The sequence below is a fragment of the Thiobacillus thiophilus genome (assembly GCF_055378705.1).
On sequence record NZ_AP042404.1, the window covers coordinates 1,025,296 to 1,081,498 of the forward strand.

The window sequence follows — 56,203 nt, forward strand, 5'->3', positions numbered from 1 at the left end:
CACCAGGGCGTCCCACCAGCCGCTCGCGGTCACGACGATAGCCTGCGAGAACGAGATGGCAACGATCACCAGCATCGAGTTCATGTTGCCCTCGCCCGCCTTGTAGAGCGAACCCGAGGCGCACCCACCGGTAAAGACGATACCGAAACCGAAAATTGCGGCGCCGATGACGATATGCCAGCCCATCGCGTTGGGATGGAATGTACTGAACCCGCTCAGGGTAACGATGGTGGCGACGACCGCGTACAGCGCCACCGCGATCATCACGCCGACCGCCATGCGCGGCACCTTCACTGCGAACAGGTCGCGTGTCGCCGATGCCATGCAGAAACGGCCGTATTGCAGCAGCATGCCGTAAGCGAGACCAAACCAGACGTAAACCAGCAGGTAAACGAAGCGCGTGTCCTGCGCCAGGGCCAGCAGCGAGCCGGCGACAACGAGCAGGAAGATCCCCATCGCCTTGAGACTGCTTTTGCGAAACAGCCAATGCGTTTCAGCTGCGATACTTGCCGACGCTACATTCACTCATACTCTCCTCAGCAAAACCGGCGGGCCTGGCAGGCCGCCCCAGATTGCATTGCCTAAAAAAAACCCTTGCGCAGGTAAACACGCCAGCAATCGGACTCCCGAACCGTGGCGAGGTGCGTGCAGCCGAGTGTCTGCGCCAGCGCAGGAAATCCCTCGACAGCCGTGGGATTATCGAGCACCACTTCGATGGCCGCACCCGACCCGACTTCGCCCAGCACCTTCATGGTCAGCAACTGCGGCCGCGGACACATGGCGCCCAGGCAATCGACCGAGCGCACCACATGCACACACCCCAAACCGGGAACATCGATGTCCTTGTTAACCAGGCTGGCCATACCGGCTGGACGGCCATGAAGACGATCGAACAGACTGTTAACTTGCACGCGCATCCTCCGCTTGGCGACCCGCATTAATAAGCACGTTGCGTGCCACATTGATTTGTCTTTTGTAAACATATGGTTACTCCAACTCGCGGGTTTCCATCCAATGAAAAATGCAATAGCGTCGGTTTTATGGTTTGGCGCTGGTGTCTTTTGCAACGGGAAAATGTCCAGGCTGGCGGCGAGACACTTGAGAGACACCGATCAATTCGTCACGCGGCGGCGCGGCATACGATTCCACGTGACCTCCGCCCATGGAAAGCCTGAGTAATCAGTTGAGTAATCAGTAATGTCCGCTTGGCCAATACGCTGGATTACCGCGTTTCGATGGGTGGGGCCAATTCACGCCATCGGTCAAGGCGCGGGTATCAGGCAGTCAGGCGCCGCCAGGTTGCCACCACGGTATCGGGATTGAGCGATATCGAGCCGATTCCCTGCGCCACCAGCCAGTCGGCCAGATCGGGGTGATCGCTCGGCCCCTGGCCGCAGATGCCGATGTATTTGCCTTGCCGCTTGCAGGCGGCGATAGCCTCGGCCAGCAGCTTTTTCACCGCCGGATTGCGTTCGTCGAAGCTTTCGGCCACCAGGCCGGAGTCGCGGTCGATGCCCAGCGTCAGTTGGGTGAGGTCGTTGCTGCCGATGGAAAAGCCGTCGACGTGCTGCAAAAAATCGTCGGCCAGCAGCACGTTTGAGGGAATCTCGCACATCATGATCAGGCGCAGGCCATGGTCGCCGCGCTTGAGGCCGTTTGCCTCCAGCAGTTTCACCACCGCCGCGCATTCTTCCACCGTGCGAACGAAGGGAATCATCACTTCGACGTTGGAAAAGCCCATCGTCTCGCGCACTTGTTTCAGCGCGCAGCACTCCAGCTCGAACGCAGGACGGAACAGCGCCGACACGTAGCGCGCCGCGCCGCGAAGCCCCAGCATGGGGTTTTCCTCTTTCGGCTCGTAGCGCTCGCCGCCCACCAGGTTGGCGTATTCGTTGGACTTGAAGTCGGACAGGCGCACGATCACCGGCTGCGGCCAGAACGCGGCGGCCAGGGTGGCGATGCCCTCGGCCAGCTTGTCCACATAGAAAGATACCGGGTCGGCATAGCCCGCCGCACGCGCATCGATCTCGGCGCGAACGTCCGGCGGCTGACCGGCATGATCGAGCAGCGCCAGCGGATGCACGCCGATCATGCGCGCGATGATGAACTCCAGCCGCGCGAGGCCGACGCCGTGATTCGGAATCTGCGCGAACTCGAAGGCGCGCTCGGGGTTGCCGACGTTCATCATCAGCTTCACCGGCGGCGCGGACAGGGTTTCGCTCGCCAGCGTCTCCACGGTGAACGGCAGTTTGCCTGCGTAGACAAAGCCGGTGTCGCCCTCGGCGCACGACACCGTCACCGTCTCGCCGTCCTTCAGCACCGCGGTCGCCTCGCCGGTGCCCACCACGGCGGGAGTGCCCAGCTCGCGCGCGACGATGGCGGCGTGGCAGGTGCGTCCGCCGCGGTTAGTGACGATCGCCGCCGCACGTTTCATCACCGGTTCCCAGTCGGGGTCGGTCATGTCGGTGACCAGGATATCGCCCGGCTGCACCCGGTTCATTTCGGCCGGGCTGGCGATCAGCCGCACAACGCCCACGCCGATCTTCTGGCCGATGGCGCGGCCGGTGATACGCACCTCGCCGGTCGCTTCCAGCGTGTAGCGCTCGCCGACGCCGCTGGTGCGCGTCTTTACCGTTTCCGGGCGCGCCTGCACGATGAAAAGCTCGCCGGTTTCGCCGTCCTTCGCCCACTCGACGTCCATCGGGCGCTTGTAGTGCCGTTCGATCGCCACCGCCTGGCGCGCCAGTTCCAGCACCTCGGCGTCGGTCAGCGAATATTGCCGGCGCAGCTCGGCTGGCGTGTCCTCGATCACGGTCGCGCCGTCGCGCCACACCATGCGAATGGCCTTTTCGCCCAGTTCGCGCCGCACCACGGCGGGAAAACCCTCGGCCAATTTCGGCTTGTGCACGTAGAATTCGTCCGGATTGACCGAGCCCTGTACCACGGTTTCGCCCAGCCCGTAGGCAGCGGTGATGAATACCACGTCGCGGAAGCCGGATTCGGTGTCGAGGGTGAACAGCACACCGGAACAGGCGATGTCGGAGCGCACCATGCGCTGCACACCCGCCGACAGCGCCACGTCGGCGTGCGCGAAGCCGTGATGCACACGGTAGGCAATGGCACGGTCGTTGTAGAGCGAGGCGAAGACCTTCCTCACGTACTGCAGCAGGTCGTCGGCGCCGCGCACGTGCAAGTAGGTTTCTTGCTGCCCGGCAAACGAGGCGTCGGGCAGGTCCTCAGCGGTAGCCGACGAGCGCACCGCCACCGACACGCTGTCGCCGAGTGCGGCATAGGCCTTGCGCAGGCCGGTTTCGAGCACGGCCGGCAACGCGGCCGCCTCGACCCAGGTGCGGATTTCTGCCCCCGCCGCGGCCAGCGCCGTCACGTCTGCCACGTCGAGCGCCGCCAGCCGCTCATGAATGCGCGCGCGCAAATCGTTGTGGTCGAGAAAATCCCAGAACGCCTGCGCCGTGGTGGCGAAGCCACCCGGTACCTTGACGCCGGCGCCGGACAGATTGGCGATCATCTCGCCCAGCGATGCATTCTTGCCACCCACGCGCGGCACGTCCGCCATCGACAGGCTATCCAGTGGAACGATATAGTCAGTTGAAGCATGCATAATCCACTCCATGAAAAGCTACAGCGTTTTCTGCGTATCCGATCACACCGGTGTCACCGTCGAGGCGGTGACGAAGAGCGTGCTGGCGCAGTTTCCTGCACTTGAGTTTAACCTGATTGCGCTGCCTTTCATCGACAGCCCGGAAAAGGCACGGACCGCCGCGGCGCGAATTGCCGCTACGCCCGGCGCGCTGGTGTTTTCCACCCTGGCCGACCCGGCCCTGCGCACCGTCCTGCGCGGCAGCCGCGCCAGCCTGTTCGATGTCTTCGACCTCGTCGCCCCCGCTGTGGAAGCCGCGCTGGGCCTGGCCGCCACCCCCAGCGGCGGCCGCACCCACGGCATGGCGCACAACTACGAATCGCGCATCGATGCAGTCAATTTCAGCCTGGCGCTGGACGATGGTCTGCAACCGCAGCGGCTCGATCAGGCCGACCTGATCCTGGTCGGCGTCTCGCGCGTCGGCAAAACCCCCACCGCGCTCTACCTCGCCCTGCAATACGGCCTGCGCGTCGCCAACTATCCGCTGACGCCGGACGACCTCGAACAGAACAGCCTCCCCGGCGTCCTGCTCGCCCACCTGCCGCGCCTGCGCGCCCTGACCCTGTCGGCGGAACGCCTCGCCACCATCCGCCAGGCGCGCTACCCCGACAGCCGCTACGCCAGCCTCGCGCAATGTCGCGAAGAACTCGCCGCCGCCGAACGTTTTTACACGCAGCATGCCATTCCCGTCATCGACACCACCCGCATGTCCGTGGAAGAAATTGCCGCCCGTCTGCGCCCGGCCTAAGTGACAACCTGCCCTCCACGGAAAAGGAAGAACTGACGGCAGTATCAAGACCTTTTTTGGCCCATCATAATATCAACGCGGCACCTCTCATTGCTTCAGTTTTGTCGAAACATGTCGAATAAGCACTGTACATTCCGCGAAAAGGTGAATTCACCATGTCTGAAGACAACAGGGGATTGAGTGGCATGACACAAAGCGATATCGAATTCAACCCGACAGCCTGGATTGAGAGTCTTGCGGCGACATTGGCCAGCTTCCTTGCTGACCCGCGTTTACGTTATAGCTACGGCGTGCAGCCCAACGTGGTCGACGGAGAGCTTAGCCTGATCGTGGCGCCCTGGCTGGAAACCGAAAACCGTGCCACCTACGACCACGTGATGAGCTTTGCCAAAGACCACCAGTTGCGAATTGTGGAAGACCGGCGAACCGGCGAACGGGCTTTGCCACACTCGAATTGAGACACTGGCAATGAAATCTGCGGTTCAGCCTGACCGCTGCCGCACGGTTTCAAACATGGCGATAGCCAGTGCCACCGAAGCGTTCAATGACTCCATTTTGCCAGGCATCGGAATCTGAACCGTGGCTGTCGCCGCGGCACGTACTTTATGCGACAACCCACCGCCTTCATTGCCGACAATAATGGCCAGCGGACCTGTCAGATCACGTGCGAACACACTCCTGTCTTCCCCTAACGCAAGCGCAAGGCTCTGCCCTTCAAACAACGCACACCAGGCTGGAATATCCACACCGCATTCGAGCGGCAACACGAACTGGGCACCCTGCCCACCACGCAGTGCCTTCGGTGACCAGGGATCGTGGCAGCCCTTCGACAGCACCGCCAGCGTGGCACCCGCCGCCGCGCCGGTACGCAGCATGGAACCCAGGTTGCCGGGATCCTGAATATCTTCCAGCACCAGCACCAGCGGCGTCGCGTTGATGGGGGGCGGCATCAGCCAGGCGGCTTCGCTCAGCACCCCGGTCGGCGTGGCTACAGGCGTCAACTCGGCAAACAGCGCATCGGTCAGCACAATGGTTTTGGCGTGTGGACATCGCCCCGCCAAGGCTCTGAAACGGCCCACGTCGAACGACGACGCGCTTACCAAAGTGTGCGGCTGCCCCCCCGCATCAAGATACGCCGCCAACAGATGCTCGCCATCCAGCAAAGTCATCTGCGCACCGCGTCGGGCGCGGGCGGACTCGGACAGCTTCTTCAGCCGCTTGAACAGGGAGTTGTCGCGCGAGGAAATGGGCGTTTCGGTCATGCCCGGATTATCCGCGTTTCGCTATCGCAGGCTACACTCTTACGATGCGCATCGCCCTCATCACCCCCTACGGCCGCGAACACCGCAACGGCAACTGGCACACGGCCGCACGCTGGGCGCGCTTCCTGCGCGAGGCGGGTCACACGGTGCGGACGCAGGTGGAATGGGATGGCCGCAGCACCGACCTTATGCTGGCGCTGCACGCCCGGCGCAGCTTTGCCTCGATCCGCGCCTTTGCCGAGCGCTTCCCGACCCGCCCCCTGTTGCTGGTGCTGACCGGCACCGACCTGTATCGCGACATCCACCAGAACGCCGACGCCCAGCAGGCGCTGGAACTCGCACACCGGCTGATCGTGCTGCAGACGCGCGGCGTCGACGAACTGCCGGCGCATCTGGCCGCCAGGGCGCGGGTGATCTACCAGTCGTCGCCCGACATTGCTCGCCTGCCCGCGCCTGCCCAACCCTTCGAGGTGCTGGTGATCGGCAACCTGCGCGAAGAAAAGGATCCCTTCCGAGCGGCACTGGCGACGGCCTACCTGCCCGGACATTCGCAAATCCAGGTGACGCATCTGGGCAGCGCCCTCTCCAGGGAAACGGCCGAAACGGCGGAGATGGCGCAGAGCAAGCTGCCGCGCTGGCACTGGGTCGGGGAGGTGCCGCACCGGACGGTGCTGAAGCGGCTGGCGCGCGCGCATCTGATGGTCATCAGCTCGGTGATGGAAGGCGGCGCCAACGTCATCTGCGAGGCGCTGGCAGCGGATGTGCCGGTGCTGGCCTCGCACATGCCCGGCAATATCGGCATGCTGGGCGAGCACTACCCGGGCTATTTCCCGGTGGGCGACGAACAACAGCTGGCGAGGCTCTTGTCGAGGGCCGAAACCGACCCCGATTTTTATGCCGATCTGCTCAGCCACACCCGCCAGCGTCGCGGGCTGATGCGGCCGGAGCAGGAAGCCAGCCGCCTGCGGCAGGTCGTGGCGGAGTTCGAGCAAGGCGCGGTGTGACAACGGCGAACCGCAGCCAATTGTGACTCAACCCTCGTCGAACAGAATGCCGAACATGCGCGCGCGCTCGACCGCGCTCAAACCGCGCAGCACACGCACCGCCTGGCGCGCAACCCGTTCATCGCGCGTGATCGAATATTCGATCGCCAACGTGCGCCAGACCTCGGCCAGCGCCGGGTCGGACGCCTGCAGCTTTTGCAGCGCCTGGGTCACCCCCGCCTGCCCCTTCGTCAGATAGAACGTCAGCCCCAGGTTGTGCCAGGCCTGAATGTAATCGGGGTCGGTTTCTACGGCCGCACGATACGCCCGCATCGCCTCGCGGGGACGCCCGCTGTCGCGGTAGGCGTTGCCCAGATTGTTGCGCGCATATACATCGCCGGGCGCGAAGCGCAGATTCCGCTGATACGCCGCGATGGCTTCGGCAAACTGCCCCAGTTCGCCCAGCGCACGCCCTTGAACGAACCAGGCCAGCGGATTCTTCGCCTCGGCCCGTGCCCACGCTTGCCCCCACGCCAACAGACCCTGCCAGTCGGCGCGTTTTTCAAGCACCTGCGCCTGCCGCACCCACTCGGCCTGCGGACGTGCCGCTGGCGCCGCCTGGTCGTCATCCAGGCCAAACGTCTGGGTGGCAGCCGTCACCGGACCTGCAAACGCAAGGGTAAGCAACAACGAGAATAAAGCAATACGGTCAGGCATGGACGAATTCACAGATTGCAGCTGCCTCGTTGATGGATCGACATCCGTCATTTTACGCCGCACTTGACGCATCGATTATGCTGTTGGCTGTTCAAAAAAGAGTCACCCCATGCACGCCACCACCGAAAGCTTCATCCCCGGCAAGGACGCCTCGCTCGAAGCCTCGATCGCCACCCTGCAATCCAAGCTCGAAGCGCTGGATTTCCATATCGAAGAGCGCTCCTGGCTCAATCCGGTGGAAGGCGTGTGGTCGGTGCATATTCGCGACCGCGACTGCCCACTGCTGTTCACCAACGGCAAGGGCGCCTCGGAGCTGGCTGCGCGGGCGAGCGCGCTGGGCGAGTATTTCGAGCGGCTGTCGACCAATTATTTCTGGACCCACTTCTATCTGGGCGAGACGATCGCCCACCGCAGCTACGTCCACCATCCCGACGAGCGCTGGTTTTCTTCAGACGACGACGCCTGGCCGGCCGAACTGCTCACGCCTGAACTGCACACCCACTACAACCCCGACGCCGGCGTGCGCGCCGACCAGCTGATCGACCTCAATTCCGGCAATGCCGAACGCGGTATCTGCGCCATTCCCTACCAGCGATTGCGCGACGGCAGGACCGTGTATTTCCCGGTCAACCTGATCGGCAACCTCTACGTCAGCAATGGCATGTCGGCCGGCAACACGCTGAAGGAGGCGCGCACCCAGGCGCTGTCCGAAATCTTCGAGCGCCACATCAAGTTCCGCATCATCGCAGAGGGCCTGTGCCTGCCCGACGTGCCCGAAATCGTGATCGAGCGCTACCCGCACATCGCCGCCGGTATCCGCGCGTTGCGCTGTGCCGGCTTTGGCATCCTGGTGAAGGACGCCTCGCTCGGCGGAAAGTATCCGGTGATGAACGTCACCCTGCTGCATCCCCACGATCAGGGCTGCTTCGCCAGCTTCGGCGCGCACCCGCGCTTCGAGGTGGCGCTGGAACGCGCGCTGACCGAACTGCTACAGGGCCGCGCGCTCGATTCGCTGGCGGGTTTCCCCGCCCCCGGCTTCGACGAAGCCGAAATCGCCGACCCGCAGAACCTGGAAATCCACTTCGTCGATTCCAGCGGTGTAATTTCATGGCAATTTCTGCGCGACACCCCCGACTTCGAATTCGTCGACTGGAATTTCGGCACCACCACCGAAGAGGATTACGCGTGGTCGGTCGATGCGCTGCACGAAGCCGGGCACGACCTCTACATCGCCGACTTCACCCACCTCGGCGTCTACGCCTGCCGCGTCCTGGTGCCCGGCGTCTCCGAGATCTATCCGGTCGAGGAACTCGAATTCGAGAACAACAGCGTCGGCAACCTGATCCGTCCGGCGCTCGCGCGCCTGCCCGAACTGACCGAGGAGGAATGTGCCGAACTGCTCGACCTGATCGGCGAACTGGAACTGGCGGACGACCGCCTGGTCACGGTGCTGATCGGCCTCGCGCCGGATGCCGATTCGCCGTGGACCGATTTAAGAGTTGGCGAACTGAAGCTGCTGCTCGCGCTCGCCCTCGGCGACGACGACGCAATCCGCGAAGGCTGCACCTGGATCGCCCAGTACGGCCAGCGCAGCGAAGCGCGCCTCAAGGTCTACCGCTGCATCGCCGACCTCACCCAACTCGGCGACCCCAGCCCCTTCGAGCCCGCCCTGGCCCTGATGTACGGCCGCGAGACGCTGGAACAGGCATTTGCGCTGTTCAATCAGGACGAGCGGTTTTTCGGGTTGACGAAACTGGGCGACGACTTCGAAGGTAGTGCGATCCACCGGCGCCTGCTGGAGGCATATCGCAAGGTTCGCGGCTAGATCACGCCCCGATGAAAATTCCCAAGGCTCCATCTTCTCAAGAGTTGGAGCCTCCACAAAATCCGGGGCGGTTCAGTCTTCGGCGAGCGCAGCCTCGGCCAGATGCAGTACCTCGTCAACCGGCGGCCGCAGGAGCGTGAACAATGCGCGGCCGGCGGGGATAGCCTGCACGGGTTCCAGCGGGTGGATGTGTCCCGTTGCGTAGATTTCAACTTCGATGGTCTGTAGCAGACTAGCCTCCGTTGGGCAGTTCGCCCATTCTATGTATGCGGGCCATTCCGGTCATTCCCCGCGTTGCCGCACCGTCTCATACAAACACAGCGCCGCCGACACCGAGACGTTGAGGCTTTCCACCGTGCCGCCAATCGGAATACGCGCGACCTGGTCGCAGTTTTGCTTGACCAGGCGGCGGATACCCGTACCTTCGGCGCCCAGTACCCAGGCGATACCAGTCTTGAGGTCGATTTTAGACAAGGGCAGTTCGCCGTCCATGTCGGTTGCGATGACCCAGATATTGTGTTCCTTGAGCTCTTCAATCGTGCGCGAGAGGTTGGTGACCATGATGTAGGGCACGGTTTCGGCGGCACCCGAGGCGACCTTTTCCACGGTAGCATTGATACCGACCGCGTTGTCCTTCGGCGCAATGACGGCGTGCACGCCGAAGGCATCGGCCGAACGCATGATGGCGCCGAGGTTGTGCGGGTCGGTGATGCCGTCGAGGATGAGCAGCAACGGCGGGCCCTTGATATTTTCCAGCACCTCATCGAGCGAATGCGTCAGCGCCACCGGCTTGACGCGGGCAACCACGCCCTGGTGCTTGGCGGCCTTGCCAACCAATCGTGTCAACCGATCAGCTTCGACCTGCGCCAGCTTGACCCCGTTGTCCTTGGCCTGATGTACCAGGTCGCGCGCGCGCGCGTCGCGGCGGGTGAGGTCGAGATAGATTTCCAGAACACCCGAGGGATCCTGGCGCAGGCGAGCCAGTATGGGGTGAAAACCATAAATGAGTTTTTCGGCGGTCTTCTCGCTCATTTCTTCTTGCGGCCGGAGCCGGATTTACCGGCGGTCTTCTTTTTCGGCTCTGATTGCTCGAATGCGCGCTGCATGTCGTGCGCAGAGCTGTCCGGTTCAACCAGGCTGAAGTCGATCTTGCTGGTCTCGATGTCGGCGCGCAGCACCTTGATGCGCACGCGGTCGCCCAAGCGATATTTCTTCCCGGTGCGCTCGCCGAGCATCATGTGCTTGGCCTGGTCGTAATGGAAATAGTCCTGGCCAAGTTCGGAGACGTGGACCAGGCCCTCGATGAGGAGGTCGTCGAGCGCGACGAACATGCCGAAGCTGGTGACGGCGCTGACGGTGCCGTTGTACTCGTCGCCGATGCGGTCGCGCATGAAATAGGTTTTCAGCCAGGCGTCGACGTCGCGCGTGGCATCGTCGGCGCGGCGCTCGGTCATCGAGCAGTGGGCGCCGATTTCAGCCAGCCCCTTGACGGGCAGTTTCTCGCTGTTCAACACCGCCTTGATGCCGCGATGCACCAGCAGATCGGGATAGCGCCGGATCGGCGAAGTGAAGTGGGTGTAAGCCTCGTACGCCAGGCCGAAGTGGCCCTTGTTGTCCGGGCTGTACACCGCCTGCCTCAACGAACGCAGCATCACAGTCTGCAACAGGCCGTGGTCGGGACGATCCTTGATCTTCTCCAGCAGCGCAGCGTAATCCTTGGCGTGCGGCTTGTCGCCGCCGCCGAGGTCGAGCCCGAATTCGGCCAGGAAGCTGCGCAACGCAGCGAGCTTCTCGGGGGTCGGGCCTTCGTGCACGCGGTACAGCGTGGGCTGCTTGTTCTCCTGCAGAAAATCCGATGCGCAAACGTTGGCCGCCAGCATGCATTCCTCGATGATGCGGTGCGCGTCATTGCGGATCACCGGCACGATCTCCTTGATCTTGCCCTGGTCGTCGAAATTGATCTGCGTCTCGGTCGAGCCGAAATCAATGGCGCCGCGCTTGGCGCGCGCCTTCAGCAAGGTGCGGAACAGCTTATCCAGCGCCTGCAGGTGCGGCATCATCGCGGCGTGTTTCTGCTCCGGTTCGGCCGCACCGGAGAGCCAGTTCCATACCTGATTATAGGTCAGGCGCGCGTGCGAAAAGATCACCGCCGGATAGAAGCGGTATTCCTTGACGCTGCCGGTACTGGTGATGCGCATGTCGCACACCATCGACAGACGGTCGACTTCCGGGTTGAGCGAGCACAGGCCGTTGGACAGCGCCTCGGGCAGCATGGGGATGACGCGGCGTGGGAAGTACACCGAGTTGCCGCGGCTGAAGCCTTCGCTGTCGAGCGCGTCGCGCGGCTGCACGTAATGGCTGACGTCGGCGATTGCCACCACCAGCCGGTAGCCGCTGCGGCCGAGCGATTCGCAGTACACGGCGTCGTCGAAGTCGCGCGCGGTCTCGCTGTCGATGGTGACGAGCGGCAGATGGCGGATGTCCTCGCGATCGGCCATGTCCTTTTTCTGCACCTTGGCCGGCAGTTTTTCCGCCTGTTTTTCTACCTCGGGCGGAAACACATAGGGCAGATCGTGCTTGCGCAGCGCGATCTCGATTTCCATGCCGGGGCTGGTGTAGCTGCCCAATACCTCGCTCACCCGCCCGATCGCCTCGTTGTGCGCGCCGGGCTGGGTAAGGATCTCCACCGTCACCACCTGGCCGGGCTGCGCGGACCCCGCATGCTCGGTCGGCACCAGAATGTCCTGGTTGATACGGCGGTTCTCCGCGATCAGAAAACCAACGCCGCCTTCGAGGTAGTAGCGGCCGACGACGAATTTGTTGACGTGCTCCAGCACCTCGACAATCTTCGCCTCGCGCCGCCCGCGCCGGTCGAGGCCGGCCACCCGAACCATCACGCGGTCGCCGTGCAGCACGCGGTGCATTTCCTTGGGCGACAGATACAGATCGTCGCCGCCCTCTTCCGGGGCCACAAAGCCGAAACCGTCGGGGTGGCCTTCAACACGACCCTTGATCAGGTCCAGCTTGTCCGGCAGGCACAACTGACGCTTGCGGTTGAGATGCAGCTGGCCATCGCGCTGCATCGCGCCCAGGCGGCGCTGGAACAGGTCGCGCTCGGCCTCGGTGATTTCCAGCTGCGCGGCAAAGGCGTCGACGTCGAGCGGGCAGCCCGCTTCGGTCAGCAGTTGCAGGATGTATTCGCGGCTCGGCAACGGCGATTCGTAGCGTTCGATCTCGCGCTCGTAGAACGGATCGGCCTGGCGAATCGCCGGAATTTTGTGTTTGTTTGCGCGGCTGCGCGATTTGGTCGTTGACAATTTAATCTCTGCTCTCTAGAATGCGCGCCTTATTGCCCAGATGGCGGAATTGGTAGACGCGCACGGTTCAGGTCCGTGTGCCGCAAGGTGTGGAGGTTCGAGTCCTCTTCTGGGCACCAAATGTTGCATGTAAAAAGCCGACCCCGTGTCGGCTTTTTGCTTCTTCAGGCTTTATTTTATACATCAAACGTCGTAGGGATGGCGACGCACGATCGTCTCCACCCGATCCGGCCCGGTCGACACCACGTCTACCGGCACTTCGCACAGCGCTTCCATCCGCTTCAGGTAGGTCTGCGCCTTCTGCGGCAGCTTGTCGAACGTCTGCACGCCCACGGTGGTATCGCTCCAGCCCGGCAGGTCTTCATAAACCGGCTCGACGTTGGCGATCGATTCGGCGCCGACCGGCAGGATGTCGCAGGCCTCGCCGTCGATCTTGTAGCCGACGCACACGCGCACGGTTTCCAGCCCATCCAGCACGTCGAGCTTGGTCACGCACAGGCCGGACACGCCGTTGATCTGGATCGAGCGCTTGAGCGCTGCGGCGTCGAACCAGCCGCAGCGACGCTGGCGACCGGTGGTGGCGCCGAACTCATGGCCCTTTTCGCCGAGATACTGGCCGACGTCGTCGAACAGCTCGGTGGGGAACGGCCCGGAGCCGACGCGCGTGGTGTAGGCCTTGGTGATGCCCAGCACATAATGCAGCGTATTCGGGCCGACGCCGGCGCCGGTGGCGGCACCGCCAGCGGTGCAGTTGGACGAGGTCACGAACGGATAGGTGCCGTGGTCGATGTCGAGCAAGGTGCCCTGCGCGCCTTCGAACAGCAGGTTCTCGCCCGCCTTGCTGGCCTCGTACAGGCTACGCGGGACGTCGGCCACCATCGGCTTCAGGCGTTCGGCCATGGCCATCATGCTGTCGAGCGTCTGGTTGAAGCTCACCACTTCTGCCTTGTAATAGTTCTTCAGCATGAAGTTGTGGTGGTCGAGTACTTCGCCCAGCTTGGCGGCGAAGCGCTCGCGGTGGAACAGGTCCTGCAGGCGCAGCGCGCGGCGCGCCACCTTGTCTTCGTAGGCGGGGCCGATGCCGCGCCCGGTGGTACCGATCTTGCCGGCGCCCTTGGCGATTTCGCGCGCCTGATCGAGCGCCACGTGGTGCGGCATGATGAGCGGGCAGGCTTCGCTGAGCTTGAGGCGGCCCGTCACGTCGACCCCGGCGGCCAGCAGCATGTCCATTTCTTCCAGCAGCGCGGTCGGCGACAGCACCACGCCGTTGCCGATGTAGCAGGTGACGTTGTCGCGCAGGATGCCGGAAGGGATCAGGTGCAGCACGGTTTTCTTGCCTGCCACCACCAGCGTGTGGCCTGCGTTGTGGCCGCCCTGGAAGCGCACCACACCCTGCGCGCGGTCGGTCAGCCAGTCGACGATCTTGCCTTTGCCTTCATCGCCCCACTGGGTACCGATGACGACGACGTTTTTTGCTGCCATGGTGAATTTCCCTTTAGTTTATTGTGCTGCCATTTTATTAAGCATCGGAACCGGCGATGACCAGTTCGCGCAAATCCAGACTGAATCCGGTGGCCGGGCGCGCCCGGCCGAATACCCGCCCTACTTCGTCGTAGCGTCCGCCCTGCGCAATCGCATGGCTGCGTCCGCCGGTGTAGGCGGCAAACACGACCCCGCTGTGATAGCCGTAGCCGCGCAGCTCGGCCAGATCATAGGCCGCCTCGACGTTGACAAGGCCGCGGTCGAGTGTCTCCAGGGTATCCAGTGCGGCCTCGACCGCCGCCAGCGGCGGCAGGCACGCACGCGCCTCGGCCAGCACGCTGCGGTCGCCATACAGACGCGGCAGTGCGGCAAAGGCGTCGCGCAAGGCGATGGGCAGACCGGCGGCAAGAACCGCCACGGCGCTGCTGTCCTTGGCCTGCAGCGCCCCGAACAGTTGGTGTTCGACCTCGCGGCTCAAACGGGCTTCCTGCGCCAGCGCACGGTAAACCCCGACGTGGCCGATGTCGAGCTGCAGCGTTTTCACCCCGCATGCGGCGAGGCCCTGCAGCATCAGCCCGAGGATTTCGAGATCCGCTTCGGCGCCGGTCTCGCCATACAACTCGGCGCCGATCTGGATCGGTTCGCGCGAACGATGAAAGCCATCGGGCTGGGTGTGCAGCACGCTGCCCGCGTAACACAGGCGATTGACGGCATTGGCCGCCAGCAGGTGCGCATCGATGCGCGCCACCTGCGGCGTGATGTCGGCGCGCACGCCCATCAGGCGTCCGCTGAGCTGGTCGACCAGCTTGAAGGTTTTGAGGTCGAGATCGGCCCCCACTCCGGTCAGCAGCGAATCGACGTATTCCATCAGCGGCGGAATCACCAGCTGATAGCCGCGACCGCGGAACAGGTCGAGCAGCGCGCGCCGCATTCCCTCCATGCGCCAGGCCTGCGGCGGCAGCACATCCTCGACGTTTTCAGGCAATAACCAGGCAGTCATTTCAGTTCAGATCAGCAACAAAAAAACGCCGCCGATAATCGAGGCAGCGCCGATAAAACGCAATTGGCCATCGCGAAGTTCCAGCATCCTGCGAAAGCCTTCCCGCCACACGGCAGGCGCGGCAAACGGCAGGATCCCTTCAATCACCAGCAACAATCCGATTGCAGCCAGCCAGTCGGAACCGGTCACTGACCGCCGGCGGCACGCGGATTCTTCATATACTTGAAGAAGTCTGCGCTGGGGTCGAGCACCATCACGTCGCTCTTGCTCTTGAAGCTTTCGCGGTACGCCTGCATCGAACGGTAGAACGCATAAAACTCGGCATTCTTGCCATACGCCGCGGCATACAGCGCAGAAGCCTTTGCGTCGCCCTGGCCCTTGACGCCCTGAGCATCGCGGTAGGCTTCGGCAACGATCACGTCCTTCTGCTTGTCGGCGTCGGCCCTGATCTTTTCGGCCTCGGCCGCACCGGTCGAACGCAACTCGTTGGCCACCTGCTTACGTTCGGCTTCCATCCGGCGGTAGACGTTCTCCGACACTGCCTCAGGAAGATCGACTCGCTTGATTCGCACGTCCACCACCTGCACGCCAATCGTTCGCGCATCCTGATCGGCCTTGGCGCGGATAATGCTCATGATCTCCTCGCGACTCCCCGACACCACCGCGTTGATGGTGCGCTTGCCGAACTCGGCACGCAGGCCATCGTTGACCGTCTGGTTCAGGCGAATCTCCGCCCGTCTCTCGTCGCCGCCAACCGACACATAGAACTGCCTGGCATCGATCACGCGCCATTTGATGAACGAATCGACCAGCACGTTTTTCTTTTCCGAGGTGATGAAGCGTTCGGGATCGGCCGCGTCCATCGTCAGGATACGTGTATCGAAATAGCGCACGTTCTGCACCAGCGGCAGCTTGAAATACAAACCCGGTTTCTTTTTCACCGAGACCACTTCACCCAGCTGGAACACCAGGGCATTCTGCCGTTGGTCCACCGTGAACATGCTGGTGCTCAGCACCACCAGCAATGCAATCAGGGCAATCAGGATAAAACCGAGATACTTGCTCATGGCCGTGCCTCCCGGTCGCGGTTGCGCAAAGCGTCACGCGTGCGAGCGTCCAGGGGCGTGGCGGCCGGCGCCGGAGCCGCCTGCGACAACACATCCGGGGAGCCGCTATAGGGTTGACTCACGGCCTGCTGCAGTTTGTCGAGCGGTAGATACAGGAGGCTGTTGCCGCCCTTCTGGTCCACCAATATTTTGCTGGTGTTGTTCATCACGGCCTGCATGGTGTCGAGATACATACGCTGGCGCGTGACCTGAGGCGCCTTCTGGTATTCGGTAAAAATTTGCGCGAAGCGGCTGGCCTCACCCTCGGCGTTGGCAATCACCGACAGTTTGTAGCCTTCGGCTTCTTCCGTCAGACGCGACGCCAGACCGCGGGCGCGCGGCACAACGTCGTTGAAATAGGCTTCGGCTTCATTTTTCAGGCGTTCACGGTCCTGCCCGGCTTTCACCGCGTCGTCAAACGCGGCCTGCACCTGCTCGGGCGGCTGGATGTTCTGCAGGGTCACCTGGCTGATGCTGATGCCGGTGTTGTAACGATCGAGAATCTGCTGCAGCAGCACCTTGGCGCTCGCTGCAATTTCAGCACGGCCTTCATACAGAACAAAGTCCATCTTGTTTTTACCGACGACTTCGCGCATCGCGGTTTCGGCCACTTGCAGCACCGTTTCTTCGGGTCCACGGTTAACGAATAGAAAATCTTTCGGGTCTTTCAGTATGTATTGAACGGCAAACTGCAGATCAATGATGTTCTCGTCATCCGTCAGCATCAGCGATTCTCTCAGCACCTTGCTCTTGACGTCGCTGCGGTAGCCGACTTCAACGGTGCGTACCTGATCGACGTTGACGATCTCGCGCGACTCGATCGGCCACGGCAGATGCCAGCGCGGACCCGGCTCGGTGGTCTCGATATATTGGCCGAAACGCAATACCACGCCCCGCTTACCGGTGTCGACGATGTAAAACCCGCTCGCCACCCAGACCAGCGCCAGCACGCCGATCAGCAGGCCGGCCAGATTACCGCCACCTGGCAAGCCTTCGGGCGGAAAACCCTCTCCGCCGCCACTGCCGCCACCAGTGTCCTTCTTGCCGAACAGACCATTAAGGCGCTGGTTGATGCGGCGCCAGATCTCGTCGAGGTCAGGCGGTCCGCTGTTCTTGTTGCGGTTGCCGTTGTTGCCCCATTGGGGATCGTTCCATGCCATATCGATTTATTCAGAGATAACTTCAGTTTGAGGAGAGGTGTCGTCTGGCGCACTGGCCCCATGCCGAACACAGCCAGCGTGAAGAATTTCCGACAGTGCCTCACGTAAAAGTTCAAGTCCAGCGCCGGTTTGCGCGGACACATACACGCATTGAAGTCTACCATACTCGTCGCGCCCCACTCCCGGCGCCACGCCCGTCAGATCGAGCTTGTTGTAAACACGAAGCTGCGGCACGGCACCCGCCCCGATTTCGCCCAGCACCTTTTCGACCGCCTCGATCTGGCGCTCGCGTCCGGAGCTGGACGAATCGATCACATGCAGCAGCAAATCCGCTTCGGCCGTGGCTTCCAGCGTGGCGCGGAAGGCCGCCACCAGATCGTGCGGCAGGCGGGTGATGAAGCCGACGGTGTCCGACAGCACCACTTCGCCGCTCGCCGGTTCACCGCCGGCCGATTCAGCCAGACGCGGCAGATAAATCTTGCGTGTGGTGGTGTCGAGCGTGGCGAACAGCTGGTCGGCCGCGTAGGCGCCGGCGCGCGTCAACGCATTGAATAATGTGGATTTGCCCGCATTGGTGTAGCCCACCAGCACCACCGACAGCACGTTCTGACGCGCGCGTGAACGCCGCTGGGTGCGACGCTGCTTGCCCAGTTTGGCGAGCCGCTCGCGCAATGCCTTGACCCGCAGCCCGATCAGGCGGCGGTCGGTTTCCAGCTGTTTCTCGCCCGGACCGCGCATGCCGACGCCGCCGCGCTGACGCTCCAGGTGGGTCCAGCCGCGCACCAGGCGGGTCGACAAATGCTGCAACTGGGCCAACTCGACCTGCAGCTTGCCTTCGGCACTGCTCGCCCGGCGGGCAAAGATATCCAGGATCAGGCTGACACGGTCGATCACCCGGCAGTGCAGACGGCGCTCCAGATTGCGTTCCTGCGCGGGCGACAGCTCATGGTTGAAAATGACGACATCGGCTTCGGTGGCGGCCGCCAGCGCCGCGATTTCATCGGCCTTGCCGCTGCCAGCAAACAGCGCGGCGTCCGGACGGCTGCGCTTGCCCTGCACGGTACCCCGGATGTCGAGCCCCGCCCCCGCTGCCAGCAGACGCAACTCGGCCACGCTTTCGGCAAAATCCGGGGTCCCAAAATCGAGCGCCACCAGGATGACGCGCTCGCCGCCCGCGTGCCGCTCAAACAACGGCGATTCTCCGCATGTGCGGCAGCCGCACCGGGGTCCGCCGCTTGAGGCCTTCGATACAGCCGGGCGATGCGGGGACAGGCGCGCAGCACTGTGTGTTCAACAGGGAATACCGGGAGGACTGCTGTGGCTGGATGTGCATAGGCTGGATGTGCATACGGGCTTCATAGCTTGGGGTCGATTTCAGCATTTCAAGCCAAATGCAAGATCACACCCGCTGCAGGCGCCCAAAATGCCAGCCCTGTCCTTAGTCCACCCCCATATCGCCCTGCCCAGCGAGCGGCGCGCGCGGACCGGACAGCTTGGCAGACGGCATGATCATCGCATGAACTCGTTTAACTGGCCGTCATTGTGGTGCCAAGACGCGTTTTACAACTCCACCGCGCGCAGGCGTTCGGCCGCCTGTTCCGGATTGACGGTGTTGACGAACAAACCCGAGCCCAGTTCGAAACCGGTCGGAATCGAGGTGCGCGGACAGATTTCGAGATGCCAGTGGTAGCTCGGCGCGTGGGCGGCACGCTGGGCATCGTGCGGCACCGAGTGCAGGAAGAAGTTGTACTGCGCACCGCCGATTACCGCATCCAGCCGCGCCATGGTGCGCTTCATCACCCGCGCCAGGTCGGCCATGTCCTCGGCGCGCACGTCGAGAAAGTCGGCCTGGTGCGTCAGCGGCAGGATGTGCACTTCCCACTCGTAGCGGCTGGCAAAGGGCTTGATGGCGATGAATTTTTCGCCGCGCTCGACCACGTACTGGCCGACGTTGATCTTGCGTCGCACCGCCCCCGAGTTGCGGTCGTAGATCGTCGCCTCGAAGGTCAGCGCCTCGTCGATCAGTGCGCAGAAAATACAGTGGTGATGCTTGGCGTAATGCGCCGCGCTGTTCTTCACCTCGGCGTCGACGTTTTCCGGCACCACCGGCATCGCGATCGCCTGACTGTGGGTGTGCGGAATCGACGCCCCGGCTGCCGGGCCGAAGTTCTTGAATACCAGCACGTATTTCAGCCGGCCGTCCGACTCGAACAACTGCCGCATGCGCATCTGGTAGACCCCGAACAGCGCGGTCAGATGGCTTTCCGCCATATCCTGCACGGCGATGCCGTGTTCATGATGATCGATGATGACCTCGTGCCGGCCGTAGCCGTCGATGGTCTGCTGCAGGCCAAAATTGAAGCCGGCCTGCTCGCGGTCGTCGCCCAGCACCGGGTAGAGGTTTTCCACCATGCGAATCTGCCAGTCGCCTTGCTCCGGCCAGCTCAGGATCAGCGGCGGCGTCTTGTCCTCGTTGCCGCGGCAGAACGGGCAGGTTTCCACGTGCTTGCGGGTGTCGCGCGGCGCCAATTCCTCGGCTTTTTTCGGGCGCATGCTGCGCGCAGTGGCGACCAGCACCGACTCGCTCGGCACGACGGGATTGATGCGGATTTCGCGGACTTCGTTCGTATCGGCGGGGGTTGGTTCTGACATGCGGCTTCTCCTGTGGCTGCCAAGCTTAAATCAGCCTGACCACGCTGTCGGTTCACTTATTCTTATGCCCCCAGTCAGGTTTTTTATCCCTGTTACCGCCAAGGCCTTGCGTTGACGAAGGTCCGGCCGGCGCAGACAATGACGGTCTTTTCCGACCCTCCGGAGCATCCCCATGGACGCCGATAAAACCCTGCATGACGAACAACGCATCATGCGCATGATGCGCAAGACCCTCACCTCCATCGTACGCGACACTGCACCGCGAGACGGCAACCCCAGTCCCCTGACCGAAGTCACCGTGCTCGGCATCAAGGATTGCCTGGTGGTGATTTCCAACCGCGAAGCCGAACTCGCCCAGCTCACCGGCCGCACCCTGGAAGAGCGCCCGCACTTCACCGACGAAACGCCTACTTCCCACACCGTCAAGATTAGCGACATCCCGAAAAAAACTCACTGAGCATGCCGCAAGCCACCAGCCTGTTCAGCGATATCGAGTCGAATGTCGTCGGCACCTCGGCGGTGGTGATTTATTCGCCTTCCGGCAAGAAACACCAGCGCTTCCCGGAAGGCATGGTCGAAATTTACGCCAGCGAAACCGAAGCGCTGGCGCACGCCGACCCGGACAAGAGCCGCTACGCGGCCCTCGCCAGCGGCCCCTCGCGTTCGTCGGAAGGCTTCAGGCTGTTTTATCTGGTGCGCTGGCTGGACTGAGCGTGGTTGTTGCCGATTTATCGGCATTAGTGCATGGCTGTTGCTGCTTTAGCAGCTTACAGACATGGCCTCCCCCTCGCGGGGACAACCACGGCCTGCCCCTTGCGGGTGGATATTCAGCTGCCGTAGACCTTACGCCGTACCCGCTTCTTGCGTCGCATCCGCATCTCTTCGCTTTCGCTCAGCGGACCGCGTGTCTTGCCTGCAAACGGATTGCTGGCGCCGTCTTCCTTGATCTGGATTCGTAACGGCGTGCCCTGCAGCTTGAACGCCTTGCGAAAACTGCTTTCCAGATAGCGCTTGTAATCGTCGCGCAGGCCTTCCAGCGCATTGCCGTGCAGAACGATGACCGGCGGATTCTTGCCGCCCTGGTGGGCGTAGCGCGGCTTGGGGCGGAACAGTCCGTTCTTGGGCGGCGCGTGCTGTTCCACCGCCATCTCCAGCACCCGTGTAAGCTTCGGCGTCGACAGCTTGATGAAGGCGGCGGCGTGCGCAGCCTCGATGTCCTTCAGCAGGTTTTCCAGGCCCTTGCCCTTCAGCGCCGAGATGTAGTTGAAGCGGGCAAAGTCGAGAAACGCCAGCTTGCGCCCGATGTCGCGCTTGATGTCCTCACGCTGCTCGGCAGAAAGCCCGTCCCACTTGTTGACCGCGACCACCAGCGCGCGCCCGGTTTCCAGCACGAAACCCGCCAGGTGCGCATCCTGCTCGGAAATGTTCTCATGCGCGTCGAGCACCAGCACCACCACATTGGCGTCCTCGATCGCCTGCAGGGTCTTGATGACGGAGAATTTTTCCACCGTCTCGAACACCTTGCCGCGACGGCGCAGACCGGCGGTGTCGATCAGGATGTAGGGCTTGCCGTCGCGCTCGAACTCGACGTAAATCGAATCGCGCGTGGTGCCCGGCTGGTCGAACGCGATCACGCGTTCCTCGCCCACCAGGGTGTTGACCAGCGTCGACTTGCCGACGTTGGGACGCCCCACCAGCGCGATCTTGGGGATGCCGAAATCGTCGGTTTTTTCTTCCTCTTCGGAAAACGGCCCCAGCGCCTCGGCCACCAGGTCGGAAACGCCGTCGCCATGCGCGCTGGAAATTGCCAGCGGCTGACCCAGCGCCAGTTCGTGAAATTCGGCGGTAACCACGGCGGCGTTCATGCCTTCCGCCTTGTTGACCGCGAGCAGCACCGGGCAGCGCGCGCGGCGCAGGCGGTCGGCGATCAGCTTGTCCTGCGGCGTCAGGCCTGCCCGCGCATCGACCAGGAAAATGATGGCGTCGGCCTCGTCGATGGCCTGCAGCGTCTGCCGCGCCATTTCGGCGAGGATACCGTCGGTGACGACCGGCTCCAGACCGCCCGTATCGACCACCAGATAGGGCTTTTCACCGAGGCGCCCGCGCCCGTAATGGCGATCGCGCGTCATCCCCGGCAGGTCGTGCACCAGCGCGTCGCGCGTGCCGGTGAGACGGTTAAAGAGGGTGGACTTGCCGACGTTGGGCCGGCCGACCAGAACCAGGGTAGGAAGCATTAGCGAAAATTCGAATCCATAACATTCACCAGACATTCACCAGGCGGCCGCAGCGGGCGGAGGAAAACCCCACACCCTTTCACCGGGGTCCGCCTGGCAGATCGTTCATTTAAACAGCCCAAGCACTCACTTGAGCCTGAAAGCGACCACACTGCCCCTGGCCGTCTGCACCGCGAAACCCGGCCCGATGTCGACCGGCGCCGGACGCACGCTGCTGTCGACCTTGGCGCGCGCAACAAAGCTGCCGTCGTCGGCCGATAGCACATGCACGACCCCTTCACCATCGGCCACCACCACCCAGTCGCCAAGCGCCAGCGGTGCGGTCACCTGGCGACGCGCCAGCTTGTCCTGCCGCCAGCCGACCGCGCCGCTGGTTTTGTCGAAAGCAGTGACGGCGTCCTTGTCGTCGGTGACGTAGACGTTGCGCTCGTCCATCGCCAGCCCGCTGTTGCTGGACGTGTCGCGCGCCCACAGCAGCGAACCGTTGCGGCGGTCGAAGCAGGCTACGCGTCCCTGGTAGGCGACGGCGCACACCTGGCGCTCGTCCACTACCGGATTGCCCATCACATCGGCTACACGTTCAAGTTCGGTCGCCCCGCGCGGCAATGCCACCGTGGCCTCCCACAGCTGCGCGCCGTTGGCGGCATTGAGCGCAACCAGCTTGCCGCCGGGGAAGCCGGTGTACAGCACCTCGTCGCGCACCACCATGCCGCCCGACTCGCGCAGGCTCAGTGCCGGCAGGCTGCGGCTGTACAGCCACTTGCGGCTGCCATCGGCCACGGCGAGGCCATGCACGCGGCCATCGCCGGTACGGGCGATCACCATGTCGGCGACGGCCAGCAACCGTCCGGTCACCTCGCTCGACAGTGCCACTTTCCAGCGCACCGCGCCACTGGCGCGATCCAGCGCCAGCAAATCGCCATTGCCGCTTCCCGCCAGCACCAGGCCCTGGCCCGCACCGGCCCCGGCAGACAGCTTCACGCCGGCATCGGTGTTCCACACCGTCTGACCGTTTGCCACGGCAATGCGCACCACCCGGCTGCCGCCCACGGCGAAGACGTCGTCGCCCTCGGCCAGTGGGTGAAACAAATGGCCGGCGGTATCGCCGGTTTCAACTTTCCAGGCCTGGTCAAGGCTGGCAGTCGACTTGAACTCGACCAGTTCGGCCGGCTTCGCCTTGGCCGGACCGGAACCGAACCAGCCGCCGACCGTGCCGCACCCCGACAAAGCCAGCGCCAGACCGGCGACCATCAGACGCATCTTCATTTGGCCTCCCCTCCCAGCGCATCGAGCTTCAGTTCGACGATGTTGCGATAGGCGTTGTCTTCCGCCATCCTGCCGAAGGCGGCCTGGTAGGCGGCACGCGCCTCGGCCGGCTTGCCCTGCGCCAGCAGCACGTCGCCCTTCAGGTCGTGGAAGCGGAAGGAAAATGCATCGCTGTGCGTGGCGGACAGGGTTTTCAGCGCGGCATCGTATTGCTTCTGGTCGAGCTGTACTCCGGCCAGCCGCAGGCGTGCCAGATCCTTGACCGCAGGTTCCTTGCTGTTGGCCACCGCCCATTCCAGCTGGGCCTGCGCGCTTTTCAGGTCCTTGGCACCGACGTTCAACTTGGCCAGCAACAGCGCCGCACGCGGCGCGTAGGCGGTGTCCTTGTACTGGTCGATCAGCATCGCGCCCGCGTCGCGCGCCGTCTTGGCATCGTTGGCCGCCAGCGACCGTGTGAGCTGTTCGTACACGGTTGCAGCTTCCAGGCTTTGCGTCACCACGTGGTTCTGCCAGTAGCGCCAGCCCGCCGCCGCCGCGACCACCACGGCGAGTCCGACCATCACCAGGTTGCCCCAGCGTTTCCACCAGGCCTTCAGTTCGTCCAGCCGTTCCTGTTCGTCGAGATCGTAGGTTGCCATTGCGTTTATGCCTTTTCAGTTAATGCCTGTTTCAGATATTCGATTGCCAGCGTCACCTCGACGCGGGTCTGCCCGGCGGTACCGCGCAGGGGTTTCAGCGTCACCTGCCGGGCGTTGACTTCGTCGTCGCCGATAATCACCGCATAGCGCGCGCGACTCGCATCGGCCTTTTTCATTTGCGACTTGAAGCCGCCGCCGCCGCCGTGCAGCATAGCGGCGAGTCCGGCGCCGCGCAGCGCCGCCGCCACCTGCCAGGCGTATGCCTGAGCCGCGTCGCCGGCGTGAACGATATACGCATCCGGCACCGCTGTCGCCAGCGGCGTGCCGGCGACCTCCATCAGCGACAGCAGCCGCTCGATGCCCATGGCGAAACCGGCGGCCGGCGCCGGCTTGCCGCCCAGTTGCTCGATCAAGCCGTCGTAACGCCCGCCGGCGCATACCGTGCCCTGCGCACCGAGCTGGTCGGTCACCCACTCGAACACGGTGCGATTGTAGTAATCGAGTCCGCGCACCAGGCGCGGGTTGATTTCGAACGCGATGCCGTTGGCGCGCAGCAAGGCCTGCAGCGTATCGAAATGCGCCAGCGCCGTCTCGTCGAGCTCGTCCATCAGTCTGGGCGCCGCATCGTTCAATGCCTGTATCGCCGGGTTCTTGCTGTCGAGAATACGCAGCGGGTTGCTGTGCAGCCGCCGCTTCGAGTCCTCGTCGAGCGCGTCCTGATGCGCCTCGAAATAGGCGATCAGCTTGGCACGGTGGCGATGCCGCGACTCGATGTCGCCCAGCGTGTTGAGCTGCAGCGTCGGCGCAATGCCGAGTTCGCGCCAGAGGTCAGCACACATGACGATCAGCTCGGCATCGACATCCGGCCCGGCAAAACCGAGCGCCTCGACGCCGACCTGATGGAACTGCCGGTAGCGGCCCTTCTGCGGCCGTTCGTGGCGGAACATCGGCCCCGTGTACCACAGGCGCTTGCCGCCGTCGTACAGCAGATTGTGCTGGATCACCGCGCGCACCGAGGACGCCGTGCCTTCCGGGCGCAGCGCCAGCGATTCGCCGTTCAGCTCGTCGACGAAGGTGTACATCTCCTTTTCGACGATGTCGGTCACCTCGCCGATGGCGCGCTTGAACAGGCCGGTGTGTTCGAGGATGGGCGTGCGCATCTCGCGGTAGCCGTAGCGCCGCAGCCAGTCGCGCACGATCGCCTCGAACGCCTGCCAGGTGTCGGTGGCATCGGGCAGGAGGTCGTTCATGCCGCGCACGGATTGAATGTTGTTGCTCATCTAAAAAATCTCACCACAGAGACACAGAGGCACGGGGAAAACTGTGCGTGATATCCAACCGTTTTCCTCTGTGTCTCTGTGCCTCTGTGGTTAATGGTTTACTTGCCAGCGCCATAACGCCTGCACACGTAGTCTTCGACGATCGCCTGGAAATCCGCGGCGATGCGGTCGCCTTTCAGCGTCACGGTTTTTTCGCCGTCGACGTACACCGGCGCGACCGGTACTTCGCCGGTGCCGGGCAGCGAGATGCCGATGTTGGCGTGCTTGGATTCGCCGGGGCCGTTGACCACGCAGCCCATCACCGCCACCTGCATGGATTCGACGCCGGGATACTGGCTGCGCCACAGCGGCATCTGCCTGCGCAGATAACTTTCGATGTCCTGCGCCAACTCCTGGAACACGGTCGAGGTGGTACGGCCGCAACCGGGACAGGCGGTGACCTGCGGGGTGAAGGCGCGCAGACCCAGCGCCTGCAGGATTTCCTGGCCGACGCGGACTTCCTGAGTGCGGTCACCGCCCGGTTCCGGGGTCAGGGAGATTCGTATGGTGTCGCCGATGCCTTCCTGCAGCAGCACTGCCAGCGCGGCGGTCGAGGCGACGATGCCCTTCGTGCCCATGCCGGCCTCGGTCAGCCCCAGGTGCAGCGGATAGTCGCACTGCAACGCAAGATCGCGGTACACCGAAATCAGGTCCTGCACCCGGCTCATCTTGCAGGAAAGAACGATCTTGTCACCGCCCAGGCCCAGTTCCTCAGCCTTTTTCGCCGACTCCAGCGCGGAGGCCACCATCGCGCGGCGCATCACCCGCTCGGCGTCTTCCGGCTGCGCAAGACGCGCGTTGTCGTCCATCATGCGCGCCGCCAGCGCCTGGTCGAGGCTGCCCCAGTTGACGCCGATGCGCACCGGTTTGTCGTGCCGGCACGCCACCTCGATCAGGGTGGCGAACTGCTCGTCGCGCTTGTTGCCGCGCCCGATATTGCCGGGATTGATGCGCAGCTTGGCGAGCGCCTCGGCGCATTCCGGAACCTCGGTCAGGAGCTTGTGGCCGTTAAAGTGGAAGTCGCCGATCAGCGGTACGCGGCAGCCCAGCACATCGAGGCGCTCGCGGATACGCGGCACCGCGGCGGCGGCTTCCAGGGTGTTGACGGTGAGCCGCACCAGCTCCGAGCCGGCCTCGGCAAGCGCCTGCACCTGGCGCACGGTGGCCTGGATGTCGACGGTATCGGTATTGGTCATCGACTGCACCACCACGGGCGCATCGCCACCAACCAGCACATGGCCGACCCGAACCTGACGGCTTGGACGACGGATAATTTCGGACATCATTCTTCCAGAGTAAAGCGGGCGACCGTCACTTCAATAAAGGGCTCCAGGTCGATGGGGCGGCCGTTGTATGTCAGTCTTACTTGCGCTGCATTGCCGATCACCACATCGAACGGCGGCTGACCCGGGATATCGGCGCTCGTGCCGGCCGGGTTGAGCTGGCGATGCAGCATGCGGCCGCTGGCATCCTTGACTTCGACCCAGGACTCGTCACCGAATTCGAGGTGCAGCATACTGTTAATCGCCGAGGCTTCGGGCACCCCGGCTTCATCCTGCCGAGAGGCATCGGGGGTCGCCACGGCGGGCGCAGCCGGCGCAACGGGGGCAACTTCAACGGTAGGGGGGGCGGCTTCCGCCGGTTCCGTAACGGGCGCAGGAGCCGCGGCCGGTGCGGAACGGGTTTGCGCAGCGGACGGCGCCTGCTTGCCCGTGCCATCCTCTCCCGCGCTGTTGAGCCACCAATATAGCGCCACGGGCACCGCCACCAGCACCAGCAAACCCAGCAGCAGCAGGATCAGCCAGGGCGAGCTCAACCAGGAATGCGGCGGGGGCGGCGCGGCATGGCTGATCTCAGCCGGCTCGGCCGGCGCACCTGCCATGCGCACCAGCAGCGCTTCGGGCGCAAGCCCCAGCAGACGCGCGTAGTTGCGCACAAACCCGCGGGCGAACACGGGCGGATCGAGGCTCTCGAAATCATCCGTCTCCATGGCCTCGACCTGGCGCCGCATCAGGCGCAGGCGCACAGCGGCATCTTCCAGCGTGATGCCCTGCACTTCGCGCGCGTCACGCAAAATCTGCCCGACCGAGGGTTGCCCGCTCTCGCTCATTCGTATTGCCCCGTCAGCAGCAGCCGCGCCTCATCCGAATCGGGGAAGCGCTTGCGCAGTTGCAGGCCGTAAGCCGCCTCCTGCGCGCGGTCGCCCAGTTTGCGTTCCAGCCGCACCCCCAGCCACAGGCTTTCCGCGGTTGGCGGTGCCAGTTCGGCATGGCGTCCAAGCAGGCGCTGCGTCTCCATCAACCGGCCCTGGCGGAAATTCAGCCCGGCCAGCTTCAGCACGGTGTTGGGGTTGTCGGGTTGCAGCTTGAGCGACTTCAGCAGATTGGCTTCGGCCAGCGCGAGGTCGCCTTTCTTTTCCGCGCACAGGCCGGCGTTCGCCATGGCCTGCTCGGGGTGGGGGTAAAGCGGATTGTGCAGGGCGATGCTGAACTGTTCGAGCCCTTCGTCATAACGGCCGCGGGTGCAGAGAAACCAGCCGAAATTGTTGCGCGCTTCCGAGTCGCCACGATCCAGCTCGATGCCGCGGCGGAAATTTTCCTCGGCCAGCTTGTCTTCGGCCAGCTCCATGTAGATCAGGCCGTAGACGTTATAGGCCGGGCCGAAGCGGTTGTCGGCGGTAATCGCCTTGCGCAGCTCGTCGAGCGCGACCTTGTACTGGGCGCGGGAAAAATAGGCGCCGGCCAGGTCGGTGAAGGCACGCGCGCGCTGACGGCTTTCGCTGTCGACCTGCGTGCCGGCGACACCGCTGCCGCTGTCCGTCGGCTGCTGCGCGCAGCCCGCCAGCAGCGCTGCTGCCAGTATGCCCATCCATTTTTTCACACCGTCTCCTTGTGCATTCGTTTCATCACGCGCCCGCTCTTGTCGGCCACCTTGCCTGCCAGCTGACCGCATGCGGCGTCGATGTCGTCGCCGCGCGTCTTGCGCGTGGTGACCACCAGTCCGGCGTCCTGCAGGATCTCGCGGAATACGCGCATCGTCTCGCTGCGAGGTTTTTCATAACCGGAATCCGGGAACGGATTGAACGGAATGAGATTGAATTTGCACGGCACCTCGCGCACCAGTTCGATCAGCTGGCGCGCGTGCTCGGGCGCATCGTTCACCCCGGCTAGCATCACATATTCAAAGGTAATGAAATCACGCGGCGCGTGCACCAGATAACGCCGGCACGCCGCCATCAGCTCACGCAACGGGTACTTCCTGTTGATCGGAACAATCTGGTCGCGCAGCGCATCGTTGGGCGCGTGCAGGCTCACCGCCAGCGCCACCGGGCAGCGTTCGGCCAGCCGGTCCATCGCCGGCACCAACCCCGAGGTCGACACCGTCACCCGCCGCCGCGACAGGCCATAGGCGTGGTCGTCGAGCATGATGCCGAGCGCGGTCACCACGTTCTCGAAGTTCGCCAGCGGCTCGCCCATGCCCATCATCACCACATTGGTCACCGGCCGGTCGGAAATTTCGGCTGCGCCGTGATTAGGGACGCTGTGATTGGGCACGCTGTGATTGGGCTCGGTGCGGTTGGGCTCGGTCTTCAGGCCGTGATGCGCCACCCACAGCTGGCCAATGATTTCGGCCACCGTCAGATTGCGGTTGAAGCCCTGCCGTCCAGTCGAGCAAAAGGTGCATTCCAGCGCGCAGCCGACCTGCGACGATACGCACAGGGTGCCGCGATCCTCTTCCGGGATGAATACGGTCTCGATGCCGTTTGCCACCCCCACATCGAACAGCCACTTGCGCGTGCCGTCGGCCGATGTGTGTGCGTAGCCGATCGCAGGCGGCGCCACCACTGCCTGCTGCTGCAGCTTCTCGCGCAAGCTTTTGGCGATGTCGGTCATCTGCGCAAAATCCGCCACCCCGGCCTGATGCACCCAGTGGAACACCTGCCTGGCGCGAAACGGCTTTTCGCCGAGTTCGCCGAACCAGGCGATCAGTCCGTCGAGGTCGAAATCAAGCAGGTTTTGCGGCATGCGTATGCGTTTAACGGCCTGCGTAGACTTCGCAGGCGGGGAAGAAATAGGCGATTTCGATCGCAGCGGTTTCCGGCGCGTCGGAGCCATGCACTGCGTTGGCATCGATGCTCTCGGCGAAATCGGCGCGAATGGTGCCGGCCTCGGCCTTCTTCGGGTCGGTCGCACCCATCAGTTCGCGGTTCCTGGCGATCGCGTCTTCGCCTTCCAGCACCTGCAGAACGACCGGGCCGGAGATCATGAACTCGACCAGATCCTTGAAGAAGGGACGCTCGCGGTGCACCCCGTAGAAGCCTTCGGCTTCCTGACGCGACAGGTGCTTCATTCTGGACGCCACCACCTTGAGACCATTGCTCTCGAAGCGGCTGACGATCTTGCCGACCACGTTTTTAGCGACGGCATCGGGTTTGATGATGGAAAAGGTGCGCTGAACTGCCATGTGTATGCTCCGGAAAAGTGAGAAAAAAAATGTTTAAAAGACCATGAAAATCAGCCTGCTAGCATAACATGCCCCACCCTGGGCTGTCTTGCCCGCCTGCCGGCCAGTTCGCGACGCGCGGCAGCACCCCGGCTTCACCGGGTGCGGCAAGCAGATCGGCTTCGAGGCCGATCCCCGCCGCCCACGCCAGCCGCCCGTCGCACCACAACAGCGGCAAACGATCGCGCTGCCAGGGTGGGATCGCCTGTTCCTGCAGCAGATTCTTCAGGCTTCGATGGGGGCCGCCGGGATGCAGGCGCAGGCGTTCGCCGCCCTGCCGCACCCCCAGCGTCACCTCGCCTGCTGCCAGCACGTCGCGCTTCAGGCCGGCTCCGGTCACCGCGTCCATCTGCACGCGCACCCCGGCGGCGGCCACCCAGAGCGACGCCTCGCCCCGCCAGTGAATCGGCGCGGCCGGGGCGGGCGCCGGCGGAACCAGATATGCGCCGCCACGAAAGCGCCACAACTCCACCCTCCCCAGCCCGACGCACACCCGCGCATCGCGACCCGCGTCCCGCAGCTGATGCAGCGCCTCGTCGAGCCGCCGGGCATTGGGCATGGGCTGGCCACGCTGTTCAATGAAATAGCGCAGCAAATTGCGCGCGCGCGCGCGGGACAAACCGGCCAGCAGCACGCAATCGAGCCGTTCGCCGGCAATGGCTGTCTCCGCATCGAGCCGCGCCAGATCGTCCAGCAAGTCGGCAGCATCGGCCTGCAGTGCGGCCGCGCGCGCGAGGGTAGCGCCGCTGCCGGGAAAATGCGCAGCCAGGAGCGGCATCACCTGCCGGCGCAGCGCATTGCGGCGGTAGCGGGTGTCCCGATTGCTTTCGTCGTCGACCCAGGTCAGGCCATGCGACTGCGCATAATCCAGCAGCCTGGCACGCGTCACGCCCAGCAGCGGCCTGAGTTGCGCTGCGCGCCAGCCGGGCCGGGATTGCAGTTCGGCCATCGCCGCCAGGCCTTTCGGTCCAGCGCCGCGCAGCAACTGCAATAAAAGGGTTTCGGCCTGATCGTCCTGCTGGTGCGCAGTGAGCAGAAAGTCCGCGTCCAGCGCGGCAAAGATGCGCTGGCGCTCGCGCCGCGCAGCGGCTTCGATACCCGCCGCATCGTCGCGCGCGATCACTACATGATGGATGCTTGATTCAACCGTATGCGATGCGCAAAGCCGCGCGCAGAAATCGGCCCAGGCGCCGGCATGGGGCGACAGCCCGTGGTGCACATGCACGACCCGCAGTTCAAAGGGATGTCGATCGCGCAGCGAGAGCAGGACATGCAGCAGGGCCACCGAATCGAGCCCGCCCGAGAGCCCCAGCACCAGCCGTGCGTGCGGGGGGACGTGGCGGACGAGTGCGTCCGCCACGACTGCGACGACCGGTCTATTTGGCAGGGGTTTCCTTGAAGCGGCCATACGCCCGCAGGCGCTGGTAACGCGCGGCCAGCAGGGCATCGAGCGACGGCTTGCGCAACTCGGCCAGGGTGTCGGTGAGCGCGCGGCGCATCGACTGGAACATGGCGTCCCAGTCGCGTTGCGCGCCGCCCAGCGGTTCCTCGACGATGCGGTCGACCAGCCCGTTGGCCTTCAGGCGGTCGGCGGTGATGCCCAGGGTTTCGGCGGCAACCGAAGCCTTGTCGGCGCTCTTCCACAGAATCGAGGCGCAGCCTTCGGGCGAAATCACGGAATACGTCGAATATTGCAGGATCATCGTGCGGTCGCCAACGCCAATGGCTAGCGCGCCGCCCGATCCGCCCTCGCCGACGATGGAGCAGATGATCGGCGTCTGCAGTTCGGCCATCACATAGAGGTTGCGCGCAATCGCCTCGGACTGTCCGCGCTCCTCGGCGCCGATGCCGGGATAGGCGCCGGGGGTGTCGATAAATGTGAAAATCGGCAGCCGGAATTTTTCCGCCAGGCGCATCAGCCGCAAGGCCTTGCGATAGCCTTCCGGACGCGGCATGCCGAAATTGCGGTAGATCTTTTCCTTGGTGTCGCGGCCTTTCTGGTGGCCGATCACCATCACCGGCTCGCCGTTGAAGCGCGCCATGCCGCCGACAATTGCGGCATCGTCGGCATAGGCACGGTCGCCGTGCAGTTCGGCGAAATCGGTGAACAGCCCCTGCACGTAATCGAGCGTATAGGGCCGTTGCGGATGGCGCGCCACCTGCGATACCTGCCAGGCATTGAGCTTGGTGTAGATGTCCTTGGTCAACGCCTGGCTTTTTTTCTGCAGACGGCGGATTTCCTCTGAAATATCGAGGGCGGAATCGTCCTGCACGAAGCGCAGCTCTTCGATCTTGGCTTCGAGCTCGGCGATCGGCTGCTCAAAGTCGAGGAAGGTGGTTTTCATCGGTGGTCTTCATCAAGCTGTCACGAAAACAGGTTAGCCTGGGATTTTAACAGCCCGGCGCCATTTACCGTCGGATCGGCGCCGCAGATCAATGATGGTTATGGCCGTGGGCACCGTGCGCATGGCGATGCTGGATCTCGTCCGCCACCGCCGCACGCACGTCGGACACCACGCACTGGAAATGCACCGCCTGTCCGGCGTAGGGGTGATTGCCGTCGACCACCACCTTGTCTTCCGCAATGTCGGTCACGGTGTAGAGCATTTCCTGACTGCCGTCGACCGGCGAGCCGACGAACTGCATGCCGACCTCGATGTCATCGGGAAAGCCCTCGCGCGGCTCCAGCCGCACCAGTTCCTCTTCGTACTCGCCGAAGGCATCGGCGGGCTGCAGTTTGAGGTCGGCCGTGTCGCCCGCGGTCTTGCCTTCCAGCGCCTCTTCCACCAACGGAAAGATATTGTCGTAACCGCCGTGCAGATAGCTGACCGGCTCGTCGCTTTCCTCCAGCAGCTTGCCTTCCAGGTCACGGACGATGTAGGTAAGGGTGACGACGGTGTCTTTGCTGATAATCAATTGAGGTCCTTTACAAGTTGAAGCACTTCCGCCGCGTGACCGCGGCTGGGAACGCCGTACAGAGCGTGACGAATGACGCCCTGTTTGTCGATAACGAAAGTGGCGCGCACTGCGGTGCGGCGCATGACGCCATCCACTTCCTTGTCCTGCAGCACGCCATAGGCCTCGCAGGTCGCGTGTTCCTTGTCGGCCAGCAAGCGCACGCCGATGCCGTGTTTGTCGCGAAATTCACCATGTTTGATGCAGTCGTCGCGCGACACCCCGAGCACACTGGCGCCCAGTTTGGCGAAGTTGTTTTCCAGTTCTGAAAACTCGATCGCCTCGGCGGTGCAGCCCGGCGTGTCATCGCGCACGTAAAAAAACAGCACCAGGTTTTTCCCCCGGAACTGGGACGACTCGATGATATCCATGTCCGCATCGGGATTGGAAAAACCCGGCGCACGATCTCCTGCTTTCAACATGCGAAACGCTACCCTCTATTTTTCGGCAGCATTTTAACAGGGTGCATTAACAGGGCGCACCCGCTCGTCTCGTATCGTTATAATTATTTCCAAGGTGACAACCCAGGAAACCGACGTGTTCCCAAACCAATCCATGAACACTTTTGAAACCCCCGCCGAATTCCGTGCCGCATTCGACGCGTTGCTGGCCGCCACGCATCGCCAGCTGCGTTTGTACGACCACGACCTGGGCCTGCTGGAACTCGACCATGCGCCGCGCCACGCGACCCTGCGCGCGTTGTGCGTCGCCGGCGGCGGCCGGCGAATCGAACTGCTGCTCGACGATATTAACCTTGTCGCACGCAAGCATCCCTACCTGATGCAACTGGTGCGCGACTTCGGCCACGTCCTTGAGATTCGCCAGACCGACCCCGATGCGCCGCGTCCCGGTGAGGCATTTGTGCTCGCCGACCGCCAAGGCGTGGTGCTGCGCGCCGACAAGGCAGCGGCGCACGGCACGCGCCACCTCGATGACGCGCGCAATGCAGTGCTGTTGAATCAGAATTTCGAGGGCATGTGGCAGCGTTCGCCGGCCAGCGTATCCGCGACGACGCTGGGTTTGTGAATTTCCGGGAACCGCCGAACCATCCTTCCCCGAGCCATTTTGACCGCTGGCGCTCCACTGCGGCAATCGGCTCAGCGCCGGTCCACCCAGCGAATGCCTGCCAGCGCGATGACCAGAAAAATCAGCAGCGGCAGGACCGATACCGCCACGGCCGGCCAGTTGTTCAGCAGGCCCAGGTGGCCGAACAGCCGGCTCAGCAGATGGAAGCCGAGGCCGGCCAGAATGCCGAGGAAAATCATGCCGCTGGTGCCGCCTGAGCGCGGCCCCCGGATGGCGAACGGCATGGCAACCAGCATCATGATCGGAATGACGAAGGGGCTGATGACTTTCGACCACAGCGCAAGTTCGTAACGCGTCGCTTTCTGGTTGTTTTGCTTGAGGTGCACGATGTAGCGCCAGAGGGTGCGCGCCGACATTTTTTCCGGTGCCACCAGCAGCACGCCGAGGATATCGGGTGTGAGCACCGACTGCCATTCCTGGCTGGCGTGACGCTCGGCGCGAATGCCGTCTGCGTCAAACCGCGTTTCCACCACCTGCCGCAGGTCCCAGACCTGTTGATTGCCGCGCCAGTTGGCTTGCTCGGCGGCACGGATCCAGCCCAGTTGGCCTTTAGCGTCGAAGCCGTAAATCTCGATGCCGCGCAGCGTGTTGTCGGGCATCACTTCGCGCACATTGATGAAGGCGCTGCCGTCCTTGACCCACAGCCCGGAACGGAATTGCTGCGCGACCACCGAGCGGGTGGCCGACAGTTTGTAGCGTTGCCCCGCCTGCTCCGACCACGGCGCCACGTATTCGCCGAACACCAGCACCAGCAGCGACAGTAGCGTCCCGATAACCGCGAAATATCCCGCCACCCGCCAGTTGGAGAGGCCCGACACACGCATCACCGCGTATTCCGAATTGCCCACCAGGCGCGACAGCGCAAACAGAGTACCGATCAGCGCCGCCACCGGCAGGATTTCATACAGATGCCCGGGAACGCTGAGCAACACCACGACAGCGGCCTGCCCCAGCCCATAGTTGTTGCGGCCCAGGTTGCCGAGCTCCTGCATCACGTCAAAAAACGCAAACAGCACCACCAGCGCCAGCAGGACGAAACTCGACGCCGCCAGCACCTGCCCTGCCAGATAGCGCGCCAGCAGACTCACGGTCGCCTCCGGCACGGGGCGTGCTGGCGCGAGCGCCGGTAAAACAAAATGGCCACGGCGGACAGCATCAGCAGATGCGATACCCACATCCCGACCATGGGATTCAGCTTGTCCTGCGCCACCCAGGCCTGCGACAGCGACAGCAGGTTGTTGTAGACGAAATACAGTAGCAGCGCGATCAGCAGCCCGTAGGAACGGCGCGCTCGCGTGTTGACGAAGCTGAGCGGAATCGCCATCACGGCGAGAATCAGCGCGGAAATCGGCACCCCCAGCCGCCACAGCAATTGGGCGCGCGCCGGGGGGGTGACGTCAGCCAGCAGTTCGGCCACCGACATCTGGCGGATGCTGGTGGCCCTGGCGCCCGTGGCGACCGGATCGAGCCGCATCCAGTAGCGCTCGAACCGCACGACGCGGTAATCGAGCTGGCCGGGCGTGCCTTCGTAACGGCGGCCCTCCTTGAACACCAGGTAACGCGAGCCGTCCGGCAGCTGGGTGTAATCGCCTTCGCGCGCGACCACCAGGCCGAGCTGGCCGTCGATGCGCGACTGCATGAAGACGTTGCGCACGATGCCGGTCAGCGGGTTGAGCGACTCGACGTAATAGACGCGCTGGCCGGCGTTGGATTCGGCGAACAGGCCAGGAGCAATCAACGCGCTTTCGCTGCGGCTCTTCAGTTCCTGGCCATATTCGCTTTTCTTGGTTTGCACCCACGGATTGAGCACCAGCGTCAGCAACAGGATCACCAGTGAAAACGGCACCGCGAAAACCAGCACCGGCCGCATCCATTGGGTGAGCGACAGACCGGCGTTGAACCAGATCACCATTTCGCTGTCGCGCCACATACGCGACAAGGGCAGCAACACGCCTGCAAACAGCGCGATCGTCATTAAGACCGGCAAAAAATACAGCAGCGAGAAGCCGAGGAAGACGAACACCGCCTCGTTGGCGAGTTCGCCGCGTGCCACGTCGCCGAGCAGGCGGATAAACAGCACCACCAGCGCAATCGCCACCAGTACCGTCAGTACGGCCCCGGTGGTGAGGCCCATCTCGCGGGTCAGTGCGCGGCGGTATAGCATGAAAGCGTCGGGGTGAGGGCGTGCGGTATGCGCGGGTTTTGACAATCAGCCGCGCCTGCGCCAATAATCGCCGAATCGGCAACGCCAACCATCGGCGCATCGGCAAATTGTATTTTTTTGAGCACAGACATGAAAAACAGGGAAATCGAACTTGAATTTAGCATAAAAAGCGGCGCCCCCGAAAAGCAGCGCAGCGCCTGCGTCGTCGTCGGCGTCTTCGAAAGCCGCAAGCTATCCGGGCCTGCCATCGACATCGACCGCGCCAGCGACGGTTATCTGTCCGAGATCCTGCGCGGCGGCGACATGGAAGGCAAGGCCGGCAGCACGCTGCTGCTGCACAAAGTGCCGAATATCCTGGCCGACCGCGTGCTGCTGGTCGGCCTCGGCAAGGAGCGCGATTTCCACGAAAAAGCCTACCGCGATGCCATCGCCTGCGCCGTCAAGACGCTGCGCGACACCGGCTCGATGGAAGCGGCCATCACGCTTTCCGAAATCCCGGTGAAGAAGCGCGACGTGACCTGGAACATCGAGCAGGCGGTGATCGGCGCGCACGATGCGCTGTACCGCTTCGACCGCATGAAGAGCAAGCCGGACGAGGCGCGCCGCCCCTTGAAGCGCATCACCTTCGCCGTGTCGCGGCGCGGCGAACTCAAATTCGGCGACATCGGCCTCGCGCACGGCCTGGCCATCGCCCGCGGCATCGACCTCGCCAAGAATCTAGGTAACACGCCGTCCAACATTTGCACCCCCGAATACCTGGCAAGCGAGGCAAAAAAGCTGGCGAAGTCGCACGGCTTCGGCTGCGAGATCCTCGATTACGCGGCCTGCGAGAAGCTCGGCATGGGCTCATTCCTGTCGGTTGGCAAGGGCAGCGACAAGCCGCCGCGCTTCATCGTGCTGAAGCATGAGGGCGGCAAAAAAAGCGACAAGCCCGTGGTGCTGGTCGGCAAAGCGGTCACCTTCGACGCCGGCGGCATTTCGCTCAAGCCGCCCGCCGAAATGGACGAGATGAACTACGACATGAGCGGCGGCGGCGCGGTCATCGGCGTCTTTCGCGCCATCGGCGAACTGGGGCTGGCGCTCAACGTCGTCGGCCTCATCCCTGCCTGCGAGAACATGCCGGACGCAAACGCCAACAAGCCGGGCGACATCGTCACCTCGATGTCCGGCCAGACCATCGAAATCCTCAACACCGATGCCGAAGGCCGCCTGATCCTGTGCGACGCACTGACCTACGCCGAGCGCTTCGAGCCCGACTCGGTGATCGACCTGGCCACCCTCACCGGCGCCTGCGTGATTGCGCTGGGCGCGCATCCCAGCGCGCTCTTCAGCAACCACGACCCGCTGGCGCGCGAGATCGAGCACGCCGCCGACCATGCATGGGACCGTGTCTGGCGCATGCCGCTATGGGAGGACTATCAGGAGCAGTTGAAAAGTAGCCTCGCCGACATGGCCAATATCGGCGGCCGCCCGGCCGGCTCGATCACCGCCGCCTGCTTCCTGTCGCGCTTCGCCAGGAAATACCACTGGGCGCATCTGGACATCGCCGGCACCGCCTGGAAAGGCGGCCGCGAGAAGAAGGGCTCGACCGGGCGCCCGGTTTCGCTACTGATGCACTTCCTGCTGAACCGCGTACAGAAATAATCCGCCGGACGTGACCGAAATCCTCTTCTACACCCATGCCGACGCCCCCCTCGACGTCGCCCGTCGCGTCGCTGCCAAGGCCTGCGGCCAGGGCAGGCAGGTGATGATTTACGCACCGGACGCGGCGGTGGCCGACGCCATCGACCGCCTGCTGTGGACGACGCCTGCGCCGGGCTTCGTGCCGCACTGTCGCGATACCGACCCGCTGGCCGGCGAAACGCCGGTGCTGATCGGAACCGACAGCGACGCCCTGCGCAGCGCCGACGTGATGATCAACCTGCACACCGGGCAGCCGCCCGCCTTTGCCCGCTTCGAGCGCCTGGTCGAAATCGTCGGCCCGGATGCAGCCGTGGTCGAACAGGGACGCGAGCGCTGGCGCTTTTACAAGGCGCGTGGCTACGCCCTGACAACCCACGATCTGCGTCAGCCCGGCTAGGTGGCATCGATGAGCGAGAGTCCGCTGTTAAGCAAGATGGATGCGCTGCTGAAAAAGCATCGCGGCGGCAACGAGGCCGACGTGGACGCATCGTTCGGCCTCGCAACGGCTCCCGATGCCCCCCGACACATGCCGCCGGCCGACGCCTGGCTGCCGGTGCTGACCGATGCGATCGAGCGCGGCACGCCCCCGGTCGTGTCGGCGCCGGCGGCCGCGGCGCATCCCCCGGCGGCGCAGCCCGCCGAACCCGAAGCGCCCATAGCCGAGATGCCCTCTTCCATCGTCAGCGACACCCTGGCCGAGCAGCTGATGAGCGAGCTGGCGCCGCGATTGTCCGAAGTGATGGAAAAGCAGGTCGCCGCCGAGTTGCGCAAGAACCTCGACCAGACCGTAGCCACACTGCTCTCCCAGCTTGATGTCAGCGTACGGGAAGTCGTGCGCGAGGCGATCGCCGAAAAACTCAGGCACCCCCGCGACCCGTCGACCTGAAACCGCATTTTTCGGCGGCGTTTTGGGACGCACCCCAGGCTTTTTGGGGGGCATCCCGAGTTTCTTTGGGACGCGTCCCAGCCTTTTTGGGATAATGCCGCCTTTGCGCGCACGCCATGGAACTCGCCAAATCCTTCGAACCGGCTGAAATCGAAAAGCGCTGGTACGCCCAGTGGGAAAGCGCCGGCTACTTCAAGACGGGCGACAACCCCAACGCCAGCGCCTACTGCATCATGCTGCCGCCGCCCAACGTCACCGGCACGCTGCACATGGGGCACGCCTTCCAGCACACCCTGATGGACGCACTCACCCGCTATCACCGCATGATGGGCGACAACACGCTGTGGCAGCCGGGCACCGACCACGCCGGCATCGCCACCCAGATCGTGGTGGAGCGCCAGCTCGACGCGCAGGGCGTCTCCCGCCACGACCTCGGCCGCGAAAAATTCCTCGAAAAGGTGTGGGAGTGGAAGGAACACTCCGGCTCCACCATCACCCAGCAGATGCGCCGGCTCGGCACCAGCCCGGACTGGAGCCGCGAGCGCTTCACCATGGACGAGGGCCTGTCGAAGGCCGTCACCGAAGTATTCGTGCGGCTCTACCGCGAAGGCCTCATCTACCGCGGCAAGCGGCTGGTGAACTGGGACCCGGTCCTGCAAACGGCAGTGTCCGACCTCGAAGTCGTCAGCACCGAGGAAGAAGGCTTCATCTGGGAAATCAGCTATCCGCTGGAAGATGGCTCCAGCGCACTCACCGTCGCCACCACCCGCCCGGAAACCCTGCTTGGTGATACGGCAGTAGCCGTACACCCGGAAGACGAGCGCTACGCCCATCTCATCGGCAAGCAGGTCCGGCTGCCCATCGCCGAGCGCAGCATCCCCGTCATCGCCGACGACTATGTCGACCGCGAATTCGGCACTGGCGTAGTCAAGATCACGCCGGCGCACGACTTCAATGACTGGCAGGTCGGACAGCGCCACAAGCTGGTCGCGATCAGCGTGCTCACGCTCGACGCCAAAATGAACGATCTGTGCCCGGCCGAATACCAGGGCCTGGACCGCTACGACGCGCGCCAAAAAATGCTCGACGCCTTGCAGACAAGTGGCCTGCTGGTCTCCGCCAAACCGCATAAACTGATGATTCCACGCGGCGACCGCACGCACGCGGCGATCGAACCCATGCTGACCGATCAGTGGTTCATGAGCATGGACGGCCTGGCCAAGCAGGGGCTGGATGCAGTCGAGTCCGGCGAAGTGAAATTCGTCCCGGAAAACTGGACCACCACTTACCGTCAATGGCTGGAAAACATCCAGGACTGGTGTTTGTCACGGCAGCTGTGGTGGGGGCATCGCATTCCGGCCTGGTACGACGCCGACGGCAACTTCTACGTCGCGTACTCCGAAGCCGAAGCCCGCAAACAGGCTGGCGGCCGCGAGCTCACCCAGGACAACGACGTGCTCGACACCTGGTTCTCGTCTGCACTGTGGCCATTCTCCACTCTGGGCTGGCCTGAGCAAACGCCGGAACTCGAGCGTTACCTGCCGACCTCGGTTCTGGTCACCGGCTTCGACATCATCTTCTTCTGGGTTGCACGCATGGTGATGATGTCCAAGCATCTCACCGGAAAAGTGCCGTTCCGCGAAGTCTATGTCACCGGCCTGGTACGCGACTCCGAAGGCCAGAAGATGAGCAAGTCCAAAGGCAACGTGCTCGACCCGATCGACCTCATCGACGGCATCGCGGTGGACGAGTTGGTTACCAAGCGCACTCAGGGCCTGATGAACCCCAAACAGGCCACCAGCATCGAGAAACGCACCCGCAAGGAATTCCCGGAAGGCATCGCGGCATTCGGCACCGATGCCCTGCGCTTCACCTTCGCCAGTCTTGCCACGCATGGTCGTGACATCAAGTTCGACCTGCAACGCGCCGAAGGCTATCGCAACTTCTGCAACAAATTGTGGAACGCCACCCGCTTTGCTCTGATGAACCTGGAAGGCCACGACTGCGGCCAGGATGCCAGCCAGCCGATGGACTTTTCGGACGCCGACCGCTGGATCACCGCGCGCCTGCAACAAGCCGTCACCGACGTGCATGCGGCATTCAGCGCCTACCGCTTCGACCAGGCCGCGCGCGCCGTGTACGAATTTGTGTGGGACGAATACTGCGACTGGTATCTGGAACTCGCCAAAGTGCAGCTGAGCAACGGTACCCTCGAACAGCAACGCGCCACCCGCCGCACCCTCGCCAGCGTGCTCGAAGCCACCCTGCGCCTTGCTCACCCCATCATTCCCTACATCACCGAAGAGTTGTGGCAAAAGGTTGCGCCACTGGCCGGCGTTTCGGGCGACACCATCATGCTGGCGAGCTTCCCCCAAGCGGAATCAGCACAGGCCCACGCCGACAGCGTCACACGCATCCAGACGCTGAAGGAACTGGTCAACGCCTGCCGCACCCTGCGCAGCGAAATGAATTTGTCGCCTGCACAACGCGTGCCGCTGGTGATCGAAGGCGACACCGCTGTCATCACCGCGCTCGCACCCTACATCACCGCGCTCGGCAAGCTCAGCGAAGTGACTGCAGTCGCTGCACTTGCGGATGCCGATGCCCCGGTCGCGCTGGTCGGCGACATGCGGCTGATGCTGGTGGTGGAGATCGACAAGGACGCCGAGCGCGCACGACTGGCCAAGGAAATCGTCCGCATCCAGGGCGAGATCAAAAAAGCAGAAAGCAAGCTGGCCAATCCCAGTTTCGTCGACAAAGCGCCGGCCGCAGTAGTGCAACAGGAGCAGGCACGCCTAGCCGACTTTGCTGCGATGCTGCAAAAGCTGGCGGCACAGCACGCGCGCTTGGGCTGATACACGCCCAGCAGGCCCGCAGCCTGCCTTCGAGTTTCTTGTAGAGGTGGGCTCGTTCCACCCCGCCGAACGGGCAGTCAGCCATGAAATTGTAGGCGAGAAATTGGATGGACTACTTATCTAGACCTGACCCCAGAGTCCTGCTCACTGATGAACCTGGAAGGCCACGACTGCGGCCAGGACGCCAGCCTGCCGGTGGAATTCTCCGACGCCGACCGCTGGATCGCCGACCGGCTACAGCAGGCCGTCGCCGAAGTGCACGCAGCCTTCGCCGCCTACCGCTTCGACCAGGCCGCGCGCGCCGTCTACGAATTCGTTTGGGACGAATACTGCGACTGGTACCTGGAACTCGCCAAGGTGCAGTTGAACACCGGCACGCCCGAGCAGCAGCGCGCCACCCGGCGCACCCTCGCAACGGTGCTCGAAACCACGCTACGCCTCGCCCACCCCATCATTCCTTTCATCACCGAAGAACTGTGGCAGAAGGTTGCGCCGCTCGCCGGCGTCGCTGACGACAGCATCATGCTCGCCCCCTATCCGCAGGTAGACGAAGGACAGCGCCATCCCGACAGCGTCGCGCGCATCCAGTTGCTGAAGGAACTGGTCAACGCCTGCCGCACCCTGCGCGGCGAGATGAACCTGTCGCCCGCGCAGCGCGTGCCGCTGGTGATCGAGGGCGACGCCGCCGCGATCAACGCGCTGGCGTCCTACATCGCCGCACTCGGCAAACTCAGTGAAATCAGCGCCGTGCCCGCGCTGCCGGAAGCCGACGCCCCGGTCGCCCTGGTCGGCGACATGCGGATGATGCTGGTGGTGGCAATCGACAAGGATGCCGAGCGCGCCCGCCTGGCCAAGGAAATCGCCCGCGTCCAGGGCGAGATCAAGAAAGCCGAAGCCAAGCTCGCCAACCCCAGCTTCGTCGACCGCGCGCCCGCCGCAGTCGTGCGGCAGGAGCAGGCGCGGCTGACCGACTTTGCGGCCATGCTGCAAAAACTGGAGGCGCAGCACGCGCGGCTGGGCTGACACGCCCCCCAAGTTTTCTTGTGAGGGATGAACTCGCCCGCACTCGGGCCACCGGCTGCCGGGCTGCCAAGCCCCGCATCCGCCACAAAATTGTGGCTCAGTCAGCCTCAGTCACCTTTGTGCGGACTATTTATCTAGACCTGACCCCAAAGACATTCCGGATGATGCTGGTGGTGGAAATCGACAAGGACGCCGAACGCGCCCGGCTGGCCAAGGAAATCGCCCGCATCCAGGGCGAGATCAGGAAGGCCGAAGGCAAGCTCGCCAATCCCAGCTTCGTCGACAAGGCCCCTGCCGTCGTCGTCGAGCAGGAAAAGGCTCGACTCTCCGATTTCGGCACCATGCTGCAGAAGCTGCAGGCACAGCACGCGCGTCTGAGCTGACAGCAAAAAACACCGGCAACAAAAAAGCGCGGATTGTCCGCGCTTTTTTATTGAATACCCTTAGCAAATCCAGACGCACATAAAAAAACCGGAGCCTATTGACCCCGGTCTTTTATCAGCCCAACAACTGCTGAAATTTACATCTTCCAGCTGTATTGGATACCCAGCGAGTTCTGGTACATCTGGATGGTGTTAATGCCCGTGGGATTACCAAGATCATCAAAGCCTTGGCCGGACACGTCGTTCTTGAGGGCGTGCATGTAAGCCATGGTGACTTCGTTGCCGGACGCCAGCGTGTAGGTAACGCCCAAAGTGACATGATCTTCAATCACCGCAGGGGCCAGAATGTTCAGTGTCGTTTCGCCGCAATTAACTGAACCCGCCATGCATTCGGCCAAGCTGGCCCCTACGATCGGGCTGTCAGTATGGCTGTAGCCTGCGCGCAGCGTCAGCTTCTGGCTGTATTTGTATTCCACACCCAGCTTCCACACGTCAATGTTGTCATAGCCAAAGCCGCCAGCGCTAGCCGGGGCACCCACCGCAGCGACCTCCCCATAGTTGATGCGCTGGTAATCCAGTGCAAGCTTGACTGCGGGGGTTGCCTGCCAGGCGACACCGAGGTTGTAGTTTTCAGGAAGGTCGAAATCGCCGTTTTCCAGGAACAGCCAGTTATATTTGTCGAACGCCTCGAAATTAATCTCGGAAGAGTAGGCTGCACCGACGGTAATGGTCGGAGTGATCTTGCCCAGATAGCCGACGCGCACACCGTAGCCGAAGGAATCGTCATGCTCCGAAGTCGGGCCGCCCAAGCCGTCCGCCTTGAACAGCTGATAGCCGATCAGTGGGGAGATACCGATGGAGTGGTTGGGGGCGACCTTGTAAGCCAAGGTAGGGGCAATAACCAACTGCATGAGATCAATGCCCAAGGCACCCGGCGCACCGAAAAGGTTCGTCCCCGGCATCACTTCGGAGTAATGCGTGTTCATGCCACCGTTTCCGTACACCGTCACGCCCAGCGCGAGGTTGTTGTTGACCATGCGGCTGTAGCCAAATTCAGGGATCAAATGGTAGCTGTCGTCGCTTTCGACCGAAACATTCATGCCGGGACCACCCCAATTTTCCATTGTGGCTTCACGAATCGGGCTGAACAGGTCCACGCCCAAATCGATGCGGTTGCCGACAAAGGCCGCCGCCGCAGGGTTGTTGGCGCCAAAGAAGGCGTCTTCAGTATTGGTCGTGGACGCGCCTGCCATGCCCTTGGCCTTCATGCCATAGCCGTGCGAGAAATAACCGTTGGTGGCGTAGGCGCTGCCAGCCAAACCGGCCAGTGCCATGAATGCGAATACTTTTGTTAATTTCATTAATGTCTCCTCTAAGGGCAAAATCACTACAGATAAGCTAATTGAATTAGCCTATCCTGAAGGCTACGCTAACAACTGTGGCTTAGCCAAGAAGGCCAGCCTGTTTAACCGGATAATCAGCATCGCGTGTGGTACAAAAGACACAAAAAATGAGCCGAACGAATCGGCTCATTTTCATCGGGCGGCAATCTGCCGCTCAAATACTGTTTCTTAGATAAACAGGCAGATGTCGGTCTCGCCGGCGAATTCGAAGAAGGTGGCGGCGCCGCCATATTCGAGGCCGTCGATGAAGTCGGAATGCTCGAAGCCGAACAGCTCGACGGTCATCTGGCAGGCGATAAACTTGACTTCGGCTTCCTGGCACAGTTCACGCAGTTCAGGAATACTGGCCACGCCGGTGTTGGCGATGGTCTGCTTCATCAAAGCCGTTGCCACGTTTTCATAGCCGGGGATGATGGCCTGGATGGCGTTGGGCATGTTCCAATTGATGCTCTTGAACCACTTGGGGCCAAAGGGCATTTTCATCGGCATGCCGGGGTTGCCCAGGGGGCTGACTTTGAGGACAGACAGGTCCTTGCGGACAAGCTGGAGGCCATAAAAGGTGAAGAAAATCTGGGTTTCGTAGCCCAGCGCGGCGGCCGTGGAGGCCAGGATGAACGGTGGGTAAGCCCAGTCCAGCGTGCCCTTGGTCGCGATGATGGCCATTTTTTTAGTATCCATGCTCGGTCTCTCTCCTCTTCCAGTCAAAAAAACAGCGCCGTGGGTTTCTGGCTCGGAACGGATGGCGCTGGCTTCGGTTTCCTGCTTATTTCTTCTTCATGAAGAAGGTGAATTCGCCACCCGCTTCGGCGGTTGACAGCAATTCATTGCCGGTCTGCTTGGCGAAAGCGGCAAAATCCTTGACTGAACCGGGGTCGGTCGAGAGGATTTTCAGCACCTGGCCGCTGGAGACTTCTCCCAGGGCTTTCTTGGCACGCAGGATGGGCAGGGGGCAGTTCAAACCACGTGCATCAAGTTCTTTATCGAAATTCATTGGGTTCTCCTTACATTATTAAACAAGTATGTAGTAAAAATTGCTGCGGTACAGTAAACCAGAAGCTCCCCCATTGCAACCGAATTCGCTGCGCAACGGGGTGCGATTTGGAGAAGGTCAACCGGCCTTGCCCCGGCGTTTAACGCGGCAGGCTGAGCGCATTGCCCGAACGCGCCCATGCCATGATGCCGCCCGCCAGATTATGCATGTTGCCATACCCCCTGGAGGCCATGAATGCACACGCCTGCGCCGAGCGCGCACCGGAGCGGCAGTAGATCACTACGGGCGTGTCCTGGGGAATGTCGGCCGCGCGCAACGGCAGCAAGTGCAGCGGGATGTGAATAGCGCCATCGATCACGCCCTGCGCGACCTCGGCTGCGGTGCGCACATCAATCAGGTGCGCCCCCTTGGTGGCGATTTCCGCGACGTAGCCGGGATCGACTTCCTTGAAACCTGACAGTCCAAACATGGTGATCACTCTTCTGCAATTTAATAATTAGCATTTGCTAATATACCCTGAAGCGGCGAACAAGCCAACCGCGAGGACGCGGTGTTCAGCAGCGCTGGGCGCCGTGATACAGGTTGACCACGTGACGCGCTTCGGCGAAAAACAGCCAGCGCTCGACTGCGGCGCCGGCAAGGCCCGCTACGACGGCGATGATGGCGGGGGCTTGGCCGCCCTGCTGGTTGAACACCCATACCAGCATCAGGCCGGGCAGCGCAAAGCCCACCACGAAGACGATGACCTTGAACAGCCCGGCTTGCTGCCGGGCGATCTGGAAACCAAATTCCTGAGTCAGGAAGGTGCCATGGGTATGGCCGGTGTCCAGCAGCTTGACCTTGGCGCGGGTGAGTCCTGTGGCAGTGTTGATGGTGGGTGTGAGGCCTGGGCTGCGAATCCAGAAGTAGTAAATGGCTTTCAGCACGGCGGCAATCGAGATGATCAGCGCCGACATCGCGATGAACGGCGTGGTGTCGAGACCGGCGACGACGGCGCCCAGCAACAACAGCAAGCTGCCACTGGCATAACCCAGCGCCAGGTAGTTGGCCGGCACCAGCGGGGTGTTCCACTGGCGGATGGTTTTCAGGCAGGCGTAGATCATGCCGGTGGAAAACAGCGTGATCCAGGCCAGCACGGCGGTCAGGAAGCCGAAGGTTCCACGCAGCCACAACGGTGCGTCGAACATGATGCTGGCAAGGTAGATCAGCGCCAGCGGCATGAACACCACGGCAAACACGCCCTCGCGCGACAGCCACGAGGTGCGGAAGCGGTTGAAGGCGCGCCAGGCGTTTTTGGGGTTGGCGAGGTGGAAGGCGGAGGCCAGCAGGCCGAACACGACCAGCCCCATCGCGATGAGGCCGCCCGCAACGAGCTGACCCTGGCTGAAACCGCCGCCAAGCTTGAACATGTCAGCCAGGAACAGTAGCGAAAATAGCCCGAAGCCGGCGCCCGACGCCACGGTGAAAAAAATAACTGAAAATGCTGGATGCATATTGATTTCCTTGTTAAGCAGTATGCGGCGTTTCGGTGCCGATCAAGCTTCAGATTGGTCGAGCCGAAATGCGCCGGACCTGGCCGGTTTCGCGGGCTTTCTGGATTATTTCGTGCTGCTTGCAGCGAAAGTCAGGCTTGAGCGGCACCTCAAAAATCAGCGGCGCACCAGTTTGTTGGCGAACTGCTTGATGCTTGCCTTCAGGCCGCCCTTCGGCTTGGTGTCGACCGGAATCACCGGCTTCCGGCGCGACGGCAGGTACTGGTTGGTCGGGTTGTAGTTGAGCTCGGGCATCAGCGGGTAGCCGCCGCGCTCGCGCACGGTGCGCGACACCGCCGAGTCGGGATCGTCGAAGTCGCCGAACATGCGCGCATGCGCCGGGCAGGTCAGCACGCACGCGGGTTGGCGCTCCTCGACCGGCAGTTCCTGGTCGTAGATGCGGTCGACGCACAGGGTGCACTTCTTCATCGTGCCGGTGTAACGGTCGAGTTCGCGCGCGCCGTACGGGCAGGCCCACGAGCAGTAGTTGCAGCCCATGCACTTGTCCTGGTCGATCAGAACGATGCCGTCTTCGGGGCGCTTGTACGAAGCGCCGGTCGGACACACGGTGACGCAGTCGGCATCCTCGCAGTGCATGCACGACATCGGGAAGTTGACCGTCTTGTTGTTGGGGTATTCGTCCATCTCATAATGGCGAATCCGGTTGAACCACACGCCGGACGGCTCGGCGCCGTAGGGCTGGTAGTCGGACAAGGGGCCGATGGTGCCGGAGGCGTTCCATTCCTTGCAGGCGATGGCGCAGGCATGGCAGCCTACGCATACGTCGAGGTCGATGACCAGTCCTAGTCTCATTCTGTGCTCGCTTTATTTATCCAGATGCGCTTGGTTCTGCTGCTCAGTCTTTTTCGTGGCTGCGCGCGTCGTAGCGCAGCACATCGGGACGCTCGTAGCGCTCGTCGCCGGGCAGCGGCTTGAGCGTGTCGAACTGCGGCCACGAACCGGTTTCGCCCGCTGCAGCTTTCCAGATTTTCACGCGCAGATCGAACCATGCGGCCTGGCCGGTCACCGGGTCGGAGTTGGTGACACGGCGCTCGCCTGCCTTTTCCGGTAAAAGCTCTGAAATCAAATGATTCAGCAGGAAGCCTTTTGTCGCCTCCGATGCGTTTTCCTTCAGACCCCAGGCACCCTTCTGCTTGCCGATGGCGTTCCAGGTCCAGACAGTGTCTGTCTGGGTACCTTCCATGGTCCTGGCCTGACAGCGGATCTTGCCGTTGTGCGACTCGACCCAGATCCAGTCAAAGTCCTTGATGCCCATTTCGGCTGCGCGGCGCGCATTCATGTACATGTAGTTCTGCGCCATGAGCTGGCGCAGCCACACGTTCTGCGAATCCCATGAGTGGTACATGAACATGGGACGCTGGGTCAGTGCGAAAAACGGGTATTCGTCCTTGTCGACGCGCTGCTGCTCCAGCGGCTCGTACCACATCGGCAGCGGGTCGAAGTATTTCACCAGGCGCTCGCGGTCGACCGGGTTGTTGGGCTGCGGGCCGTCGTACAGGCCCTGCCCCGCCAGGCGGAATTTCTGCAGCGGCTCGGAATAGAACTGCATGATGATGGGCTCGACCTTGCCGACGAAGCCGGCGTCCGCCGCCACGTCGAGGTAATCCTTGTTGGCAAAGCGCATGTATTTCTGGTTGTCGGGCCAATGGTGGGCGAAGAAGCTCTGGTTCTCGATGTATTTTTCCCACTGCCTGGGGTTGGGCTCACCCTTCAGCGACTTGTCGCCGTCCTTGCCGCGCCAGCCGGCAAGAAAGCCCACGCCCGGCGAACGCTCGTAGTTGACGATGAAATCCTGGTAGCCGCTGAATTTGCGCGTGCCGTCGGGGCGGGTAAAGGCCGGGAATTTCAGGCGCCCCGCCAGTTCGACCATGACTTCCTGCCACGGCCGTACGTCGCGGTTTGGCTTGAGCAACGGGTAGCGGATGGCGTCGGCCGCCGCATCCGGCTCGGAAATCGGCCGATCGAGCAGCGAGATGGTGTCGTGGCGTTCGAGGTACGTAGTGTCCGGCAGGATCAGGTCGGCGAAATTGGTCATCTCCGAATGGAAAGCGTCGATTACTACCAGGAACGGAATCTTGTGTTCGCCGAAGTTCTCCGGGTCCTTGGCGCGCAGCATGTCCTGCACATTGGCCGTGTTCATGGTCGAGTTCCACGCCATGTTGGACATGAACAACATCAGCGTGTCGAGCGCATACGGGTCGTGGTTGGTCGCATTGGTGATCACCATGTGCATCAGGCCGTGCGAGGCGATCGGCACTTCCCATGAATACGCCTTGTCGATACGTAGCGGGTTACCGAACTCGTCGATCACCAGGTCTTCCGGACGCGTCGGGAAGCCGAGCGGCGGGCGCGACAGCGGCGTATTCGGCGCGTTGATGATGTCGATGTTATTTTCCGGCAGCTGGTGCGGCGGGATCGGTTTCGGATACGGCGCGCGGGCGCGGAAGTTGCCCGGCGCGTCGAGCGCGCCCAGCAGCATCTGGATCATGTGGATCGCGCGGCAGGAATGAAAGCCGTTGGAGTGCGCCGCGATGCCGCGCATCGCATACATCGCCACCGGGCGGCCCACGACCTTGTCGTGCTTGCGGCCCCACACGTCGGTCCACTCGATCGGCAGTTCGACCGTCTCCTTGAACGCGATGTGCGCCATTTCCAGCGCGATGCGCTCGATGGTCTCGGCCGGCAGGCCGCATTCCAGCGCCACGTTTTCGGGGGCGTAGCGTTCGTCGAGATAGCGCTCGACCATCAGCGACATCACGGTCTTGACGCGGTGGCCGTCGGGCGCCACGAATTCGCCGAACAGCGCCGGGGCGATGTCGCCGTCGATGCCGTTCCTGAAGGCTTCCCTCTCGATATCCCAGATCAGCGGCTGATTTTTTTCATCACGCAGGAACAGACCGTCGCCCTTCTGCCCCGGACTCTGCACCACCAGCCACGACGCATTGGTGTAGCGCACCAGGAATTCGTAGTCGAACTGCTCATGCTTCAGCAGCACGTGCACCATCGACATGGCGAGCAGGCCGTCCATGCCCGGCTTGATCGGCAGCCACTCGTCGGCAATCGCCGAATAGCCGGTGCGCACCGGGTTGACGGTGACGAACTTGCCGCCGCGGCGCTTGAGCTTTTCCAGGCCGATCTTGATCGGGTTGGACGAGTGGTCTTCCGCCACCCCCCACATCAGGAAATACTTGGCGTAGTCCCAGTCGGGTGCGCCGAACTCCCAGAACGAGAAGCCGATGGAATAGAGACCGGCCGCCGCCATGTTGACGGAACAGAAACCGCCGTGCGCCGACCAGTTGGGGGTACCGAACTGCTGCGCCCACAGGCCGGTCAGTGCCTGCATCTGGTCGCGCCCGGTAAAAAACCCCAGCTTGGAAGGGTCGGTGGCCCGGATATCCCCCAGTCGCGCGGTCAGGAGATCGAGCGCCTGATCCCAGGAAATCGGTTCGTAAATGCCCTCGCCGCGCTCGGTGCCCGGCTTGCGCATCAGCGGCTGGGTCAGCTTGGCGGTGGAATACTGCTTCATGATTCCCGCCGAGCCCTTGGCGCACAGCACGCCCTGGTTGATGGGATGGTTGCGATTTCCCTGGATGAAGCGGATCTTGTTGTCCTCCAGCGTCACCTTGATGCCGCAACGGCACGCACACATATAGCATGTGCTGTACTTGATTTCCTGCGCGTCGTGATTTTCGAGCTTGATCTTGGCGTTCATGCGGCCTCTAATAATTCAAAACGATCCGCGGCGGCTCCGCGAGGAGGCCGCATTTTTCTGCCCGGATACTGGAATGACCGTCTGCAGCGTCGGTGCATCGCCTGCTGCGGGAACAGCCATATATTAATAAATACGAATATAGCGTTATTTAGCAGTTCAGACCGCCCGCATGGCAAGAAAAATGGCTGATGCCCCCATAAGCCAGTCCGGCAATAAGTCTTATATTTCCAAGGGTTATACGACCGGACTGGCATCACTTCGCCATAAAACCAGACATTTCTAAGGATTCAAGCGCCAGTGGCCGGAGCGTCCGCCCTGCTTTTCCAGCAGCCGGATATCGGACATCACCATGCCGCGATCGACCGCCTTGCACATGTCGTAGATCGTCAGCAGCGCCACACCGACGCCGGTCAAGGCTTCCATTTCCACGCCGGTCTTGCCGACGGTCTCGGCGGTCACGGTGCAGCTGATCGACGATTCGGACGCATCATGGCTAAATTCCACACTCACCTTCGTCAGCGCAATCGGGTGGCACAGCGGAATCAGTTCGGCGGTGCGCTTGGTTGCCTGGATCGCCGCAATGCGTGCGATGCCCAGCACATCCCCCTTGGCCGCCTGGCCGTCGAGAATGCGCGCCAGCGTATCGGGTAACATACCAATGCGGCCCATCGCCACGGCAACGCGCCGGGTATCGTCCTTGCCGGCCACGTCGACCATGACCGCACGGCCGCGCTTATCAAAGTGGGTGAATTCGCTCATATTGGGAACCTTGCTGAGAATCTCCGAATCCTAAACCAAATGTTGTTACTCGCCACCACACTTATCCGCTGATGCTGCGCACCCTGCTCGCACTCGCTTTGGCCATCCAGCCGGTGATGGCCGCCGACCTGCCCGATCTGGGCGAGGTGTCGCGGCAATACTTTTCCGACCAGGAAGAGCAGACGATGGGACGGGCCATCATGCGCGACGTCTATGCCGATCCGGGCTATCTGGACGACCCCGAAATCGAAACCTACCTCAACCAGCTCGGCTACAAGCTGGTCTCGGTCAGCACGCGCAACCAGCGCGAATTCAATTTCTTCGTCGTCAACGATCCCAGCATCAACGCCTTCGCCATGCCGGGCGGCAACATCGGCGTGCATACCGGTCTGCTGCTTTCCGCACAAAGCGAATCCGAGCTGGCAAGCGTGGTGGCCCACGAAATTGCCCACGTCACCCAGGATCACATCGCGCGCATGGTCGCCTCGCAAAGCCAGAGCTATTGGCCGACCATGGCCGCACTGGCGCTGGCGCTGCTGGCTGCGCGCTCCAACCCCAATGTGGCCGGCGCGGCGATTGCCTCCACCCAGGCGTATTCGATCCAGAACCAGCTCAACTACAGCCGCGACTACGAGCGCGAGGCCGATCGCCTGGGCTACGAAATGCTGACCCGCGGCGGCTACGACCCACGCGGCATGAGCGAATTTTTCAACCGCCTGCAGCGCGCCAACCGGTTCTATGACAGCAGCGCCCCGGCCTATCTGCGCACCCATCCGCTCACCAGCGACCGCATCGCCGATATGCAGGCGCGCAGCGAGGACGCGCCGTATCAACAGGTGGAGAACAGCCTGGATTTCCATCTGGTGCGTGCCCGCCTGCGCGCGCAGGAAGACAGCCCGGCCGACGCCGTGCGCGCCGCGCGTAATGTTTTAAAGGAAAAGCGCTACAGCAGCGAAACTGCCGCGCGCTATGGTCTTGCTACCGCGCTGATACGGGCGCGCCAGTTCAAGGAGGCCGAGGCCGAGGTGCAAAAGCTGCTGTCCGGCAAACCGGTCCACCCGATGATTCAGCTACTGGCCGCCCGCAGCGCGCTGGACGCCGGTCTTCACGGGCTCGCCCTGCAGCGCTACCAGGAAGGCAGCGAGGCCCATCCCGGCTACCGCCCCTTGCAATACGGCCATATCGGTGCGCTGCTGTCAGCCGGTCGCAGCAACGATGCGCTGACACAGGTCGACAAACAACTTGCACTGTACCCACTCGACCGCCGCCTGTGGCGACTGGCCGCCCAGACCCACGCCCAGTTGGGACATCGCCTGCTCAGCCATCGCGCCCAGGCAGAAGCCGCCGCATTGAGCGGAGATCTGATTGCCGCCATCGAGCTGATCAGTCTCGGCATCAAGGCGGGCGACGGCAGCTTTTACGAAATATCGGCGGCTGAATCGCGGCGACGCGAATGGCAGGACGTCGAAAAATCGCAGCGCAAGAACTAGCTTGCAGGCGCACAACCCCATACAGGGGAAGGCTGGTAGGAATTTACCCTGCGTTTTAGACGTAAAAAACGGCGCATGGCCTTGCGTCGTAAAAACCAATTCCACTATGCTTCGTCACATCCATCGTTATTGGATAGCGTTCGCGCATGGCGTCCCCAAGCGGCAAGCGCTTTCGTCACTACGTAAAAATATTAGGAGGATGACTATGCGAAAGTTGCATCAAGTAGCAGCGGCCTGTGCGATCGGCGCCATCATGCTGTCGGGCAATGTGCTGGCACAGGCTACGGCAACCCCATCTGGAGCAGCCGCCCCCAAAAAGGAAGTGACCGGCAAAGATCTGGCGTTCGACCGTAGAAAAGGCAACTGCCTGGCGTGCCACGCCATGCCCACCCTGCCCGATGCCGAATCACCCGGCCAGTACGGTCCGCCGCTGATCGCCATGAGCGCGCGCTTCCCCGACAAGGCCAGGATGCGCGCCCAGATCTGGGACGCAACCACGTTCAACTCCGCCTCCTCGATGATTCCGTTCGGCAAGCACGGCGTGTTGACGGAAGCGGAAATCGATAAAGTGGCCGACTTCGTGTACGGTCTGTAATTACCAATACCCTTGCATAGTTCAATCAGGAGATAGTTCATGAACGCACTTCGTAGAAACGTACTGAAAGGCGCCGCAGGCGCGGGCGCCGTGGCGGTTGCCGTGGCCGCCGGCCTGCTGAAGCCGACCCAGGCGATGGCCGCCTGGAACAAGGCAGCTTTCGATGCCAAAAACGTCGGGGCCGCCCTCAATGGCATCGGCGTGGCCGACCCGGCAGACAGCAAGGACATCACCATCAAGGCGCCGGACATCGCCGAAAACGGCGCCGTGGTGCCGGTGGAAGTGACCAGCGACATCGCCGGCACCACCAGCATCGCCATCCTGGCCGAGAAGAACGCCTCGCCGCTGGTCAGCAACTTCAACCTGTCGGGCGGCGCCCTGGGCTTCATTTCCACCCGCATCAAGATGGGCCAGACTTCGCTCGTCCGTGCCGTGGTCAAGGCAGGCGGCAAGTCCTACACCGCGGCCAAGGAAGTCAAAGTCACCATCGGCGGCTGCGGCGGCTGATCGCACCCCATCCCCATCATTCATATTCAGGAAAGGAAAGCCAAATGGCTGAACCCATGCGTATCCGTGCCACCATGGCAGGCGACGTCGCCGACGTCAAAGTGCTGATGAACCACCCGATGGAAACCGGCCTGCGTAAAGACGCCAAGACCGGCCAGATGATCCCCGCCCACTTCATCACCGAAGTGATCGCCACCGTCAACGGCACCCCGGTGCTGGCTGCCGAAATGAGCGGCGGCATCTCCAAGAATCCCTACCTGGGCTTCAAGGTCAAGGGCCCCAAGGCTGGCGACAAGGTCGCCGTCAGTTGGGCCGACAACAAGGGCGACAAGAACAGCGTCGAGGCCACCATCGGCTAGGACGGGCAGTAACCGAGCGGGGCATCAGGCCCCGCTCCGCTTTCATTCATCGGGTTTCTGGAGGACGGCATGAAACAAAAAATCATTATGAAACTGCTGGCAGGGATGGCTGGCCTTGGCATCGCATTGGGCGCAGCCAGCGTGCACGCTTCGCCCGAGAAGGACCGGCAGGAATTGATCAAGTACTACATGAACAAATATCCCGACGTCAAGGTCGAGGATTACGTCTACGGCGCGCTGGCATTCGACGCCGACAGCAAGGCGCAGTACGACGCCATCATGGAATTCCCGCCTTACGATTCGGAAATCGACAAGGGCCGCAAGATGTGGGAAACCCCGTTCAAAAACGGCAAGACGTATGCGAACTGTCTGCCCAACGGCGGCAAGCACATCGCCGGCAACTACCCCCTGTTCGACGAGGCCAAGGGCAAGGTCGTCACGCTGCACGATGCTATCAACGACTGCCGCACGGCTAACGGCGAGGAAGCATTCAAGGTCGACGACATGAAGACCATGGGTCTGCTCACCGCCTACATGCGCACCCTGTCGGACGGCATGATGATGAACATCAAGGTCGAAGGCCCGAAGGCGATGGCCGCGTATGAAGACGGCAAGAAAACCTTCTTCAGCCGCAAGGGCCAGCTCAACTTCGCCTGTGCTACCTGCCATGTGCAGAACGCCGGCAACCATCTGCGTTCCGAACTAATCTCGCCCGTCATCGGCCATGCCGTGCACTGGCCGGTGTTCCGCGGCGGCGACAATCTGTTCACGCTGCAGCGGCGCTACCAGGGCTGCTTCAAGCAGGTCCGCGCGGTTCCCCCGCCACAGGGCGGCACCACGTTGAACAACCTGGAGTACTTCCACTCCGCGCTGTCGAACGGCCTGCCCCTGAAAGCCTCGGTGTTCCGCAAGTAAACTCAAGCAGGATAGAAAAAGCCCGGGCAACCGGGCTTTTTCTATTTCGCTCGCGCACAAAAAACCCGGGGGCATGAGCCGGAGCTACCATTTACGGACAATCTGCCAGTATCGACAATACTGAAAAACATCACGCATCATTCATTTCCGAGGAAAGCCCCATGCACATGAACCGTCGCGAGTTTCTGCAATTGCTGGCTGTCGCCGCCGCGTCCGGGATGGCGCTTGACAGCAAGTCCGCCTTGGCCGGCAAGGCGCCCGCCAGCTTCTACGATGTGCCGCGCCATGGCAACGTCTCGTTCCTGCACTTCACCGACTGTCATGCGCAGCTGCTGCCGGTGTGGTTCCGCGAACCCAATGTCAACCTTGGCATCGGCAGCACCTTCGGCAAGGCGCCCCACCTGGTCGGCCAGCACCTGCTGAAACAATACGGAATCAAGCCCGGCAGCGCCGAAGCCCACGCCTTTACCTACCTCGACTTCACCGAGGCCGCCAGGGTCTACGGCAAGGTCGGCGGCTTTGCCCACCTGAAAACCCTGGTCGACAAGATGCGTACGCAGCGCCCGGGCGCGCTGCTGCTGGATGGCGGCGACACCTGGCAGGGTTCGGCCACCTCGTTGTGGACCAATGCGCAGGACATGGTCGATGCCTGCATCCTGCTCGGCGTGGACACCATGACGTCGCACTGGGAAGCGATGTTTGGCGCCGACCGTTTCATGGAAATCGTCAACAACGATTTCAAGAAAGCCAATATTGATTTCGTCGCACAGAACGTCGTCACCAACGACTTCGGCGACCAGGTGTTCAAGCCTTACGTCATGAAGGAAATGAACGGCGTGAAGCTCGCCATCGTCGGTCAGGCCTTCCCCTACACCCCGATCGCCAATCCGCGCTACCACGTGCCGGACTGGAGCTTCGGCATCCGCGACGACGGCATGCAGAAATGGGTGGATGAGGCGCGCGCCCAAGGCGCCAAAGTCGTGATCGTGCTCTCACATAACGGCATGGACGTGG

At 62.7% G+C, this 56,203-nt stretch carries 55 protein-coding genes, 1 tRNA gene and 2 pseudogenes (2 of these 58 running past the window's edge); 20 read left to right on the forward strand and 38 right to left on the reverse strand.

The window, feature by feature from the left end; translation table 11 throughout:
- The 3 genes from ACZ41T_RS04955 to ppsA form a co-directional block, all read right to left on the reverse strand.
- Positions 1-525, reverse strand: partial view of a YeeE/YedE family protein gene (locus ACZ41T_RS04955; protein ID WP_464923368.1) — the 5' portion only. 924 nt of this gene lie to the left of the window's left edge; the window shows 525 of its 1,449 coding nt (coding positions 1-525); its start codon is at positions 523-525; its stop codon lies beyond the left edge, outside the window.
- A gap of 56 nt (positions 526-581) precedes the next feature.
- Positions 582-911, reverse strand: a complete 330-nt coding sequence (locus tag ACZ41T_RS04960; RefSeq protein WP_464923369.1) for a sulfurtransferase TusA family protein — start codon at positions 909-911, stop codon at positions 582-584.
- Between the two features lie 365 nt (positions 912-1,276).
- Entirely contained in the window at positions 1,277-3,619 is a 2,343-nt protein-coding gene (ppsA, locus tag ACZ41T_RS04965) for a phosphoenolpyruvate synthase (RefSeq protein ID WP_464923370.1), read from the reverse strand.
- Positions 3,620-3,629: 10 nt separating this feature from the next.
- On the opposite strand from ppsA, the gene ACZ41T_RS04970 reads away from it, so the two are divergent.
- Positions 3,630-4,406 carry a pyruvate, water dikinase regulatory protein gene (locus ACZ41T_RS04970; RefSeq protein ID WP_464923371.1) on the forward strand — a complete coding sequence of 259 codons (777 nt, stop codon included), beginning with the start codon at positions 3,630-3,632 and terminating at the stop codon, positions 4,404-4,406.
- 155 nt (positions 4,407-4,561) lie between these two features.
- On the forward strand, positions 4,562-4,864 hold the full coding sequence (locus ACZ41T_RS04975; protein ID WP_464923372.1) for a DUF3579 domain-containing protein: 303 nt from the start codon (positions 4,562-4,564) through the stop codon (positions 4,862-4,864).
- Positions 4,865-4,888: 24 nt separating this feature from the next.
- Here the strand turns inward: ACZ41T_RS04975 and ACZ41T_RS04980 are convergent, their stop codons facing one another.
- Positions 4,889-5,668 (reverse strand): TrmH family RNA methyltransferase, encoded by a 780-nt coding sequence (locus tag ACZ41T_RS04980; RefSeq protein WP_464923373.1) that lies wholly within the window; start codon positions 5,666-5,668, stop codon positions 4,889-4,891.
- A 44-nt stretch (positions 5,669-5,712) separates the two neighbouring features.
- Between ACZ41T_RS04980 and senB the strand changes: the two genes are divergently transcribed.
- Complete coding sequence (gene senB / locus ACZ41T_RS04985; protein ID WP_464923374.1) at positions 5,713-6,672, forward strand: selenoneine biosynthesis selenosugar synthase SenB; 960 nt, start codon at positions 5,713-5,715, stop codon at positions 6,670-6,672.
- Between the two features lie 27 nt (positions 6,673-6,699).
- Here senB and ACZ41T_RS04990 read toward each other — a convergent pair whose 3' ends face one another.
- A complete protein-coding gene (locus ACZ41T_RS04990; protein ID WP_464923375.1) occupies positions 6,700-7,368 on the reverse strand; it encodes a tetratricopeptide repeat protein in 669 nt (222 codons plus the stop codon).
- Positions 7,369-7,477: 109 nt separating this feature from the next.
- On the opposite strand from ACZ41T_RS04990, the gene ycaO reads away from it, so the two are divergent.
- Complete coding sequence (gene ycaO / locus ACZ41T_RS04995; RefSeq protein WP_464923376.1) at positions 7,478-9,193, forward strand: 30S ribosomal protein S12 methylthiotransferase accessory factor YcaO; 1,716 nt, start codon at positions 7,478-7,480, stop codon at positions 9,191-9,193.
- Positions 9,194-9,475: 282 nt separating this feature from the next.
- On the opposite strand, the gene rlmB is transcribed toward ycaO, so the two are convergent.
- The gene (gene rlmB / locus ACZ41T_RS05000) at positions 9,476-10,225 is read right to left on the reverse strand and encodes a 23S rRNA (guanosine(2251)-2'-O)-methyltransferase RlmB (protein WP_464923377.1); all 750 of its coding nucleotides are present in this window, start codon (positions 10,223-10,225) and stop codon (positions 9,476-9,478) included.
- A complete protein-coding gene (gene rnr, locus ACZ41T_RS05005; RefSeq protein ID WP_464923378.1) occupies positions 10,222-12,510 on the reverse strand; it encodes a ribonuclease R in 2,289 nt (762 codons plus the stop codon). Before rnr ends, rlmB begins: the two co-directional genes overlap by 4 nt.
- Positions 12,511-12,544: 34 nt before the next feature.
- Between rnr and ACZ41T_RS05010 the strand changes: the two genes are divergently transcribed.
- Positions 12,545-12,629, forward strand: a tRNA-Leu gene (locus tag ACZ41T_RS05010).
- 64 nt (positions 12,630-12,693) lie between these two features.
- On the opposite strand, the gene ACZ41T_RS05015 is transcribed toward ACZ41T_RS05010, so the two are convergent.
- From ACZ41T_RS05015 to ACZ41T_RS05045, 7 genes are all read right to left on the reverse strand, one after another.
- On the reverse strand, positions 12,694-13,992 hold the full coding sequence (locus ACZ41T_RS05015; RefSeq protein WP_464923379.1) for an adenylosuccinate synthase: 1,299 nt from the start codon (positions 13,990-13,992) through the stop codon (positions 12,694-12,696).
- Between the two features lie 37 nt (positions 13,993-14,029).
- Positions 14,030-14,992: an ATP phosphoribosyltransferase regulatory subunit gene (locus ACZ41T_RS05020; RefSeq protein WP_464923380.1), complete on the reverse strand. Its 963-nt coding sequence runs from the start codon at positions 14,990-14,992 to the stop codon at positions 14,030-14,032.
- A gap of 6 nt (positions 14,993-14,998) precedes the next feature.
- Positions 14,999-15,181, reverse strand: a complete 183-nt coding sequence (locus tag ACZ41T_RS05025) for a DUF2065 domain-containing protein (protein ID WP_464923381.1) — start codon at positions 15,179-15,181, stop codon at positions 14,999-15,001.
- On the reverse strand, positions 15,178-16,059 hold the full coding sequence (hflC, locus tag ACZ41T_RS05030; RefSeq protein WP_464923382.1) for a protease modulator HflC: 882 nt from the start codon (positions 16,057-16,059) through the stop codon (positions 15,178-15,180). Before hflC ends, ACZ41T_RS05025 begins: the two co-directional genes overlap by 4 nt.
- The gene (hflK, locus tag ACZ41T_RS05035) at positions 16,056-17,258 is read right to left on the reverse strand and encodes an FtsH protease activity modulator HflK (RefSeq protein WP_464923383.1); all 1,203 of its coding nucleotides are present in this window, start codon (positions 17,256-17,258) and stop codon (positions 16,056-16,058) included. The genes hflC and hflK overlap by 4 nt, the downstream gene beginning before the upstream one ends.
- Positions 17,259-17,264: 6 nt before the next feature.
- Positions 17,265-18,449 (reverse strand): GTPase HflX, encoded by a 1,185-nt coding sequence (gene hflX / locus ACZ41T_RS05040; RefSeq protein WP_464923384.1) that lies wholly within the window; start codon positions 18,447-18,449, stop codon positions 17,265-17,267.
- A gap of 369 nt (positions 18,450-18,818) precedes the next feature.
- Positions 18,819-19,910, reverse strand: a complete 1,092-nt coding sequence (locus ACZ41T_RS05045; protein ID WP_464923385.1) for a galactose-1-phosphate uridylyltransferase — start codon at positions 19,908-19,910, stop codon at positions 18,819-18,821.
- Between the two features lie 172 nt (positions 19,911-20,082).
- Here ACZ41T_RS05045 and ACZ41T_RS05050 point away from each other — a divergent pair, with 172 nt between their 5' ends.
- Together ACZ41T_RS05050 and ACZ41T_RS05055 are read left to right on the forward strand one after the other, a co-directional pair.
- Positions 20,083-20,367 carry a hypothetical protein gene (locus ACZ41T_RS05050; RefSeq protein WP_464923386.1) on the forward strand — a complete coding sequence of 95 codons (285 nt, stop codon included), beginning with the start codon at positions 20,083-20,085 and terminating at the stop codon, positions 20,365-20,367.
- A gap of 2 nt (positions 20,368-20,369) precedes the next feature.
- Positions 20,370-20,621 (forward strand): hypothetical protein, encoded by a 252-nt coding sequence (locus ACZ41T_RS05055; RefSeq protein WP_464923387.1) that lies wholly within the window; start codon positions 20,370-20,372, stop codon positions 20,619-20,621.
- Between the two features lie 116 nt (positions 20,622-20,737).
- On the opposite strand, the gene der is transcribed toward ACZ41T_RS05055, so the two are convergent.
- From der to ACZ41T_RS05120, 13 genes are all read right to left on the reverse strand, one after another.
- Complete coding sequence (gene der, locus ACZ41T_RS05060) at positions 20,738-22,144, reverse strand: ribosome biogenesis GTPase Der (RefSeq protein WP_464923388.1); 1,407 nt, start codon at positions 22,142-22,144, stop codon at positions 20,738-20,740.
- 126 nt (positions 22,145-22,270) lie between these two features.
- A complete protein-coding gene (gene bamB / locus ACZ41T_RS05065; RefSeq protein WP_464923389.1) occupies positions 22,271-23,410 on the reverse strand; it encodes an outer membrane protein assembly factor BamB in 1,140 nt (379 codons plus the stop codon).
- The gene (locus ACZ41T_RS05070) at positions 23,407-24,048 is read right to left on the reverse strand and encodes a tetratricopeptide repeat protein (protein WP_464923390.1); all 642 of its coding nucleotides are present in this window, start codon (positions 24,046-24,048) and stop codon (positions 23,407-23,409) included. Before ACZ41T_RS05070 ends, bamB begins: the two co-directional genes overlap by 4 nt.
- 5 nt (positions 24,049-24,053) lie before the next feature.
- Positions 24,054-25,328 carry a histidine--tRNA ligase gene (gene hisS, locus ACZ41T_RS05075; protein ID WP_464923391.1) on the reverse strand — a complete coding sequence of 425 codons (1,275 nt, stop codon included), beginning with the start codon at positions 25,326-25,328 and terminating at the stop codon, positions 24,054-24,056.
- A 98-nt stretch (positions 25,329-25,426) separates the two neighbouring features.
- The gene (gene ispG, locus ACZ41T_RS05080; protein ID WP_464923392.1) at positions 25,427-26,653 is read right to left on the reverse strand and encodes a flavodoxin-dependent (E)-4-hydroxy-3-methylbut-2-enyl-diphosphate synthase; all 1,227 of its coding nucleotides are present in this window, start codon (positions 26,651-26,653) and stop codon (positions 25,427-25,429) included.
- Entirely contained in the window at positions 26,650-27,477 is an 828-nt protein-coding gene (locus tag ACZ41T_RS05085) for a helix-turn-helix domain-containing protein (protein ID WP_464923393.1), read from the reverse strand. Before ACZ41T_RS05085 ends, ispG begins: the two co-directional genes overlap by 4 nt.
- Entirely contained in the window at positions 27,474-28,247 is a 774-nt protein-coding gene (gene pilW, locus ACZ41T_RS05090) for a type IV pilus biogenesis/stability protein PilW (RefSeq protein WP_464923394.1), read from the reverse strand. Before pilW ends, ACZ41T_RS05085 begins: the two co-directional genes overlap by 4 nt.
- Positions 28,244-29,392, reverse strand: coding sequence for a dual-specificity RNA methyltransferase RlmN (rlmN, locus tag ACZ41T_RS05095; protein ID WP_464923395.1), 1,149 nt, complete (start codon positions 29,390-29,392; stop codon positions 28,244-28,246). The genes pilW and rlmN overlap by 4 nt, the downstream gene beginning before the upstream one ends.
- Before the next feature lie 10 nt (positions 29,393-29,402).
- Entirely contained in the window at positions 29,403-29,831 is a 429-nt protein-coding gene (ndk, locus tag ACZ41T_RS05100; protein ID WP_464923396.1) for a nucleoside-diphosphate kinase, read from the reverse strand.
- Positions 29,832-29,889: 58 nt separating this feature from the next.
- A complete protein-coding gene (tilS, locus tag ACZ41T_RS05105; RefSeq protein WP_464923397.1) occupies positions 29,890-31,230 on the reverse strand; it encodes a tRNA lysidine(34) synthetase TilS in 1,341 nt (446 codons plus the stop codon).
- A 16-nt stretch (positions 31,231-31,246) separates the two neighbouring features.
- Positions 31,247-32,215 (reverse strand): acetyl-CoA carboxylase carboxyltransferase subunit alpha, encoded by a 969-nt coding sequence (locus tag ACZ41T_RS05110; RefSeq protein ID WP_464923398.1) that lies wholly within the window; start codon positions 32,213-32,215, stop codon positions 31,247-31,249.
- Positions 32,216-32,303: 88 nt separating this feature from the next.
- The gene (locus ACZ41T_RS05115; RefSeq protein WP_464923399.1) at positions 32,304-32,786 is read right to left on the reverse strand and encodes an FKBP-type peptidyl-prolyl cis-trans isomerase; all 483 of its coding nucleotides are present in this window, start codon (positions 32,784-32,786) and stop codon (positions 32,304-32,306) included.
- A complete protein-coding gene (locus ACZ41T_RS05120) occupies positions 32,783-33,247 on the reverse strand; it encodes a peroxiredoxin (protein WP_464923400.1) in 465 nt (154 codons plus the stop codon). Before ACZ41T_RS05120 ends, ACZ41T_RS05115 begins: the two co-directional genes overlap by 4 nt.
- Positions 33,248-33,380: 133 nt before the next feature.
- On the opposite strand from ACZ41T_RS05120, the gene ACZ41T_RS05125 reads away from it, so the two are divergent.
- Complete coding sequence (locus tag ACZ41T_RS05125; RefSeq protein WP_464923401.1) at positions 33,381-33,851, forward strand: DUF7931 domain-containing protein; 471 nt, start codon at positions 33,381-33,383, stop codon at positions 33,849-33,851.
- Between the two features lie 71 nt (positions 33,852-33,922).
- On the opposite strand, the gene lptG is transcribed toward ACZ41T_RS05125, so the two are convergent.
- Genes lptG through ACZ41T_RS05140 form a run of 3 tightly spaced genes read right to left on the reverse strand, consistent with a single transcriptional unit; the run spans position 33,923 to position 36,206 of the window.
- Positions 33,923-34,999 (reverse strand): LPS export ABC transporter permease LptG, encoded by a 1,077-nt coding sequence (gene lptG / locus ACZ41T_RS05130; protein ID WP_464923402.1) that lies wholly within the window; start codon positions 34,997-34,999, stop codon positions 33,923-33,925.
- Positions 34,996-36,075: an LPS export ABC transporter permease LptF gene (gene lptF, locus ACZ41T_RS05135; RefSeq protein WP_464923403.1), complete on the reverse strand. Its 1,080-nt coding sequence runs from the start codon at positions 36,073-36,075 to the stop codon at positions 34,996-34,998. The genes lptG and lptF overlap by 4 nt, the downstream gene beginning before the upstream one ends.
- Complete coding sequence (locus ACZ41T_RS05140) at positions 36,054-36,206, reverse strand: hypothetical protein (RefSeq protein ID WP_464923404.1); 153 nt, start codon at positions 36,204-36,206, stop codon at positions 36,054-36,056. Before ACZ41T_RS05140 ends, lptF begins: the two co-directional genes overlap by 22 nt.
- Between ACZ41T_RS05140 and ACZ41T_RS05145 the strand changes: the two genes are divergently transcribed.
- The 6 genes and pseudogenes from ACZ41T_RS05145 to ACZ41T_RS05170 form a co-directional block, all read left to right on the forward strand.
- A complete protein-coding gene (locus tag ACZ41T_RS05145; protein ID WP_464923405.1) occupies positions 36,205-37,719 on the forward strand; it encodes a leucyl aminopeptidase in 1,515 nt (504 codons plus the stop codon). The genes ACZ41T_RS05140 and ACZ41T_RS05145 overlap by 2 nt on opposite strands.
- A gap of 10 nt (positions 37,720-37,729) precedes the next feature.
- On the forward strand, positions 37,730-38,155 hold the full coding sequence (locus tag ACZ41T_RS05150; RefSeq protein WP_464923406.1) for a DNA polymerase III subunit chi: 426 nt from the start codon (positions 37,730-37,732) through the stop codon (positions 38,153-38,155).
- A 9-nt stretch (positions 38,156-38,164) separates the two neighbouring features.
- Positions 38,165-38,644, forward strand: coding sequence for a hypothetical protein (locus ACZ41T_RS05155; RefSeq protein ID WP_464923407.1), 480 nt, complete (start codon positions 38,165-38,167; stop codon positions 38,642-38,644).
- Positions 38,645-38,760: 116 nt separating this feature from the next.
- Entirely contained in the window at positions 38,761-41,499 is a 2,739-nt protein-coding gene (locus ACZ41T_RS05160; protein ID WP_464923408.1) for a valine--tRNA ligase, read from the forward strand.
- Positions 41,500-41,643: 144 nt separating this feature from the next.
- Positions 41,644-42,522 (forward strand): annotated as a pseudogene (locus tag ACZ41T_RS05165) (class I tRNA ligase family protein); the annotation flags it as partial.
- A gap of 158 nt (positions 42,523-42,680) precedes the next feature.
- Positions 42,681-42,905 (forward strand): annotated as a pseudogene (locus tag ACZ41T_RS05170) (hypothetical protein); the annotation flags it as partial.
- Positions 42,906-43,042: 137 nt separating this feature from the next.
- On the opposite strand, the gene ACZ41T_RS05175 reads toward ACZ41T_RS05170, so the two are convergent.
- The 8 genes from ACZ41T_RS05175 to moaC all read right to left on the reverse strand — a co-directional run bounded on the left by ACZ41T_RS05175 (position 43,043) and on the right by moaC (position 51,323).
- Complete coding sequence (locus ACZ41T_RS05175) at positions 43,043-44,266, reverse strand: OmpP1/FadL family transporter (RefSeq protein WP_464923409.1); 1,224 nt, start codon at positions 44,264-44,266, stop codon at positions 43,043-43,045.
- A 210-nt stretch (positions 44,267-44,476) separates the two neighbouring features.
- Positions 44,477-44,986, reverse strand: a complete 510-nt coding sequence (dsrE2, locus tag ACZ41T_RS05180; RefSeq protein ID WP_464923410.1) for a sulfur carrier protein DsrE2 — start codon at positions 44,984-44,986, stop codon at positions 44,477-44,479.
- A gap of 85 nt (positions 44,987-45,071) precedes the next feature.
- Positions 45,072-45,299, reverse strand: a complete 228-nt coding sequence (locus tag ACZ41T_RS05185) for a sulfurtransferase TusA family protein (protein ID WP_464923411.1) — start codon at positions 45,297-45,299, stop codon at positions 45,072-45,074.
- 139 nt (positions 45,300-45,438) lie between these two features.
- Entirely contained in the window at positions 45,439-45,768 is a 330-nt protein-coding gene (locus ACZ41T_RS05190; RefSeq protein ID WP_464923412.1) for a rhodanese-like domain-containing protein, read from the reverse strand.
- 85 nt (positions 45,769-45,853) lie between these two features.
- Positions 45,854-46,792, reverse strand: coding sequence for a dimethyl sulfoxide reductase anchor subunit family protein (locus tag ACZ41T_RS05195; protein WP_464923413.1), 939 nt, complete (start codon positions 46,790-46,792; stop codon positions 45,854-45,856).
- Positions 46,793-46,948: 156 nt separating this feature from the next.
- Positions 46,949-47,644, reverse strand: coding sequence for a 4Fe-4S dicluster domain-containing protein (locus ACZ41T_RS05200; RefSeq protein ID WP_464923414.1), 696 nt, complete (start codon positions 47,642-47,644; stop codon positions 46,949-46,951).
- Positions 47,645-47,687: 43 nt separating this feature from the next.
- On the reverse strand, positions 47,688-50,564 hold the full coding sequence (locus ACZ41T_RS05205) for a molybdopterin oxidoreductase family protein (protein WP_464923415.1): 2,877 nt from the start codon (positions 50,562-50,564) through the stop codon (positions 47,688-47,690).
- 279 nt (positions 50,565-50,843) lie between these two features.
- Entirely contained in the window at positions 50,844-51,323 is a 480-nt protein-coding gene (moaC, locus tag ACZ41T_RS05210; RefSeq protein WP_464923416.1) for a cyclic pyranopterin monophosphate synthase MoaC, read from the reverse strand.
- Between the two features lie 71 nt (positions 51,324-51,394).
- Between moaC and ACZ41T_RS05215 the strand changes: the two genes are divergently transcribed.
- The 6 genes from ACZ41T_RS05215 to soxB form a co-directional block, all read left to right on the forward strand.
- Positions 51,395-52,813 carry a beta-barrel assembly-enhancing protease gene (locus ACZ41T_RS05215; protein ID WP_464923417.1) on the forward strand — a complete coding sequence of 473 codons (1,419 nt, stop codon included), beginning with the start codon at positions 51,395-51,397 and terminating at the stop codon, positions 52,811-52,813.
- A gap of 205 nt (positions 52,814-53,018) precedes the next feature.
- Positions 53,019-53,408, forward strand: coding sequence for a sulfur oxidation c-type cytochrome SoxX (soxX, locus tag ACZ41T_RS05220; RefSeq protein WP_464923418.1), 390 nt, complete (start codon positions 53,019-53,021; stop codon positions 53,406-53,408).
- A 39-nt stretch (positions 53,409-53,447) separates the two neighbouring features.
- A complete protein-coding gene (soxY, locus tag ACZ41T_RS05225; RefSeq protein ID WP_464923419.1) occupies positions 53,448-53,915 on the forward strand; it encodes a thiosulfate oxidation carrier protein SoxY in 468 nt (155 codons plus the stop codon).
- 44 nt (positions 53,916-53,959) lie between these two features.
- Positions 53,960-54,274 (forward strand): thiosulfate oxidation carrier complex protein SoxZ, encoded by a 315-nt coding sequence (gene soxZ, locus ACZ41T_RS05230; RefSeq protein ID WP_464923420.1) that lies wholly within the window; start codon positions 53,960-53,962, stop codon positions 54,272-54,274.
- A 69-nt stretch (positions 54,275-54,343) separates the two neighbouring features.
- Entirely contained in the window at positions 54,344-55,189 is an 846-nt protein-coding gene (gene soxA, locus ACZ41T_RS05235; RefSeq protein ID WP_464923421.1) for a sulfur oxidation c-type cytochrome SoxA, read from the forward strand.
- Positions 55,190-55,350: 161 nt separating this feature from the next.
- Positions 55,351-56,203, forward strand: the 5' portion of a protein-coding gene (gene soxB, locus ACZ41T_RS05240; protein WP_464923422.1) for a thiosulfohydrolase SoxB. It continues 890 nt past the right edge of the window; 853 of the gene's 1,743 nt are visible here — the first part of the coding sequence; its start codon is at positions 55,351-55,353; the stop codon falls past the right edge of the window.

What these genes read in the sequence shown, in the direction of transcription:
- ppsA (WP_464923370.1), bottom strand. Translation starts at nt 3,619, where the DNA reads ATGCATGCTTCAACTGACTATATCGTTCCACTGGATAGCCTGTCGATG.
- ACZ41T_RS04970 (WP_464923371.1), top strand. Translation starts at nt 3,630, where the DNA reads ATGAAAAGCTACAGCGTTTTCTGCGTATCCGATCACACCGGTGTCACC.
- ACZ41T_RS04975 (WP_464923372.1), top strand. Translation starts at nt 4,562, where the DNA reads ATGTCTGAAGACAACAGGGGATTGAGTGGCATGACACAAAGCGATATC.
- ACZ41T_RS04980 (WP_464923373.1), bottom strand. Translation starts at nt 5,668, where the DNA reads ATGACCGAAACGCCCATTTCCTCGCGCGACAACTCCCTGTTCAAGCGG.
- senB (WP_464923374.1), top strand. Translation starts at nt 5,713, where the DNA reads ATGCGCATCGCCCTCATCACCCCCTACGGCCGCGAACACCGCAACGGC.
- ACZ41T_RS04990 (WP_464923375.1), bottom strand. Translation starts at nt 7,368, where the DNA reads ATGCCTGACCGTATTGCTTTATTCTCGTTGTTGCTTACCCTTGCGTTT.
- ycaO (WP_464923376.1), top strand. Translation starts at nt 7,478, where the DNA reads ATGCACGCCACCACCGAAAGCTTCATCCCCGGCAAGGACGCCTCGCTC.
- rlmB (WP_464923377.1), bottom strand. Translation starts at nt 10,225, where the DNA reads ATGAGCGAGAAGACCGCCGAAAAACTCATTTATGGTTTTCACCCCATA.
- ACZ41T_RS05015 (WP_464923379.1), bottom strand. Translation starts at nt 13,992, where the DNA reads ATGGCAGCAAAAAACGTCGTCGTCATCGGTACCCAGTGGGGCGATGAA.
- ACZ41T_RS05020 (WP_464923380.1), bottom strand. Translation starts at nt 14,992, where the DNA reads ATGACTGCCTGGTTATTGCCTGAAAACGTCGAGGATGTGCTGCCGCCG.
- hflC (WP_464923382.1), bottom strand. Translation starts at nt 16,059, where the DNA reads ATGAGCAAGTATCTCGGTTTTATCCTGATTGCCCTGATTGCATTGCTG.
- hflK (WP_464923383.1), bottom strand. Translation starts at nt 17,258, where the DNA reads ATGGCATGGAACGATCCCCAATGGGGCAACAACGGCAACCGCAACAAG.
- ACZ41T_RS05045 (WP_464923385.1), bottom strand. Translation starts at nt 19,910, where the DNA reads ATGTCAGAACCAACCCCCGCCGATACGAACGAAGTCCGCGAAATCCGC.
- ACZ41T_RS05050 (WP_464923386.1), top strand. Translation starts at nt 20,083, where the DNA reads ATGGACGCCGATAAAACCCTGCATGACGAACAACGCATCATGCGCATG.
- ACZ41T_RS05055 (WP_464923387.1), top strand. Translation starts at nt 20,370, where the DNA reads ATGCCGCAAGCCACCAGCCTGTTCAGCGATATCGAGTCGAATGTCGTC.
- der (WP_464923388.1), bottom strand. Translation starts at nt 22,144, where the DNA reads ATGCTTCCTACCCTGGTTCTGGTCGGCCGGCCCAACGTCGGCAAGTCC.
- bamB (WP_464923389.1), bottom strand. Translation starts at nt 23,410, where the DNA reads ATGAAGATGCGTCTGATGGTCGCCGGTCTGGCGCTGGCTTTGTCGGGG.
- ACZ41T_RS05070 (WP_464923390.1), bottom strand. Translation starts at nt 24,048, where the DNA reads ATGGCAACCTACGATCTCGACGAACAGGAACGGCTGGACGAACTGAAG.
- hisS (WP_464923391.1), bottom strand. Translation starts at nt 25,328, where the DNA reads ATGAGCAACAACATTCAATCCGTGCGCGGCATGAACGACCTCCTGCCC.
- ispG (WP_464923392.1), bottom strand. Translation starts at nt 26,653, where the DNA reads ATGATGTCCGAAATTATCCGTCGTCCAAGCCGTCAGGTTCGGGTCGGC.
- ACZ41T_RS05085 (WP_464923393.1), bottom strand. Translation starts at nt 27,477, where the DNA reads ATGAGCGAGAGCGGGCAACCCTCGGTCGGGCAGATTTTGCGTGACGCG.
- rlmN (WP_464923395.1), bottom strand. Translation starts at nt 29,392, where the DNA reads ATGCCGCAAAACCTGCTTGATTTCGACCTCGACGGACTGATCGCCTGG.
- ndk (WP_464923396.1), bottom strand. Translation starts at nt 29,831, where the DNA reads ATGGCAGTTCAGCGCACCTTTTCCATCATCAAACCCGATGCCGTCGCT.
- ACZ41T_RS05110 (WP_464923398.1), bottom strand. Translation starts at nt 32,215, where the DNA reads ATGAAAACCACCTTCCTCGACTTTGAGCAGCCGATCGCCGAGCTCGAA.
- ACZ41T_RS05120 (WP_464923400.1), bottom strand. Translation starts at nt 33,247, where the DNA reads ATGTTGAAAGCAGGAGATCGTGCGCCGGGTTTTTCCAATCCCGATGCG.
- ACZ41T_RS05125 (WP_464923401.1), top strand. Translation starts at nt 33,381, where the DNA reads ATGAACACTTTTGAAACCCCCGCCGAATTCCGTGCCGCATTCGACGCG.
- lptF (WP_464923403.1), bottom strand. Translation starts at nt 36,075, where the DNA reads ATGCTATACCGCCGCGCACTGACCCGCGAGATGGGCCTCACCACCGGG.
- ACZ41T_RS05145 (WP_464923405.1), top strand. Translation starts at nt 36,205, where the DNA reads ATGAAAAACAGGGAAATCGAACTTGAATTTAGCATAAAAAGCGGCGCC.
- ACZ41T_RS05140 (WP_464923404.1), bottom strand. Translation starts at nt 36,206, where the DNA reads ATGTCTGTGCTCAAAAAAATACAATTTGCCGATGCGCCGATGGTTGGC.
- ACZ41T_RS05155 (WP_464923407.1), top strand. Translation starts at nt 38,165, where the DNA reads ATGAGCGAGAGTCCGCTGTTAAGCAAGATGGATGCGCTGCTGAAAAAG.
- ACZ41T_RS05160 (WP_464923408.1), top strand. Translation starts at nt 38,761, where the DNA reads ATGGAACTCGCCAAATCCTTCGAACCGGCTGAAATCGAAAAGCGCTGG.
- ACZ41T_RS05175 (WP_464923409.1), bottom strand. Translation starts at nt 44,266, where the DNA reads ATGAAATTAACAAAAGTATTCGCATTCATGGCACTGGCCGGTTTGGCT.
- dsrE2 (WP_464923410.1), bottom strand. Translation starts at nt 44,986, where the DNA reads ATGGATACTAAAAAAATGGCCATCATCGCGACCAAGGGCACGCTGGAC.
- ACZ41T_RS05185 (WP_464923411.1), bottom strand. Translation starts at nt 45,299, where the DNA reads ATGAATTTCGATAAAGAACTTGATGCACGTGGTTTGAACTGCCCCCTG.
- ACZ41T_RS05190 (WP_464923412.1), bottom strand. Translation starts at nt 45,768, where the DNA reads ATGTTTGGACTGTCAGGTTTCAAGGAAGTCGATCCCGGCTACGTCGCG.
- ACZ41T_RS05195 (WP_464923413.1), bottom strand. Translation starts at nt 46,792, where the DNA reads ATGCATCCAGCATTTTCAGTTATTTTTTTCACCGTGGCGTCGGGCGCC.
- ACZ41T_RS05200 (WP_464923414.1), bottom strand. Translation starts at nt 47,644, where the DNA reads ATGAGACTAGGACTGGTCATCGACCTCGACGTATGCGTAGGCTGCCAT.
- ACZ41T_RS05205 (WP_464923415.1), bottom strand. Translation starts at nt 50,564, where the DNA reads ATGAACGCCAAGATCAAGCTCGAAAATCACGACGCGCAGGAAATCAAG.
- moaC (WP_464923416.1), bottom strand. Translation starts at nt 51,323, where the DNA reads ATGAGCGAATTCACCCACTTTGATAAGCGCGGCCGTGCGGTCATGGTC.
- ACZ41T_RS05215 (WP_464923417.1), top strand. Translation starts at nt 51,395, where the DNA reads ATGCTGCGCACCCTGCTCGCACTCGCTTTGGCCATCCAGCCGGTGATG.
- soxX (WP_464923418.1), top strand. Translation starts at nt 53,019, where the DNA reads ATGCGAAAGTTGCATCAAGTAGCAGCGGCCTGTGCGATCGGCGCCATC.
- soxY (WP_464923419.1), top strand. Translation starts at nt 53,448, where the DNA reads ATGAACGCACTTCGTAGAAACGTACTGAAAGGCGCCGCAGGCGCGGGC.
- soxZ (WP_464923420.1), top strand. Translation starts at nt 53,960, where the DNA reads ATGGCTGAACCCATGCGTATCCGTGCCACCATGGCAGGCGACGTCGCC.
- soxA (WP_464923421.1), top strand. Translation starts at nt 54,344, where the DNA reads ATGAAACAAAAAATCATTATGAAACTGCTGGCAGGGATGGCTGGCCTT.